Source organism: Mycolicibacterium moriokaense, from assembly GCF_010726085.1.
GTDB classification, from domain to species: Bacteria; Actinomycetota; Actinomycetes; order Mycobacteriales; family Mycobacteriaceae; genus Mycobacterium; species Mycobacterium moriokaense.
This window is the reverse complement of sequence record NZ_AP022560.1, coordinates 1,196,328-1,252,440: the sequence shown is the minus strand read 5'-3', so window position 1 is coordinate 1,252,440 and position 56,113 is coordinate 1,196,328. Positions and strand designations below refer to the sequence as shown.

The 56,113-nt window shown below is 65.6% G+C and carries 54 protein-coding genes and 1 pseudogene (2 of these 55 only partly in view); 26 read left to right on the top strand and 29 right to left on the bottom strand.

Annotated features, from left to right (window positions below; genetic code table 11):
• Positions 1 to 258, bottom strand: the 5' portion of a protein-coding gene (locus G6N43_RS06045) for a hypothetical protein (RefSeq protein WP_083156680.1). It extends 870 nt beyond the left edge of the window; the window shows 258 of its 1,128 coding nt (coding positions 1–258); its start codon is at positions 256 to 258; its stop codon lies off the left edge, out of view.
• An 86-nt stretch (positions 259 to 344) separates the two neighbouring features.
• On the opposite strand from G6N43_RS06045, the gene G6N43_RS06040 reads away from it, so the two are divergent.
• A complete protein-coding gene (locus G6N43_RS06040) occupies positions 345 to 1,247 on the top strand; it encodes an IclR family transcriptional regulator (RefSeq protein ID WP_083156681.1) in 903 nt (300 codons plus the stop codon).
• 43 nt (positions 1,248 to 1,290) lie between these two features.
• Here G6N43_RS06040 and G6N43_RS06035 read toward each other — a convergent pair whose 3' ends face one another.
• The 5 genes from G6N43_RS06035 to G6N43_RS06015 form a co-directional block, all read right to left on the bottom strand.
• Complete coding sequence (locus G6N43_RS06035) at positions 1,291 to 1,683, bottom strand: hemophore-related protein (RefSeq protein WP_083156682.1); 393 nt, start codon at positions 1,681 to 1,683, stop codon at positions 1,291 to 1,293.
• Between the two features lie 83 nt (positions 1,684 to 1,766).
• Complete coding sequence (locus G6N43_RS06030) at positions 1,767 to 3,845, bottom strand: RecQ family ATP-dependent DNA helicase (protein WP_083156683.1); 2,079 nt, start codon at positions 3,843 to 3,845, stop codon at positions 1,767 to 1,769.
• Positions 3,846 to 3,930: 85 nt separating this feature from the next.
• On the bottom strand, positions 3,931 to 4,989 hold the full coding sequence (dmpG, locus tag G6N43_RS06025; RefSeq protein ID WP_083156684.1) for a 4-hydroxy-2-oxovalerate aldolase: 1,059 nt from the start codon (positions 4,987 to 4,989) through the stop codon (positions 3,931 to 3,933).
• Entirely contained in the window at positions 4,986 to 5,903 is a 918-nt protein-coding gene (locus tag G6N43_RS06020) for an acetaldehyde dehydrogenase (acetylating) (protein WP_083156685.1), read from the bottom strand. Before G6N43_RS06020 ends, dmpG begins: the two co-directional genes overlap by 4 nt.
• Before the next feature lie 15 nt (positions 5,904 to 5,918).
• Positions 5,919 to 6,704: a 2-keto-4-pentenoate hydratase gene (locus G6N43_RS06015; protein ID WP_083156686.1), complete on the bottom strand. Its 786-nt coding sequence runs from the start codon at positions 6,702 to 6,704 to the stop codon at positions 5,919 to 5,921.
• Positions 6,705 to 6,853: 149 nt separating this feature from the next.
• Here G6N43_RS06015 and kstD point away from each other — a divergent pair, with 149 nt between their 5' ends.
• Positions 6,854 to 8,536, top strand: coding sequence for a 3-oxosteroid 1-dehydrogenase (gene kstD, locus G6N43_RS06010; protein WP_083156687.1), 1,683 nt, complete (start codon positions 6,854 to 6,856; stop codon positions 8,534 to 8,536).
• The gene (locus tag G6N43_RS06005; protein WP_083156688.1) at positions 8,536 to 9,396 is read left to right on the top strand and encodes an enoyl-CoA hydratase ChsH3; all 861 of its coding nucleotides are present in this window, start codon (positions 8,536 to 8,538) and stop codon (positions 9,394 to 9,396) included. The genes kstD and G6N43_RS06005 overlap by 1 nt, the downstream gene beginning before the upstream one ends.
• A gap of 9 nt (positions 9,397 to 9,405) precedes the next feature.
• Here the strand turns inward: G6N43_RS06005 and G6N43_RS06000 are convergent, their stop codons facing one another.
• The 6 genes from G6N43_RS06000 to G6N43_RS05975 are packed head-to-tail and all read right to left on the bottom strand — an operon-like array spanning position 9,406 to position 15,399.
• Positions 9,406 to 10,569, bottom strand: coding sequence for a 17-hydroxy-3-oxo-4-pregnene-20-carboxyl-CoA lyase (locus G6N43_RS06000; RefSeq protein WP_083156689.1), 1,164 nt, complete (start codon positions 10,567 to 10,569; stop codon positions 9,406 to 9,408).
• Positions 10,566 to 10,967, bottom strand: coding sequence for a MaoC family dehydratase (locus tag G6N43_RS05995; RefSeq protein WP_083156690.1), 402 nt, complete (start codon positions 10,965 to 10,967; stop codon positions 10,566 to 10,568). Before G6N43_RS05995 ends, G6N43_RS06000 begins: the two co-directional genes overlap by 4 nt.
• Positions 10,964 to 11,929: a bifunctional MaoC family dehydratase N-terminal/OB-fold nucleic acid binding domain-containing protein gene (locus G6N43_RS05990; protein ID WP_083156691.1), complete on the bottom strand. Its 966-nt coding sequence runs from the start codon at positions 11,927 to 11,929 to the stop codon at positions 10,964 to 10,966. Before G6N43_RS05990 ends, G6N43_RS05995 begins: the two co-directional genes overlap by 4 nt.
• A 13-nt stretch (positions 11,930 to 11,942) precedes the next feature.
• Positions 11,943 to 13,106 carry an acyl-CoA dehydrogenase FadE29 gene (gene fadE29, locus G6N43_RS05985; protein ID WP_083156692.1) on the bottom strand — a complete coding sequence of 388 codons (1,164 nt, stop codon included), beginning with the start codon at positions 13,104 to 13,106 and terminating at the stop codon, positions 11,943 to 11,945.
• Positions 13,107 to 14,105: an acyl-CoA dehydrogenase family protein gene (locus G6N43_RS05980; protein WP_083156693.1), complete on the bottom strand. Its 999-nt coding sequence runs from the start codon at positions 14,103 to 14,105 to the stop codon at positions 13,107 to 13,109. It lies immediately after the preceding gene.
• Positions 14,106 to 14,145: 40 nt separating this feature from the next.
• Positions 14,146 to 15,399, bottom strand: coding sequence for a cytochrome P450 (locus G6N43_RS05975; RefSeq protein WP_083156694.1), 1,254 nt, complete (start codon positions 15,397 to 15,399; stop codon positions 14,146 to 14,148).
• Between the two features lie 131 nt (positions 15,400 to 15,530).
• Between G6N43_RS05975 and G6N43_RS05970 the strand changes: the two genes are divergently transcribed.
• Both G6N43_RS05970 and G6N43_RS05965 read left to right on the top strand, forming a co-directional pair.
• On the top strand, positions 15,531 to 16,694 hold the full coding sequence (locus tag G6N43_RS05970; protein WP_083156695.1) for a steroid 3-ketoacyl-CoA thiolase: 1,164 nt from the start codon (positions 15,531 to 15,533) through the stop codon (positions 16,692 to 16,694).
• Complete coding sequence (locus G6N43_RS05965) at positions 16,694 to 17,080, top strand: DUF8021 domain-containing protein (protein ID WP_083156696.1); 387 nt, start codon at positions 16,694 to 16,696, stop codon at positions 17,078 to 17,080. The genes G6N43_RS05970 and G6N43_RS05965 overlap by 1 nt, the downstream gene beginning before the upstream one ends.
• Before the next feature lie 168 nt (positions 17,081 to 17,248).
• Here the strand turns inward: G6N43_RS05965 and G6N43_RS05960 are convergent, their stop codons facing one another.
• Both G6N43_RS05960 and G6N43_RS05955 read right to left on the bottom strand, forming a co-directional pair.
• The gene (locus G6N43_RS05960; RefSeq protein ID WP_083156697.1) at positions 17,249 to 18,154 is read right to left on the bottom strand and encodes an SDR family oxidoreductase; all 906 of its coding nucleotides are present in this window, start codon (positions 18,152 to 18,154) and stop codon (positions 17,249 to 17,251) included.
• Between the two features lie 33 nt (positions 18,155 to 18,187).
• A complete protein-coding gene (locus G6N43_RS05955; RefSeq protein ID WP_083156698.1) occupies positions 18,188 to 18,961 on the bottom strand; it encodes an SDR family oxidoreductase in 774 nt (257 codons plus the stop codon).
• Positions 18,962 to 19,025: 64 nt separating this feature from the next.
• Here G6N43_RS05955 and echA20 point away from each other — a divergent pair, with 64 nt between their 5' ends.
• Genes echA20 through ipdC form a run of 4 tightly spaced genes read left to right on the top strand, consistent with a single transcriptional unit; the run spans position 19,026 to position 22,469 of the window.
• Positions 19,026 to 19,781, top strand: a complete 756-nt coding sequence (gene echA20 / locus G6N43_RS05950) for a (7aS)-7a-methyl-1,5-dioxo-2,3,5,6,7,7a-hexahydro-1H-indene-carboxyl-CoA hydrolase (RefSeq protein WP_083156699.1) — start codon at positions 19,026 to 19,028, stop codon at positions 19,779 to 19,781.
• On the top strand, positions 19,778 to 20,668 hold the full coding sequence (ipdA, locus tag G6N43_RS05945) for a cholesterol ring-cleaving hydrolase subunit IpdA (protein WP_083156700.1): 891 nt from the start codon (positions 19,778 to 19,780) through the stop codon (positions 20,666 to 20,668). The genes echA20 and ipdA overlap by 4 nt, the downstream gene beginning before the upstream one ends.
• On the top strand, positions 20,665 to 21,411 hold the full coding sequence (gene ipdB / locus G6N43_RS05940) for a cholesterol ring-cleaving hydrolase subunit IpdB (protein WP_083156701.1): 747 nt from the start codon (positions 20,665 to 20,667) through the stop codon (positions 21,409 to 21,411). The genes ipdA and ipdB overlap by 4 nt, the downstream gene beginning before the upstream one ends.
• Positions 21,408 to 22,469, top strand: a complete 1,062-nt coding sequence (gene ipdC / locus G6N43_RS05935; RefSeq protein ID WP_083156702.1) for a (3aS,4S,5R,7aS)-5-hydroxy-7a-methyl-1-oxo-octahydro-1H-indene-4-carboxyl-CoA dehydrogenase — start codon at positions 21,408 to 21,410, stop codon at positions 22,467 to 22,469. Before ipdB ends, ipdC begins: the two co-directional genes overlap by 4 nt.
• On the opposite strand, the gene G6N43_RS05930 is transcribed toward ipdC, so the two are convergent.
• Together G6N43_RS05930 and G6N43_RS05925 are read right to left on the bottom strand one after the other, a co-directional pair.
• Complete coding sequence (locus G6N43_RS05930; protein ID WP_083156703.1) at positions 22,432 to 23,130, bottom strand: response regulator; 699 nt, start codon at positions 23,128 to 23,130, stop codon at positions 22,432 to 22,434. The two genes, ipdC and G6N43_RS05930, sit on opposite strands and share 38 nt — an antisense overlap.
• On the bottom strand, positions 23,112 to 24,800 hold the full coding sequence (locus tag G6N43_RS05925) for a sensor histidine kinase (protein WP_234810252.1): 1,689 nt from the start codon (positions 24,798 to 24,800) through the stop codon (positions 23,112 to 23,114). Before G6N43_RS05925 ends, G6N43_RS05930 begins: the two co-directional genes overlap by 19 nt.
• Before the next feature lie 159 nt (positions 24,801 to 24,959).
• Between G6N43_RS05925 and G6N43_RS05920 the strand changes: the two genes are divergently transcribed.
• The 7 genes from G6N43_RS05920 (at position 24,960) to G6N43_RS05890 (ending at position 34,369) form a co-directional block, all read left to right on the top strand.
• Positions 24,960 to 26,414, top strand: a complete 1,455-nt coding sequence (locus tag G6N43_RS05920; RefSeq protein ID WP_083156704.1) for a condensation domain-containing protein — start codon at positions 24,960 to 24,962, stop codon at positions 26,412 to 26,414.
• 19 nt (positions 26,415 to 26,433) lie between these two features.
• Positions 26,434 to 27,810, top strand: a complete 1,377-nt coding sequence (locus G6N43_RS05915; RefSeq protein WP_083156727.1) for a condensation domain-containing protein — start codon at positions 26,434 to 26,436, stop codon at positions 27,808 to 27,810.
• A gap of 13 nt (positions 27,811 to 27,823) precedes the next feature.
• Positions 27,824 to 30,670, top strand: a complete 2,847-nt coding sequence (locus G6N43_RS05910) for an MMPL/RND family transporter (protein ID WP_165761900.1) — start codon at positions 27,824 to 27,826, stop codon at positions 30,668 to 30,670.
• 133 nt (positions 30,671 to 30,803) lie between these two features.
• Complete coding sequence (locus tag G6N43_RS05905) at positions 30,804 to 31,721, top strand: alpha/beta fold hydrolase (RefSeq protein WP_083156705.1); 918 nt, start codon at positions 30,804 to 30,806, stop codon at positions 31,719 to 31,721.
• Between the two features lie 87 nt (positions 31,722 to 31,808).
• Entirely contained in the window at positions 31,809 to 32,462 is a 654-nt protein-coding gene (locus G6N43_RS05900) for a SatD family protein (RefSeq protein ID WP_083156706.1), read from the top strand.
• Positions 32,459 to 33,196 (top strand): hypothetical protein, encoded by a 738-nt coding sequence (locus G6N43_RS05895; RefSeq protein WP_083156707.1) that lies wholly within the window; start codon positions 32,459 to 32,461, stop codon positions 33,194 to 33,196. Before G6N43_RS05900 ends, G6N43_RS05895 begins: the two co-directional genes overlap by 4 nt.
• Positions 33,197 to 33,253: 57 nt before the next feature.
• A complete protein-coding gene (locus tag G6N43_RS05890; RefSeq protein ID WP_083156708.1) occupies positions 33,254 to 34,369 on the top strand; it encodes an NDMA-dependent alcohol dehydrogenase in 1,116 nt (371 codons plus the stop codon).
• A 66-nt stretch (positions 34,370 to 34,435) separates the two neighbouring features.
• On the opposite strand, the gene fadA6 is transcribed toward G6N43_RS05890, so the two are convergent.
• Genes fadA6 through ipdE1 form a run of 4 tightly spaced genes read right to left on the bottom strand, consistent with a single transcriptional unit; the run spans position 34,436 to position 38,125 of the window.
• The gene (gene fadA6 / locus G6N43_RS05885) at positions 34,436 to 35,584 is read right to left on the bottom strand and encodes a steroid 3-ketoacyl-CoA thiolase FadA6 (protein WP_083156709.1); all 1,149 of its coding nucleotides are present in this window, start codon (positions 35,582 to 35,584) and stop codon (positions 34,436 to 34,438) included.
• A gap of 5 nt (positions 35,585 to 35,589) precedes the next feature.
• Complete coding sequence (kstR2, locus tag G6N43_RS05880; protein WP_083156710.1) at positions 35,590 to 36,195, bottom strand: TetR family transcriptional regulator KstR2; 606 nt, start codon at positions 36,193 to 36,195, stop codon at positions 35,590 to 35,592.
• Positions 36,192 to 36,980 (bottom strand): (5R,7aS)-5-hydroxy-7a-methyl-1-oxo-2,3,5,6,7,7a-hexahydro-1H-indene-carboxyl-CoA reductase, encoded by a 789-nt coding sequence (gene ipdF, locus G6N43_RS05875; protein WP_083156711.1) that lies wholly within the window; start codon positions 36,978 to 36,980, stop codon positions 36,192 to 36,194. Before ipdF ends, kstR2 begins: the two co-directional genes overlap by 4 nt.
• On the bottom strand, positions 36,977 to 38,125 hold the full coding sequence (gene ipdE1, locus G6N43_RS05870) for an acyl-CoA dehydrogenase IpdE1 (protein ID WP_083156712.1): 1,149 nt from the start codon (positions 38,123 to 38,125) through the stop codon (positions 36,977 to 36,979). Before ipdE1 ends, ipdF begins: the two co-directional genes overlap by 4 nt.
• Positions 38,126 to 38,172: 47 nt before the next feature.
• On the opposite strand from ipdE1, the gene fadD3 reads away from it, so the two are divergent.
• The 4 genes from fadD3 to ipdE2 are packed head-to-tail and all read left to right on the top strand — an operon-like array spanning position 38,173 to position 42,722.
• Positions 38,173 to 39,696, top strand: coding sequence for a 3-((3aS,4S,7aS)-7a-methyl-1,5-dioxo-octahydro-1H-inden-4-yl)propanoate--CoA ligase FadD3 (gene fadD3, locus G6N43_RS05865; RefSeq protein ID WP_083156713.1), 1,524 nt, complete (start codon positions 38,173 to 38,175; stop codon positions 39,694 to 39,696).
• 5 nt (positions 39,697 to 39,701) lie between these two features.
• Positions 39,702 to 40,826, top strand: coding sequence for an acyl-CoA dehydrogenase family protein (locus G6N43_RS05860; RefSeq protein WP_083156714.1), 1,125 nt, complete (start codon positions 39,702 to 39,704; stop codon positions 40,824 to 40,826).
• 4 nt (positions 40,827 to 40,830) lie between these two features.
• Entirely contained in the window at positions 40,831 to 41,784 is a 954-nt protein-coding gene (locus G6N43_RS05855) for an acyl-CoA dehydrogenase family protein (RefSeq protein ID WP_083156715.1), read from the top strand.
• On the top strand, positions 41,781 to 42,722 hold the full coding sequence (gene ipdE2, locus G6N43_RS05850; protein ID WP_083156716.1) for an acyl-CoA dehydrogenase IpdE2: 942 nt from the start codon (positions 41,781 to 41,783) through the stop codon (positions 42,720 to 42,722). Before G6N43_RS05855 ends, ipdE2 begins: the two co-directional genes overlap by 4 nt.
• Here ipdE2 and G6N43_RS05845 read toward each other — a convergent pair.
• Entirely contained in the window at positions 42,719 to 43,531 is an 813-nt protein-coding gene (locus G6N43_RS05845; RefSeq protein WP_083156717.1) for an alpha/beta fold hydrolase, read from the bottom strand. The two genes, ipdE2 and G6N43_RS05845, sit on opposite strands and share 4 nt — an antisense overlap.
• 60 nt (positions 43,532 to 43,591) lie before the next feature.
• On the opposite strand from G6N43_RS05845, the gene G6N43_RS05840 reads away from it, so the two are divergent.
• Together G6N43_RS05840 and G6N43_RS05835 are read left to right on the top strand one after the other, a co-directional pair.
• Complete coding sequence (locus G6N43_RS05840; protein WP_083156718.1) at positions 43,592 to 44,131, top strand: PhnD/SsuA/transferrin family substrate-binding protein; 540 nt, start codon at positions 43,592 to 43,594, stop codon at positions 44,129 to 44,131.
• Positions 44,131 to 45,288, top strand: a complete 1,158-nt coding sequence (locus G6N43_RS05835; protein WP_083156719.1) for a pyridoxal phosphate-dependent aminotransferase — start codon at positions 44,131 to 44,133, stop codon at positions 45,286 to 45,288. Before G6N43_RS05840 ends, G6N43_RS05835 begins: the two co-directional genes overlap by 1 nt.
• Here G6N43_RS05835 and G6N43_RS30840 read toward each other — a convergent pair.
• Entirely contained in the window at positions 45,285 to 45,416 is a 132-nt protein-coding gene (locus G6N43_RS30840; RefSeq protein WP_272937669.1) for a hypothetical protein, read from the bottom strand. The two genes, G6N43_RS05835 and G6N43_RS30840, sit on opposite strands and share 4 nt — an antisense overlap.
• Positions 45,417 to 45,676: 260 nt before the next feature.
• On the opposite strand from G6N43_RS30840, the pseudogene G6N43_RS05825 reads away from it, so the two are divergent.
• Positions 45,677 to 47,065, top strand: a pseudogene (locus tag G6N43_RS05825) (IS256 family transposase).
• A 9-nt stretch (positions 47,066 to 47,074) separates the two neighbouring features.
• Here G6N43_RS05825 and G6N43_RS05820 read toward each other — a convergent pair.
• The 4 genes from G6N43_RS05820 to G6N43_RS05805 form a co-directional block, all read right to left on the bottom strand.
• Positions 47,075 to 48,211 carry a DUF222 domain-containing protein gene (locus tag G6N43_RS05820; RefSeq protein WP_083155029.1) on the bottom strand — a complete coding sequence of 379 codons (1,137 nt, stop codon included), beginning with the start codon at positions 48,209 to 48,211 and terminating at the stop codon, positions 47,075 to 47,077.
• A gap of 257 nt (positions 48,212 to 48,468) precedes the next feature.
• Positions 48,469 to 50,364: an acetoacetate--CoA ligase gene (locus G6N43_RS05815; protein ID WP_083155031.1), complete on the bottom strand. Its 1,896-nt coding sequence runs from the start codon at positions 50,362 to 50,364 to the stop codon at positions 48,469 to 48,471.
• On the bottom strand, positions 50,361 to 51,107 hold the full coding sequence (locus G6N43_RS05810; protein ID WP_083155033.1) for a 3-hydroxybutyrate dehydrogenase: 747 nt from the start codon (positions 51,105 to 51,107) through the stop codon (positions 50,361 to 50,363). Before G6N43_RS05810 ends, G6N43_RS05815 begins: the two co-directional genes overlap by 4 nt.
• The gene (locus G6N43_RS05805) at positions 51,104 to 52,474 is read right to left on the bottom strand and encodes an MFS transporter (protein ID WP_083155035.1); all 1,371 of its coding nucleotides are present in this window, start codon (positions 52,472 to 52,474) and stop codon (positions 51,104 to 51,106) included. The genes G6N43_RS05810 and G6N43_RS05805 overlap by 4 nt, the downstream gene beginning before the upstream one ends.
• 109 nt (positions 52,475 to 52,583) lie before the next feature.
• On the opposite strand from G6N43_RS05805, the gene G6N43_RS05800 reads away from it, so the two are divergent.
• Positions 52,584 to 53,528, top strand: coding sequence for a LysR family transcriptional regulator (locus G6N43_RS05800; RefSeq protein WP_179967973.1), 945 nt, complete (start codon positions 52,584 to 52,586; stop codon positions 53,526 to 53,528).
• 21 nt (positions 53,529 to 53,549) lie between these two features.
• On the opposite strand, the gene G6N43_RS30385 is transcribed toward G6N43_RS05800, so the two are convergent.
• Entirely contained in the window at positions 53,550 to 53,717 is a 168-nt protein-coding gene (locus tag G6N43_RS30385) for a hypothetical protein (RefSeq protein WP_165761889.1), read from the bottom strand.
• 142 nt (positions 53,718 to 53,859) lie between these two features.
• Here G6N43_RS30385 and G6N43_RS05795 point away from each other — a divergent pair, with 142 nt between their 5' ends.
• Positions 53,860 to 54,630, top strand: coding sequence for an alpha/beta hydrolase (locus tag G6N43_RS05795; protein WP_083155385.1), 771 nt, complete (start codon positions 53,860 to 53,862; stop codon positions 54,628 to 54,630).
• A 9-nt stretch (positions 54,631 to 54,639) separates the two neighbouring features.
• Positions 54,640 to 54,888: a fibronectin-binding protein gene (locus G6N43_RS05790; protein ID WP_083155038.1), complete on the top strand. Its 249-nt coding sequence runs from the start codon at positions 54,640 to 54,642 to the stop codon at positions 54,886 to 54,888.
• Here G6N43_RS05790 and hsaB read toward each other — a convergent pair.
• Together hsaB and hsaC are read right to left on the bottom strand one after the other, a co-directional pair.
• Positions 54,885 to 55,448 (bottom strand): 3-hydroxy-9,10-secoandrosta-1,3,5(10)-triene-9,17-dione monooxygenase reductase subunit, encoded by a 564-nt coding sequence (gene hsaB / locus G6N43_RS05785; RefSeq protein ID WP_083155040.1) that lies wholly within the window; start codon positions 55,446 to 55,448, stop codon positions 54,885 to 54,887. The genes G6N43_RS05790 and hsaB overlap by 4 nt on opposite strands.
• Positions 55,448 to 56,113, bottom strand: the 3' portion of a protein-coding gene (gene hsaC / locus G6N43_RS05780; protein ID WP_083155042.1) for an iron-dependent extradiol dioxygenase HsaC. The gene runs 237 nt beyond the window's last position; the window shows 666 of its 903 coding nt (coding positions 238–903); its start codon lies off the right edge, out of view; its stop codon occupies positions 55,448 to 55,450. Before hsaC ends, hsaB begins: the two co-directional genes overlap by 1 nt.

The following is a 56,113-nucleotide window of genomic DNA, read 5'->3' as shown; positions in this document are numbered from 1 at the left end:
CTCGTATCCGGGTAGTACGCGGGTGCCGAAGTACATGGCGTCGGGATTGTCGAGGCCCATCTTCGTGAAGGGTCCCGTCCCGGAATGCATGAACGGATGGTCGCGGTCGTAATCGAACGCCAGATGCGTGCACGCCGAAATGCAGCCCGCCAGGTATTGCAGGCCCTCCAGCAGGTCGGCTTCGGATTCGATGAAGGGGGCGGCGGCGACGAGCTTCTCCGCCTCGGCGATCGCGTCGGTCAGTGGCTGCGAATACACACGTCGAAACTAGAACGCGTTCTAACAAGAGTCAATATATCGACCGCAGCGGTACATATATGGAACGGACACGGTAGGCTGCGGGCGTGTCCGCCCCTGGGCCCTCCGGCCGTTCGTCGCCGCCGACCGATCGCGTCGTGCGGATACTCGACTACCTCGCGGGTCATCCCCAAGACCGCTTCGGGGTGTCGGACCTGGCCCGTCGGGTCGGGCTGAGCAAGCCGACGTGTCTCGGCATCCTCACCTCGCTCGCCGACGCGGGTTATCTGGTGCGCGATGCCGCGGACAAGACCTACCGCCTGGGCCCGTCACTGATCACGCTGGGCCATCGGGCGCAGGAGTCGCTGCGGGTCAGCCCAGCGGCGCGTGAGGAGCTACGGCGGCTGTCGGCGCGGTTCGGGGTCACCGCGGCATTGTCCGGCGTCATCGACGACCGGATCACGCTGCTCGATCTCGTCGCACCCGCCGGCGCGCGGCCCGGTGTCGAGGTGGGCCAGAGCTATCCGTTTGCGCCGCCCGTCGGGCTGATGTTCGTGCTGTGGGACGACGAAGCCGAACGCAACTGGCTGGCCAAGGAACCGACGATCCCGCTGCGCACGCACTCCGACCGCCTCAACCGCGTAATCGCCAGGTGCCGCGACGACGGCTATCTGGTCGAGCGCCTGACCCCCGGCGGGCGACGGCTTTATTCGTTGATGGCGGGGATGTCGAGCACCCTGCCCGACGAATTGCGCGCACTGCTATCGGAATTGGTCTCCGACATCGGCGAGCGCGTGTATCTGCGCGACGAGAACAGCGCTGCCGGACGCAAGCGGCATGACATCAGCGTGATCTCGGCGCCGGTCTTCGACCACTATCAGCGGCAGGTGATGGTGGCCTCGATGCACATCGGGAAAGCGTTGACGGACAACGAGATCGTCGAGCGTGCCCATGCACTGGTGGCGACAGCCGATGCCGTGACCGCACAGTTGGGCGGGGCGAAACCATAAAGCACTGCCCTAGCTAGCACTCACCGCGCCGGCGTGGAGCGACCTAGAGGTCGGTCAGTGCTTCCGTTATCGGTGTGGGTGCCACCTCGACGCCACACTGGCTGGCCAGATCGATGGCGGGCTGATTGATCGCCCTCAACTCCATTTCGACCTGCGGGTTCTCCGCGAAATACACGCGGAATGCCTGCGTCACGTCGGACTGCGTCGAGTTCATGATGTTCGTGAGCTCGTCATTCGCATCGGCATTGTGCTCGAGGTACGTGCTCGTTGACTCAGACACGGTGCGCGACGTATCGGCAATGGCACTCACGCTGCAGTTTTCGGTCGGCTCCGCGTTCGCGACCGGCATGATGATCGCGGCGGAACCAAAGGCAAGTAGACCCCCGGCGAACATGCCGTAGAGGCCGCGTCGCACGGTCTTCTCGGACATCTTCATCGAATCACTCCTTGAATCTGCGACCTGTCAGCCGCTCCCCAAAGGCGTAACCGATGTGGGGGCGGGCCTAAACAAACCGCAGGTCAGCTGGTGCTGGCCAGCGCAAACGGCAGCACTTCCGGCGCTCCCGCGGCCCTGACCACCCTGGCCGCCATGGTCACCGTCCACCCGCTGTCGACCAGGTCGTCGACGAGCAGCACCGGACCTCCCGCGATGTCTCGATCCGGCGCAGTCCATGCCCCATCCAGCGCGGCGACACGGTACGCCGAGTTCGCCGCGGTGACCGGCCGCCGCGTCGGTGCGTACTGCAGGGTGTCGAGGTCCGTCAGCCTGCCGAGTCGGGCCAGCTCGCGGGCCAGCGACGAGATCAGGCGCGGATGACGGTCGGAGTCCAGCGCCATCACCGCCGTCGGCCGAACCGCCCAATCCCATGACGCCAGCACTTTCACCGCAGCATCAACCAGGTCCTCGGACACGTCGCCGTCTGGCTCATCGAGCAGGCGGCGCAATCGCGCGCCCCAGCCCAAGTCGGTCAGTCTGCCGATCGCTCGTCCCGACGCCGGGCCGTCGGTGATACGGCCCGAGAGCTCGACGCCCAGTTTGGCCAACCCGGACGGCCACTGCTTGCGTGGAACCAGCTCCACTCCCGGACGCATCAACCGTTGCCTGGTGGACTCGGCGGCGCTCGCATCAACCTCGGCGTCCAACCGAATGCCCGTGCAGTTGTCGCACCGACCGCACCGCTCACCGTCCCGCAGCGCGGGATCGTCGAGTTGGCGCCGAAGAAACGCCATCCGGCACTCGCTCGTGACCTGGTAGTCGAGCATCGCCTGCTGTTCGGTCTTGCGCGCCTCGTCGAGTTTGCGGTAGCGCGGCTCGTCGTACTCCCATTCCGCGCCGGTACCGACCCAGCCACCCTTGACCCGCCGCACCACACCGTCGACGTCGAGCACCTTCAGCACCATCTCCAACCGGGATCGGCCCAGGTCGACGAGCGGTTCCAGCGCGGGTGTGGATTGCGGCCGCTCGGGATCAAGCGCACGAATCACGTTGCGCACCATGGCCTCCGCTGGGAACGCCACCGAGGCGAAGTACCGCCAGACATCCTGGTCCTCGCGACCGGGCAGCAGGATGACCTCCGCGCTCTCGGTTGAGCGCCCGGCACGGCCGACCTGCTGGTAGTACGCGATCGGTGAGGACGGGGCGCCGAGATGCACGACGAACCCGAGGTCGGGCTTGTCGAAGCCCATGCCGAGCGCCGAGGTCGCCACCAAAGCTTTGACGTTGTTGGCCAACAGATCCGCTTCGAGTTGTTCGCGTTCCGCGGCCTCGGTGGCACCGGTGTAGGCGGCGACCTCATGACCCTGCTCACGCAACAGCGATGCGACGTCGTGGGCCTGTGCGACGGTGAGCGTGTAGACGATCCCGGAGCCGGGCAGCGAATCGATATGCGTCGCAAGCCAAGCCGCGCGTTGCGCCGGGTTTCCGGCGTGGACGACCGACAGGCGCAGCGACTCGCGATCCAATCCGCCGCGCAGCACCAAGGTGTCCTGCCCGCCGACGCCCAACTGCGCGGCGACGTCGTCGACGACCCTGTCATTGGCCGTTGCCGTGGTCGCCAGGACCGGGACGTCGGCACCGAGTTCGGCGATCAGGGTGCGGATGCGCCGGTAGTCGGGCCGGAAGTCGTGACCCCAGTCGGATACACAGTGCGCCTCGTCGACCACGACAAGACCGGCGTCGTGCGCCAGCGCGGGCAGCACCTGATCGCGAAAGTCGGGATTGTTCAACCGTTCTGGGCTGACCAACAGGACGTCGAGGTCGCCACGGTGCACACGCGCATTGATCTCGTCCCAGTCGGCGACGTTGCTCGAGTTGATGGTGGCGGCGTGCACCCCCGCCCGATCCGCGGCGGCCACCTGGTTGCGCATCAGCGCCAGCAGCGGCGAAACGATGACCGTCGGGCCGAGGCCTGCGTCCCGCAGCAGCTTGGCGGCGATGAAGTACACCGCCGACTTGCCCCAGCCGGTGCGCTGTACGACGAGGGCCCGTCGACGCGCGACAACCAGCGCCTCGATGGCCGTCCACTGGTCGTCGCGCAGTCTGGCCGTCGGGCCCGCCAGCTTTTCGAGCAGGGCCTGTGCGTCGTCGCGAGTTGTCATAGCCCCTATGCCGCCATCAGCGCGAGCAGTCGCGAAAACCCCCAAATATCCACAATTTCAGGGGTTTTCGCGTCTATTCGCCAAGCTATTTGGCGGCTGCCGCTTCTTGTTCGCGCTTGATCTCGAGCGCGATGTCGATGAGCTGATCCTCCTGGCCGCCGATCAGCTTGCGCTGCCCGGCGCGGTGCAACAGCTTGTGCGCAGGCACGCCGTAGCGCTCCGACTGGCGGATGGCGTGCTTGAGGAAGCTGGAGTACACCCCGGAGTAGCCCATGATCAGTGCGTTGCGGTCGAGCAGGCACTCGGCAGGCATCGCGGGCGCCACCACCTCTTCCGCGGCGTCGGCGATGTCGAAGAAGTCGATACCGGTCTTCACGCCGATCTTGTCGAACACCCCGATCAGCGCCTCAACCGGCGCATTGCCCGCACCCGCGCCGAAGCGGCGGCACGACCCGTCGATCTGCTTGGCGCCCGCCCGCACAGCCTCAATCGAGTTGGCCACGCCCAGCCCGAGGTTCTCGTGGCCGTGGAAGCCGACCTGCGCGTCGTCGCCCAGCTCGGCGACCAGCGCGGCGACACGGTCCCGCACCCCCTCGAGCACCAGCGCACCCGCGGAGTCGACGACGTACACGCACTGGCAGCCGGCGTCGGCCATGATCCGCGCCTGTTTCGCCAGCGCCTCCGGCGGAATCGTGTGGCTCATCATCAGGAAGCCCACCGTCTCCAAGCCGAGTTCGCGAGCCAACCCGAAGTGCTGGATCGACACGTCGGCCTCGGTGCAGTGCGTCGCGATCCGGCAGATCACGCCGCCGTTGTTCTGCGCCTCCTTGATGTCCTCCTTGGTGCCAACGCCGGGCAGCATCAGGAAGGCGATCTTGGATTCCTTGGCCGTTTCGGCCGCGAGCTTGATCAGTTCCTGTTCGGGCGTTTTGGAAAAGCCGTAGTTGAAACTCGAGCCGCCAAGACCGTCACCGTGGGTCACCTCGATGACCGGCACACCAGCGGCGTCGAGCGCCGCGACGATCGCGTGCACTTCCTCCTTGGTGAACTGGTGCCGTTTGTGGTGACTGCCGTCGCGTAGCGACGTGTCCGTCATCCGGACGTCCCAGATCGGATTGAAATAGATGCCATCGGTGCCACTCATGCCTGGCCTCCTGCTGTCGCAGCGAGTGATTCCTTTGCGATCTCCTCGCCGACCTTGGCCGCCGCTGCGGTCATGATGTCCAGATTTCCAGCGTAGGGCGGCAGATAGTCGCCCGCACCCTCCACTTCGATGAAGGTGGTCACGACGTGCTGGCCACCGTTGACCACCGACGGCTCATCGAACTGCGGCTCGTTGAGCAGGCGGTAGCCCGGCACGTAGGTCTGCACCTCAGCCACCACATCCTTGATCGACGCCGTGATCGCGTCGTGGTCGGCATCCTCGGGGATCGCGCAGAAAATGGTGTCGCGCATGATCATCGGCGGCTCCGCCGGATTCAGAATGATGATCGCTTTGCCCCGCTTGGCCCCACCGATGTTCTCCACACCCGCACTAGTGGTCTTGGTGAACTCGTCGATGTTCGCGCGGGTACCCGGTCCGGCAGACGCCGACGACACCGACGCGACGATCTCGGCGTACGGCACCTCCACCGCACGTGAAACCGCGTAGACGATCGGGATGGTGGCCTGACCGCCGCAGGTCACCATGTTGACGTTCGGCGCGTCCAGATGCGCCCGCAGGTTGGCTGGCGGAATCACGCCGGGCCCGACGGCAGCCGGGGTGAGGTCGATCGCACGAATACCCGCCTCGGCGTAGCGCGGCGCGGCATCACGATGCACGTAGGCACTGGTCGCCTCGAAGACCATGTCGGGTTTCTCGCTCTGCGCAAGCAGCCAGTCGACCCCTTCGTGTGAGGTCTCCAGACCGAGCTTGCGTGCCCGCGCCAGGCCTTCGCTCTCGGGGTCGATACCGATCATCCACCGAGGCTCAAGCCACTCCGAGCGCAGCAGCTTGTAGAGCAGGTCGGTGCTGATGTTTCCCGATCCGACGATCGCGACTGATGCCTTGTGCGGCATGGTGTGTGCTCCTCGTTACTCGAAACTCAGGTGGACTGCGCCCAATCCCTCGAAGTCGGCGATGAAGTCATCGCCGGGGTTGGCGTCGAAGGCTTTGGTGCACGATCCGGGCAACACGATGTCGCCGGCCTTCAGCCGGACGCCGAAGCCATCCACCTTGCGGGCCAGCCATGCCACCGCCGTGACCGGGTTTCCCAACACCGCATCGCTGCGGCCCTTCGCGACCACTTCGCCATTGCGGGTGAGCACGGCGCCGATGTTGCGGATGTCGACGTCCTTGGGTGACACCCGCGCCTCGCCGAGCACCCAGCCCGCCGACGACGCGTTGTCGGCGATGGTGTCGCAGATCGAGATCTTCCACTCCTTGATGCGGGTGTCGATCAACTCGATCGCCGGGGCGAACGCCGCCGTCGCCGCCAGCACATCGTCCTCCGTGCACCCGGCGCCGGGCAGGTCGTCGGCCAGGATGAAGCCGACCTCGACCTCCACGCGGGGGTAAAGGTAGTTGTCGGTCTGGACCGGCGCGTTCTCGAAGACGGCCATCTCGTCGAGCAGATGCCCGTAGTCCGGCTCGTCGACGTTCATCATCTTCTGCATGGCCTCCGACGAGAGGCCGACCTTGTGCCCGATCACTCGGGCGCCCTCGGCCACCCGTTGCCGGATGTTGATCAGTTGGATCTCGTAGGCGTCGACGACATCGATGTCCGGATGCGCGTCGGTCAGCGGGGAGATCGGAACCCGGCTGCGCTCGGCCTCGGCCAGGTCAGCGGCCAGTTTCTCGCGCGTCTCGACGCTCAACATTTCGGGTCTCTCCCTCTGCTACCAGGGCGGATAAAGCCCGGTTAACGAAATAGTAGTGCGGTTCGGGCCTCGGTGAACTAAGCGTTCCGCTGACCGAAATGCGGGGTCAGTGGCGCCCGGACAGGACAATTCTATAACGTGTTCTAGTTATGAGGGATGAGGAGTACGACGTCGTCGTCGTTGGAAGCGGAGCAGCCGGGATGGTTGCCGCTCTGACGGCGGCTCACCAGGGGTTATCGACGATCGTCATCGAGAAGGCGCCGCACTACGGTGGATCGACTGCGCGGTCCGGCGGCGGCGTGTGGATCCCGAATAACGAAGTACTCAAGCGTGACGGCGTCACCGATTCACCCGATGCCGCGCGCAAGTACCTGCACGCGATCATCGGTGATGTGGTGCCTGCCGAGAAGATCGACACCTACCTCGAACGCGGCCCCGAGATGCTCTCGTTCGTGCTGAAGAACTCGCCACTGAAGATGTGCTGGGTGCCCGGATACTCCGACTACTACCCCGAGACACCCGGCGGTAGGCCCGGTGGCCGTTCGATCGAGCCGAAGCCGTTCAACGCGCGCAAGCTGGGGCCCGACGAGAAGGGCCTCGAGCCGCCGTACGGCAAGGTGCCGTTGAACATGGTCGTCATGCAGCAGGACTACGTCCGCCTGAATCAGCTCAAGCGCCACCCTCGCGGCGTGCTGCGCAGCGTGAAGGTCGGCATCCGTTCGGTATGGGCCAATGCGACCCGCAAGAACCTCGTCGGCATGGGACGCGCACTGATCGCACCCCTGCGCATCGGGTTGCAGAAGGCGGGCGTCCCAGTGCGGCTCAACACCGCGCTGACCGACCTGTACGTCGAGGACGGCAGGGTGTGCGGCATCTATGTCCGCGATACCAATGCACCGGAAAGCTCTGAACCCCAACTGATCCGCGCCCGCCGCGGCGTGATCCTGGGCTGCGGCGGCTTCGAGCACAACGAGCAGATGCGGGTGAAGTACCAGCGCGCACCCATCACCACCGAGTGGACGGTGGGCGCCAAGGCCAACACCGGCGACGGCATCATCGCGGCCGAAAAGCTCGGCGCTGCACTGGAGATCATGGAGGATGCCTGGTGGGGTCCGACCGTTCCTCTGGTCGGCGCTCCGTGGTTCGCGCTCTCCGAACGCAACTCCCCCGGGTCGATCATCGTCAACATGTCCGGCAAGCGTTTCATGAACGAGTCGATGCCCTACGTCGAGGCCTGTCACCACATGTACGGCGGGCAGTACGGCCAGGGTCCTGGGCCGGGCGAGAACATCCCGGCGTGGTTGATCTTCGACCAGCGGTACCGCGATCGCTATATCTTTGCGGGTTTGCAGCCCGGACAACGGATTCCGACGAAGTGGCTCGAGTCCGGCGTCATCGTGAAGGCCGCCACGATCGCGGAACTGGCGGAGAAGACGGGTGTTCCGGTGGATACGTTGACCGCGACCGTCGAACGCTTCAACGGGTTCGCGCGATCCGGTGTCGACGAGGACTTCAAGCGCGGCGAGAGTGCCTACGACCGCTACTACGGCGACCCGACGAACAAGCCGAACCCCAACCTCGGCGAGATCAACCAGCCCCCGTATTACGCAGCGAAGATGGTGCCAGGCGATCTGGGCACCAAGGGTGGCGTGCGCACCGACGTCCACGGACGCGCGCAGCGTGACGACGGCTCGATCATCGAGGGTCTATACGCGGCGGGTAATGTCAGCGCACCGGTGATGGGCCACACCTATCCCGGTCCTGGTGGAACGATCGGCCCGGCGATGACCTTCGGATACCTGGCAGCACTGCACATAGCGGGGAAGAACTGATGCCCATCAATCTCGACGAGGCGCTCGGCGCCGAACTGCCGCCCAAGGAATTCTCTTGGAGCAGCAGCGACATCCAGCTCTACCACCTCGGCCTCGGCGCGGGTGCCGACCCGATGGACAAGCGCGAGCTGCGCTATCTGACCGACGACACTCCGCAGGTGCTGCCGACGTTCGGCAACGTCGCGGCGACGTTCCACGACACGAAGCCACCGGCTGTCCGGTTCCCGGGTATCGACATCGAACTGTCGAAGGTGCTGCACGCCAGCGAGGCGGTGTCCGTGCCCGGTCCGATCCCTCCGGCGGGCACCGGCATCGCGGTCACCCGTTTCACGGATATCTGGGACAAGGGCAAGGCCGCGGTGATCTGGTCGGAGACAACGGTTTCCGCGCCCGACGGTACCCTGCTGTGGAAGCAGAGGCGGTCGATCTTCGCGCGTGGCGAGGGTGGCTTCGGTGGTGAACGCGGCCCGTCGACGTCATCCGAACCGCCCCAGCGCGCACCGGATTTCGAGGTGGCGATCGCGGTGTCGCCGCAGCAGGCGTTGCTGTACCGCATGTGCGGCGACCGCAACCCGCTGCACTCGGATCCTGACTTCGCGGCCGCGGCCGGCTTTCCGCAGCCGATCCTGCACGGGCTGTGCACCTATGGCATGACGTGCAAGACGATCGTGGACACCCTGCTCGACGGCGATACGGCTCGTGTCGCCAGCTACGGAGCTAGGTTCGCAGGCGTCGTGTTCCCCGGCGAGACGCTGAAGGCCAGCATCTGGAAGGAGGGCGAAGGCTTCGCTGCCGTCGTCACCGCACCCGAGCGTGACAACGCTGTCGCCCTGGCCGGTGTTGAGCTCATTCCGGCCTGACCGCCGCGCTCAGCCCAGGATGAGGCCTGAGGTGGGCACCCCGGTCCCGGCCGTGACGAGCACGTGCTCGACGTCGGGCACCGGGTTGACCGACGTGCCCCGCAGCTGTCGGACGCCCTCCGCGATGCCGTTCATGCCGTGGATGTACGCCTCGCCCAGCTGACCACCGTGGGTGTTGATCGGCAGCCTGCCGCCGACCTCGATGGCGCCGTCGGCGATGAACTCCTTGGCCTCGCCGCGGCCGCAGAATCCCAACTCCTCCAACTGAATCAGGGTGAACGGGGTGAAGTGGTCGTACAGGATCGCGGTCTGGATGTCGGCCGGTGTCAGACCGGACTGCTCCCACAGCTGCCTGCCCACCAGGCCCATCTCCGGCAGGCCGAGCTCGGGCCGGTAGTAGCTGGTCATCGAGTACTGGTTGGGGCTGGAGCCCTGTGACGCCGCCTCGATGACGGCGGGCCGGTGCTTGAGATCCTTGGCGCGCTCGACCGACGTGATCACCAGCGCCACACCACCATCGGTCTCCTGGCAGCAGTCGAGCAACCGCAGCGGCTCGGCGATCCACCGCGAGTTCTGGTGATCCTCGATGGTGATCGGCTTCTCGTAGAAGTACGCCTTCGGGTTCTTGGCCGCGTGCTTGCGGTCGGCCACGGACACGACACCGAAGTCCCGGCTCGTCGCACCGGAGTAGTGCATATACCGCTGGGCGATCATCGCCACCTGCGCGGCGGGCGTCGACAGGCCGTGCGGATACGAGAACGAGTTGTCCACGCCCGTCGAGTCCGCGTTCTCCACCAACCGCATCTGCACCTGGCCGAAACGCATCCCCGAGCGCTCGTTGAATGCCCGGTATGCCACAACGCAATCCGCGACACCCGTGGCGACCGCGATCGCCGCCTGCTGAACCGTCGCGCAGGCCGCGCCGCCACCGTGGTGGATCTTGGAGAAGAACGTCAGCTCTCCGATACCGGTGGCGCGCGCGATCGCCACCTCGGTGTTGGAGTCCATGGTGAACGTGACCATGCCGTCCACGTCGGCAGGCGTCAGGCCCGCATCGTCGAGCGCATCCAGCACGGCTTCAGACGCCAGCCGCAGTTCACTCCGGCCGGAGTTCTTCGAGAAGTCGGTGGCGCCGATCCCCACGATCGCCGCCTTACCGGACAGACCGCTCATGCATCTCCGATCGTCAGGGTCGCGGTGGCGATCACGTGGTCGCCAAGGCTGTTGCTGCCAGTCACTTTCAGCGAGATCACGCCGTCTTCGACCGCCGTCACCTCACCTCGGAAAGTCACGGTGTCGTAGGCGTACCAGGGCACCCCCAACCGCAGCCCGATCGACTTGATGATCGCCGTCGGGCCGGCCCAGTCGGTGATGTAGCGCTGTACGAGACCGGTGTCGGTGAGGATGTTGACGAAGATGTCCTTGGATCCCTTGGCCTGCGCCTTGTCCCGGTCGTGGTGGACGTCCTGATAGTCGCGCGTGGCGATCGCCGTCGACACGATGAACGTCGGGTCGCCGTACAGCGACAGCTCGGGCAGCTTGGTGCCCACTTCCACGGTCGGCGCGCTCACTGGGCCGGCTCCCATGCGTAGAGGGTCCAGGCCGGACCTGAATCACCTTCGGGAAAGTCGATATACGTTGCGCGGACGGGCAATCCGATCTTTACCTTGGCGGGGTCGATGTTGCGGAGCTCACCGAGCATCCGGACTCCCTCCTCGAGTTCGACCAGTGCGATGACGAACGGCAGTGTGCGGCCGGGCACCTTCGGGGCGTGGTGTACCACGAAGCTGAACACGGTGCCCTTGCCGGAGGCGACGACGTAGTCGATCGGCGCCTCCTTGTCCTGCCAGAGGGCAGGCACCGGCGGATGCACCAGGGTGCCGTCGGGCTTCTTCTGGATTCGCAGCTCGTGCGCGTTCACGCCGTCCCAGAAGAACTTCGTGTCGCGCGACGACGCCGGCCGCATCATCGAATTCGCGTCCAGGTCCGGCGGCACCTGCGACGCAGCCGCCTTATCGGCCTCGGCGGGCCGGAATTTCATGATGCGCCACATCATCTCGGCGACGTCCTCGTCGCCGACCTGCCAAGAGATCTTCTGCGTGATGAAGAAGCCTTCGCCGAGCGCGGTTCGCTTGGGGCCGACGACGTCGGTCAGCTCTGCGGAGACGCTGACCTCCTCGCCGGGACGCAGGTAGCGGTGGTAGGTCTGCTCACAGTTGGTGGCGACGACGCCGATATAGCCTGCCTCGTCGAACAATCCGATGATCTTGCCAAGCGGATCGTCGTCGGGCCGGTTGCCGCCGAGGCCCATCATGGTCCACACCTGGATCATCGCGGGCGGAGCGACGATGCCGGGATGGCCCGCCGCCTTGGCGGCCTCCTCGTCCACATAGATGGGGTTGCGGTCCCCCATCGCATCGAGCCAATGGTCGATCATCGGCTGGTTGACCGGGTGCCGGCCGACCCGCGGCTTGCTCTTGCCCTCGGCCTTGACCCGTTCGGCGGCCTTCTGGATGTCCTCGATCGCGCTCATCACAGTCCTCCACTCACCGAGGAACCCTCGGAACCTTGAGACCTGACGCCGCGATCATCTCTCGCATCACCTCGTTCACACCTCCACCGAACGTGATCACCAGATTGCGCTTGGTCTGCGAATCCAACCACTCGAGCAGTTCGGCGGTGTCTTCGTCGGCCGGGTTGCCGTACTTGCCCACGATCGACTCGGCCAGCCGTCCGGCGTACTGGATCTTCTCGGTGCCGAACACCTTCGTCGCCGCGGCGTCCGCGACGTCGATGGTCTCGCCCGACGCGGCGACCTGCCAGTTCAGCAGTTCGTTGATCCGCCACAACGCCTTGAGCTCACCGAGCGAACGCTTCACGTCGTCATGGTCCACCGGGGTGTCGCCGTTGCTGCCGGGCTTCGACGCCCACGCGTGGACCCGGTCGTACAGCGACGCGAAACGTCCTGCCGGCCCCAGCATCACACGCTCGTTGTTGAGCTGGGTGGTGATCAGCCGCCAGCCCCCGTTCTCCTCACCGACCAGCATGTCGGCGGGGACGCGGACGTCGTTGTAGTACGTCGCGTTCGTATGGTGTGCGCCGTCGGACAGAATCATCGGCGTCCACGAGTAACCGGGATCCTTGGTGTCGACGATCAGAATCGAAATACCCTTGTGCTTGGCGGCTTCCGGATCGGTACGGCACGCCAGCCAGATGTAGTCGGCGTCATGGCCTCCGGTGGTGAACACCTTCTGGCCGTTGACGATGTACTCGTCACCCTGACGCACCGCGGTGGTGCGCAGCGACGCGAGGTCGGTTCCCGCTTCCGGTTCGGTGTAGCCGATCGCGAAGTGCACCTCACCCGCCAGGATGGCAGGCAGGAACTTCTTCTTCTGCAGTTCGGTTCCGAACACCTGCAGGGTCGGCCCGACGGTCTGCAGCGTGACAGCCGGCAGCGGTACGTCGGCGCGGTGCGCCTCGTTGACGAAGATCGACTGCTCGATGGGGCCGAACCCCAACCCGCCGAACTCCTTTGGCCAACCGACGCCCAGCTTGCCGTCCGAACCCATGCGCTTGATCACCGCGCGGTAGGCCTTGCCGTGGCGGTCCTTCTCCATCTCCTTGGCCTCTTCGGGGGAGATGAGGTTCGAAAAGTATTCTCGCAGTTCGGCTTGCAGCTGCCGCTGCTCGGGAGTCAGTTCGATGTACATTTACGCTCCCACCAGATCGAGACGGTGCGACGGCCCGCCCAGCAGCCGGGTCAGATCCTTGATGCTCGAGTAGTACCGGTCCATCGGATAGTCGATGTCCATCCCCATCCCGCCGTGCAAGTGGTGGCATAGCTGCATCACCGGCGGCGCCTGCGAGGCCAACCAGTAGCCGAGCACGGCGAGATCGTCGTCGGCGTCCAGCCCCTGCGACAGTCGCCACGACACCGACGTCGCCACCAGTGTCAGTGTGCGAGAAGCGATATAGACCTCGGCGAGCTGCGCGGCGACCGTCTGGAACGTCGAAAGCGGTTTGCCGAACTGTTCGCGGTTGGCGACATAGTTCGCCGTCAGGCGCAGCGCACCCGCGACCAGCCCGGCGGCGAAGGCGCCGATCGCGGCCAGCGCCAGCTGGTTGACACGATGCGGCGCAGCGCCGTCGAGCACACCGTCGACCGCGGCATCGGTGAACGTCACCGTGTACTCATCCGAATGGTTGGAGGTCGGGGTCTTGGTGAGCTGCACGCCGGCGGCCTTGGGCGAGATCACGGCGACGGCGTTGTCCGCCGTCACGACGATCCAATCAGCTTGCTCCGCATAGGGAACGGCGATCTTGGTCCCGTTGAGCTTGCCGTCGACCAGAGAAGTCCTGGGCCGATCGGGAAGCGGTGCACCCGGCTCGTTGAACGCCGCGGTCAGCACCGACCCCTTCGCCACGCCTGCGAGGTAGCGGTCCTGCTGCTCGTCAGACGCCAGGTCGAGCAACGGCAACAGGCCGAAGCCCAGCGTCGCCAACGCGGGACTGACGGTGCCGTGCCGACCGATCTCGGTGAGCGCGGTGCTCACCTCGGCCAACCCGAGGCCGTCGCCGCCGAGCCGTTCGGGCACGCCGAATGCGACGATCCCGCCGCCGACCAGTGCCTCCCAACTGTTCTCCCGTCCCAGCGCCGACGTCACCACATCGGCGACAGCCTGCTGCCCTTCGTCAGGACTGAAGTCCACCGAATCCTCCTCGATCCGATACAGCCGATACAGGTTGAAACTACTTCGCGGCCAGCGCGCTCTTCCCGGTGTAGTCAACCTGCCAATGCTTGATGCCGTTGAGCCAACCAGACCGCAGCCGCTCAGGCTCACCGATCGGCTTGATGTCGGGCATATGGTCGGCGACCGCGTTGAAGATGAGGTTGATCGTCATCCTGGCCAGGTTCGCGCCGATGCAGTAATGGGCACCGGTGCCACCGAACCCGACGTGCGGATTCGGATCGCGCAGGATGTTGAACCGATGCGGATCCTCGAAGACTTCTTCGTCGAAATTCGCTGACCGATACGACATCACGACACGCTCACCCTTCTTGATCGTCACGCCGCCCAGCTCGACGTCCTCGAGCGCGGTCCGCTGGAAGGCCGAAACCGGTGTGGCCCAACGGATGATCTCATCGGCCGCGGTCGAGGGCCGCTCCTTCTTGAACAGCTCCCACTGGTCGGGGTTCTGCGAGAACGCGATCATGCCGTGAGTGATCGAATTCCGGGTGGTCTCGTTGCCCGCCACGGCGAGCATGACCACGAAGAAGCCGAACTCGTCGTCGGAGAGCTTCTCACCGTCGATGTCGGCCTGGATCAGCGTCGTGACGATGTCGTCGGTCGGGTTCTTGCCCCGCTCTTCGGCCATGGACATCGCGTACATGATCAGGTCCATCGACGACTGCGCCGGATCGACGTCGGCGAACTCGGGGTCCTCGCCGCCGGTCATCTCGTTGGACCAGCGGAACAGCTTGTCGCGGTCATCCTGGGGCACCCCGAGCAACCCGGCGATGGCCTGCAACGGCAGTTCGCACGAGACCTGTTCGACGAAATCGCCGGAGCCCTCCGCCGCTGCGGTCTTGACGATGTTCTGGGCGCGCTGCGCGAGCTCGGCCTCCAGCCTGCCGATGGCGCGCGGAGTGAAACCGCGGGAGATGATCTTGCGCAGCCGGGTGTGGTGCGGCGCGTCCATGTTGAGCATGACGCTGCGCTGCAGCTCCACCTGCTCGCGCTTCATCTCCTTGGGCCAGACCGGGATCGCTCCGTTCTGCCAGCTGGAGAAGACGTCACTGCGACGCGACACCTCCTTGACGTCGGCGTGGCGGGTGACAAGCCAGTAGCCCTTGTCCTCGAAGCCACCGGTGATGCCGGGAACGTCGACCCAGTGGACGGGCTCTGCCTTGCGCAGCTCGGCGAGCTCCTTGACGGGCAGTCCGGCTAGGTTGACGTCCGGGTCGAGGAAATCGAAATCTGCGGGAATATTGAGGGGTGCCATGTACGGTGCGCTCCTTGAAACCGTTAATTGCAACGTGTTCTAGTGCCAGTAAAACATGCCTTCTCCGCAGATAAAAGGCAGGTCACCATCGTCGCTTGTCAGAGTAATGAAACGTGTTCTAGCCTGACGGAATGGGTAACCCTGTCATCGTTGAAGCCACCCGCAGCCCCATCGGTAAGCGCGGGGGGTGGCTGTCCGGCCTTCATGCAACCGAGCTCCTGGGCGCGACGCAGAAGGCGTTGGTCGAGAAAGCCGGCATCGATGCCGGCGAGGTGGAGCAGGTCATCGGCGGCTGCGTCACGCAGTTCGGCGAGCAGTCCAACAACATCACCCGGGTCAGCTGGTTGGTCGCCGGACTGCCGGAGCACGTGGGCGCGACGACGGTGGATTGCCAGTGCGGCAGCAGCCAGCAGGCGAACGGCCTGATCGCCGGCCTGATCGCCGCGGGCGCCATCGACATCGGCATCGCGTGCGGCATCGAGGCGATGAGCCGCGTCGGACTCGGCGCCAACGCCGGCCCTGACCGCGGGATCCTGCGGCCCGAGTCGTGGGACATCGACCTGCCCGATCAGTTCACCGCCGCCGAGCGCATCGCGCAGCGCCGCGGTATCACGCGCGAGGAGATCGACCAGTTCGGCTTCGACTCCCAGCGCAAAGCCCAGCAGGCCTGGGAGGAGGGCCGGTTCGACCGCGAGATCAGCGGAATCGAGGCCCCGGTGCTCGACGAGAACAAGCAACCGACCAGCGAGCGGCACGTCGTGACCCGCGACCAGGGCCTGCGCGAAACCACGCTGGAGGGCCTGGCCGCGCTGAAGCCGGTGATCGAGGGCGGTATCCACACCGCGGGCACGTCGTCGCAGATCTCCGACGGCGCCGCCGCGGTGCTGTGGATGGACGAGGACAAGGCGAAGGCGCTCGGGTTCAAGCCGCGGGCACGGATCGTCAGCCAGGCGCTCGTCGGCGCCGAGCCGTACTACCACCTCGACGGCCCGGTGCAGTCCACCGCGAGGGTGCTCGAGAAGGCCGGGATGAAGATGGGCGACATCGACATCACCGAGATCAACGAGGCCTTCGCGTCGGTCGTGTTGTCGTGGGCACGGGTGCACAACCCGGACATGGACAAGGTGAACGTCAACGGTGGCGCGATCGCGCTCGGGCACCCCGTCGGCAGCACCGGCAGCCGGCTGATCACCACCGCGCTGCACGAACTCGAGCGGACCGATCAAACGACCGCGCTGATCACCATGTGCGCCGGCGGCGCGCTGTCCACCGGAACGATCATCGAGCGGATCTGATGCCGGCGTCCCCGGTCTCTGATGCCGAGCGCATCGCCGCCGCGCAGGCCTACATCGACGCGCTGGTGTCCCACAACGCGGACAAGGTTCCGTTCGCGCCCGGGTGCACCCGCATCGAGGTCGGGCTGAAAACCGGGTTCTCCGGAAACCACCTGCGCCGCAGCCTGAATGGCGGGTTGCAGTATCGGGTCATCGAGGCGACGACGGTGCCTGAGTTCACCGTCGACGGCGAAACCGTCCACGCGAAGTTCGACCTTGTGACCAAACCGTCGCTGCTGGGTCGCAAGGTCGGTGCGCATATCGATGAGACGTTCCACATCCCCGCCTCCGACGGCCTGATCCACCACATTCGCGCGGGGATTCGCCCGTTCGTCACCGCGGCCTAGCTGCCCGGCGCTGACCGAACGCAAGATCCCGCTCGTCATCTGCGAGCGGGAACCGCGGATGTAACGACGCGGCGCGTTTCTGCGCGAATTTCCACCATGCGGTTACACGGCCCGAGATGCGACAGAGGAAGAGCGAAAACGCTACTCGCGCAAACTGACCAGGATGGTTCAGGCGCCGTAGACGGGCACCGCCGGACGCGCCTTGGCCAGCAGATCTCTCACGACGGGTCCGAGTTCGGCGGGATCCCAGCGGGCGCCCTTGTCGACCTGGGGTCCGTGCGCCCAGCCCTCGGCCACCCGGATGATGCCACCCTCGACCTCGAACATCGTTCCGGTGACGTCCTTGGACTCGACGCTGCCGAGCCAAACCACCAGCGGTGAAATGTTTTCCGGCGCCATCGCGTCGAAGTCCTTGTCCTGGGTGGCCATCATCTCGGCGAACACCGTCTCGGTCATCCTGGTTCTGGCCGACGGCGCGATGGCGTTGACGGTCACCCCGTAGCGGCCCATCTCGGCCGCGGCGACCAGGGTCAAGGCCGCGATTCCCGCCTTGGCCGCACTGTAATTCGCCTGTCCCACACTGCCTTGCAGGCCTGCGCCCGAGCTGGTGTTGATGATGCGCGCGTCGACGGTGTTGCCCGCCTTGGACTGTGCGCGCCAGTACGCGGCGGCGTGGCGCATGGTCGCGAAGTGCCCCTTGAGGTGGACGGCGACGACGGTGTCGAACTCCTCCTCGCTGGTGTTGGCGAACATCCGGTCACGGACGATGCCGGCATTGTTGACCAGCACATCGAGCCCGCCGAATGCGTCGATCGCGGTCTGGATCAGCCCCTCGGCCTGCGCCCAGTCGGCGACGTTGGCGCCGCTGGTGACGGCTTCGCCTCCGGCGGCGGTGATCTCGTCGACCACGCCCTGCGCCGCGCTGCCACCTCCCGCGGGTGAGCCGTCCAACCCGACGCCGATGTCGTTGACCACCACCCGCGCGCCTTCGGCGGCGAACGCCAGCGCATGTGCGCGTCCGATGCCGCCGCCTGCACCCGTCACGATGACAACACGACCGTCGAGCAGTCCCATATCTCTTATCTCCTACGTTGTTCGGTGTATGCGCTACTTGATGTCTGCGGTCGTGGTCGCCAGGTAGTGCGGCGGTTCGCCGCCGCCGTGCACCTCCAGCGAAGCGCCGCTGATGTAGGACGCGGCGTCGGACGCCAAAAACGCCGCCGCCCAGCCGACATCGTCTGGTTTGGCCAGTCGGCCCAGCGGCACGTTCTTGGAGATGGCAGCGATGGAATCGGCGTCGCCGTAGAACAATTCGGACTGTTCGGTCTCGACCATCCCGACAACCACCGAGTTCACCCGCACCTTTGGCGCCCACTCGACCGCCAGTGTGCTCGTTATGCTCTCCATGCCCGCCTTGGCCGCACCGTAGGGCGCGGTGCCCGGCGTCGGCCGACGGCCGCTCACACTGGCGATGTTGATGATCGAGCCCCCCTGGGGTTGCGTCTGCATCACCGCATTCGCGTGGATCGAGACCGACAGCGGCCCAAGCAGATTGAGCTCGACGATCTTGGTGTTGAACTTCGCCGACGATTCGGCGGCCAGGACGTAGGGCGATCCGCCCGCATTGTTGACGACGATGTCCAGGCGTCCATGCTTGTCGGCGACCGTCTCGATCAGCGCGGCCACCGCCTCGTCGTCGCGGACGTCGCAACTGTGGAACTCGTAGGGCAATCCCTCGACCGGCCGGCGCGCACACGTCACCACGGTCGCGCCTTGCGCTGCGAATACCGAGCTGATGCCTGCCCCGACGCCGCGTACTCCGCCGGTCACCAGGACGACCTTGCCGTGCAGTCCGAGGACTATCTCTGGGCGGTCAGTCACTGTGCTAGCGTACCAAGCAAGTGCTTGCTTAGGTAGCGACCCCCAGAGTAACCGAGGTATCCGCATGACGATCACCACCAAGACGGTCGAACCGGGCATCGTCTCGGTCACCGTCGACTATCCGAAGGTCAACGCGATTCCGTCGCGCGGCTGGTTCGAACTCGGCGACGCCATCACCGCCGCCGGCCGCGACATGGACACCCACGTGGTGATCCTGCGGGCGGAGGGCCGCGGGTTCAACGCGGGCGTCGACATCAAGGAGATGCAGAACACCGAGGGCTTCACCGCGCTGATCGACGCCAACCGCGGCTGCTTCCATGCGTTCCGCGCCGTCTACGAGTGCGAGGTACCCGTCATCGCCGCGGTCAACGGGTTCTGTGTCGGCGGCGGGATCGGCCTGGTCGGCAACAGCGACGTCATCGTCGCCTCCGATGACGCGACGTTCGGATTGCCCGAGGTCGAGCGTGGCGCGCTGGGTGCTGCAACGCACCTGTCGAGGTTGGTGCCGCAGCACATGATGCGGCGGCTGTTCTTCACCGCCGCCACCGTCGACGCCGCGACCCTGCACCACTTCGGTTCCGTGCACGAGGTCGTGCCGCGCGACGAACTCGACGAAGCCGCACTCCGCGTGGCGCGCGATATCGCCGCGAAGGACACCCGCGTCATCCGCGCGGCCAAGGAGGCGCTGAACCTCATCGACGTGCAGCGCGTGAATTCGAGCTACCGCATGGAGCAGGGCTTCACGTTCGAGCTCAACCTCGCAGGCGTGGCCGACGAGCATCGCGATGCGTTCGCGGGGACGAACAAGGGCGGCAAATGAACGACAAGAGAACAACTTTGGACGACGCCGTCGCCGGCGTCGAGAGCGGTATGACGATCGGCATCGGCGGCTGGGGATCACGTCGCAAGCCGATGGCGTTCGTGCGGGCCCTGCTGCGCACCGACGTGACGGATCTGACCGTCGTCACCTACGGCGGCCCCGACCTCGGACTGCTGTGCTCGGCGGGCAAGGTCAAGCGCGTCTACTACGGCTTCGTATCGCTGGATTCGCCGCCGTTCTACGACCCGTGGTTCGCCAAGGCGCGCACCAGCGGCTCCATCGAAGCCCGCGAGATGGACGAGGGCATGCTGCGCTGTGGGCTGCAGGCCGCGGCGCAACGCCTGCCGTTTCTGCCGATCCGCGCCGGTCTGGGCAGTGATGTGCGCGCGTTCTGGGGCGACGAGCTCAAGACCGTGACGTCTCCCTACCCCACCGGCGACGGCTACGAGGAACTGATCGCCATGCCCGCGCTGACGCTCGATGCGGCCTTCGTCCACATGAATCTCGGTGATGCCGCGGGCAATGCGGCGTACACCGGTATCGACCCCTACTTCGACGACCTGTTCCTGATGGCGGCGCAGCACCGCTATCTTTCGGTCGAGCGGGTGGTCCCGACAGACGAATTGGTCAAGGCGGTGCCGCCGCAGGCACTGCTGGTGAACCGGATGATGGTCGACACCGTGGTGGAGGCCCCCAACGGCGCCCACTTCACCACGGCCGAACCGGATTACCGCCGCGACGAGAAGTTCCAGCGGCACTACGCCGAAGCCGCCGCATCCGAAGAGAGCTGGGCCGAGTTCGTGAAGACGTACCTGTCCGGCAGCGAGGCGGATTATCAAGCGGCCGTGCGGAAATTCGCAGAGGCGGCGAAGGAGGCGGCGAAGTGATGTCAGTGACCCGTGCCGAGGTGTGCGCCGTCGCGTGTGCCGAGCTGTTCCGCGATGCGGGCGAAATCATGGTGAGCCCGATGGCGAACATGGTGTCGATCGGCGCGAGGCTGGCCCGCCTGACCTTCTCCCCCGACATCCTGCTGACCGACGGTGAGGCCCGTCTGCTGGCCGACACGCCAGCCCTCGGCGCGGCGGGAGCGATCGAGGGATGGATGCCGTTCGGCCGTGTCTTCGAGACGCTGGCCTGGGGCCGCCGCCATGTAGTCATGGGCGCGAATCAGATTGACCGGTACGGCAATCAGAACCTGTCTGCGTTCGGGCCTTTGCAGCACCCCACCCGCCAGATGTTCGGTGTGCGCGGGGCGCCCGGCAACACCGTCAACCACGCCACGAGCTACTGGGTCGGTAACCACTCCAAGCGCGTGTTCGGAGATTCGGTGGACGTGGTCTCCGGAATCGGCTGGGACAAGGTCGATCCGAACAACCCGGCATTCCGCTTCGTCAACGTGTTCCGGGTGGTGACCAACCTCGGCGTGTTCGACTTCAACGGGCCTGACCATCAGATGCGCGCGGTGTCGCTGCATCCCGGCGTCGAGGCGGACCAGGTCGCGGAGAATACCTCGTTCGAGGTGCATGGGCTGGACTCCGCCGAGACGACGCGGCTGCCCACCGAGGAGGAGCAGAAGCTGATTCGCGAGGTGATCGATCCCAAAGGACTGCGGGACAAGGAAATCCGGTGAGTAAGATCCGCACGCCGCTGACCGAACTGGTCGGCATCGAGCATCCGGTGGTGCAGACCGGGATGGGCTGGGTGGCGGGTGCGCGCCTGGTGGCCGCGACCTCGAATGCCGGCGGTCTCGGCATCCTCGCGTCGGCGACGATGACGCTCGACGAGCTGGCGACGGCCGTCACAAAGGTGAAGGCCGCCACCGCCAAACCGTTCGGCATCAACATCCGGGCCGACGCCGGTGACGCGAACGAGCGCATCGACCTGTTGATCCGCGAGGAAGTCAAGGTGGCGTCGTTCGCGCTGGCACCCAAACCCGATCTGATCGCCAAACTCAAAGACGCGGGCGTGGTGGTGATTCCATCGGTCGGCCTGGCCAAGCACGCCAAGAAGGTCGCCGGCTGGGGCGCCGACGCGGTGATCGTCCAGGGCGGCGAGGGCGGCGGCCACACCGGTCCGATCGCGACGACGCTGTTGTTGCCGTCGGTGCTGGACGCCGTCGACATACCTGTTGTGGCGGCGGGCGGCTTCTTCGACGGTCGCGGGCTCGCGGCGGCGCTGTCGTACGGTGCGGCCGGCGTCGCGATGGGCACCCGGTTCCTGCTGACCTCGGACTCCACGGTCCCCGACGCGGTGAAGCGGCGGTATCTCGAGGCCGGACTGGACGGCACCGTGGTTTCCACGCGCGTCGACGGCATGCCGCACCGGGTGCTGCGTACCGGACTCGTCGAGAAGCTCGAGAGCGGTTCGCGGGTACGCGGATTCACCGCGGCGGTTCGCAACGCCCAGAAGTTCAAGAAGATGTCCGGTATGACGTGGCGTTCGATGATCCGCGACGGCTTGGAGATGCGGCACGGCAAGGAACTGACCTGGTCTCAGGTCGTCATGGCGGCCAACACCCCGATGCTGCTGAAGGCGGGACTCGTCGAGGGCAACACCGACGCGGGCGTACTGGCATCCGGTCAGGTCGCAGGCATCCTCGAGGACCTGCCGTCGTGCGCCGAGTTGATCGACAACATCGTCAACGATGCGGTCAAGCACCTGCAGGCCGCGGCTGCCCTGATCGAGTAGGCCGTTCCGCGGCGATGAACTCCTGTTCCGGACGCCCGGTGGTGCCGTAGCGCAGCCGTGTCTTGACCTCACCGGCGGCGGCGAGCGTCGCCAGGTAGCGCGGCGCGGTCGCCCTCGACACCCCGATGGCCGTGGCCACCTCCGCCGACGACATCGGCCCGTCGGCGGCGCGCAGCGCCTTCAGGACAAGCTGTTTGGTGGGTGACGTAGCAGTGACCGACGTCTTCTGTTCGGCGACCCGGGGGCGAAGCGCGTCGAGTGCCGCATCCACGTCCTGTGCACTGAGGTTCGAGCCGGACAGAATCTTGCGGTAGCGCGCGTAGCCGGCCAGCCTGGCGGCGAGATCGGCGGGCACAAAGGGCTTGACCAGGTAGCTCAGTGCGCCTGCGGCCACCGCCGCTCGGATCGTCTCGGCCTCGGTCGCCGCGCTCAGTATGAAACTGTCGCAACGCAGCTCGCGGACGAAGTCGACACCCGAGCCGTCGGGCAGATAGACGTCGACCAGCGCGAGATCCACGGGATCGGCCTCCCGTGCCGCGGCGAGACTGTTCACCGTGGCGGACACGGTGAAGCCGGGCAGCGCCTCGACGATGCCGGCGTGCAGGTTGGCGACACGGAAGTCGTCGTCGACCACCAACACCGTCAGTTCTGCGTCACCCATTGGGCTTCCTCCTCGACCATCACACCCGGCAGCCGGGCGATGAACTCTGCACCACGCAACTCCGCATCGGGGTTCCCCGTGCTCGACAGTCGCACGTCTCCGCCCAGCGCACGGCTGATCTGGCGGGACAACGCCATACCGATCCCGCGGCCCCCGGGAATCCCCGACTGGGGCTTCGTCGACTCGCCCTCGGTGAACACATGCTCGACGAAGTCCGGCGCGACGCCGTCGCCGCTGTCCGCGACGGTGATGTGCAACGTCGAACCATCCTGCAGCAGCTCGACTTCCACAATCTTCGTGTCGTCGGCGCCGGTGCGCGCGGCATCGATCGCGTTGTCGATCAGATTGCCCAACACCGTGGTGACGTCGACGGGCAGCGCGAGTCGGCCAGACACCCAGGTGTTCTCGCCGATTCGCAACGTCACCCCGGCCTCGCGGGCGGACGCGGCCTTCGCCGCCAGGAACGCCTGCAGGAATGGATCCCGGATGGCGTCCATGCCGGGCAGCGCCGAGCCCAGCGGCCCCGAGCCGAGCAGTTCCCCGAGGTATTGCTCTGCCTCCTCGGCGTGGCCGCCCTGCAACAGACCGTTGAGCAGATGCAACCGGTTGGCGAATTCGTGACGCTGGGCGCGCAGCGCGGTGCTCATCAACTGCACCGCGTCGAGCTGGCGGGTGAGCGATTCGACGTCGGTGCGATCCCGCACCATGAGCACGGTGCCGAGCTCACGTCCGTCACGCGACACCTTCCGAGCGGACACCACGACGATGCGATCGCCGACGGTGGCGATGGTCGGCGTCGGATCGGCTGACAGGAACACATCGAGAACCCTTGGTGTCAAACCGATCTCCTGGATCGGGCGGCCGCGCTCGTCGTCGATCTCGAGCAGACGACACGCTTCGTCGTTGACGAAGGTCGTCTTCCACGAGGTGTCGGCAGCCAGGACACCCTCCCCGATCCCGTGCAGGATCGCCGCCTGACCGCGGACCATCTCTGCCAGCTCGGCGGGTTGCAGCCCCAATGTCAGTGCGCGCCAACGCCTCGCGAGAAGGAACGAGCCGACAACCCCGATCAACATCGCCACGCCGACCAGCAATGCGGCCGTCCGGACATCGGTCCACAGCTGCTTGTGCACCGCCGCTGTCGAGATACCAACGCTGACCTCACCGACCACCTGTTGCGAACTTGGCCGCAGGACGGGCACTTTGGCGCGCACCGACGGTCCGAGCGTGCCGGACTGGGCTATCACCGTCTCGTGTCCCGCAAGCGCCTCGTCGGGATCGGTGCTCACCGGCTTACCGAGTTCGTCCCGGTTCGGGTGCGCGAGCCTGATCCCGTGGTTGTTGGTGATGACCACGAATAACACGTCGGTCCGCTTCTGCACTTCCGACGCGATGGACTGCAACTGCCCGTTGGCCAGTTCGTCGACGGCGTCCGGCCCCTGCGGCAAGCCCACGTCGTCGTAGTGCGCGACATCCGCCCGCACCGCAGGTGCGTACGCAAGTACCCGCGCGACGTCGAGCGCGCGCTGGCCAACTTGGTAGTGGATCCGCTCATGGCTGAGGAACGCCAGCAGGCCGCCCGCGATGCCGAGCGTCAGCACCACGACAGCGACTTGCAGCAGCAGCACCTGGGTGGCCAGCCGCACGTCGAAGCGGGGCAGAAACGGCATGCGCAGAGCGTACGGCTCGCGTGTGAGCAGAATGCGCAAAAGCGATAAATCGCTCAGTTCGCGACTAGTGCGCACAAGCGAGCCATCGGGTTCGCGGCTCCGTAGCTTCAAATGCAACGGGATGACGAAAAGTCATCGAGCACAAAAGGAGTTACCGAAATGGTCGCACTGGGCCCCATCAATTCATGGCAGCCGGCGCAGGGCCCAGTCACCACCTGGACCGCCTCGGACGCGTCGCGCGACATCATGGCGAATGCCGACCGCGATCCGCTGCCCCCGAGCTTCCAGCAGGCGTCGCATCTGCGCGCTGCCTTCTACAGCCGGGCGCTGGGACGCCAACTACCTCGACTGATGGTGGTGTCCTGGGATATCCCGGGGACGTGCGACATCGTCGCGATGACCACCGCGATCAACATGCACGTCCGCCGTCACGACACCTACCACAGCTCGTTCGGGTTCGAGAACGGCAACATCTTCCGCCGCACGATCGCCGATCCGGAACAAATCGAATTCGTCCCTTTTTCCTACGGCGAAATGAGTGCCGAAGACATTCGCGAGCACGCATTGACATCCACCCCGGATACCTTGAATTGGGACTGCATCACGTTCGGCGTCATTGCCAAGCCCGACCATTTCACGTTCTACGCCAGCGCCGACCATCTGCACATCGACGGTATGTCGGCGGGCATCATCTTCCTCGACATCCATCTGGCGTATCAGGACCTGATCGCCGGGAGGCCGGTCGCCCAGAGCGAGGTCGGCGGGTACCGCGGCTACACCGCTCGGCAGAGCGAGCAGGTCGCCGCCATGGACCTGTCCTCACCGGAGATCCGGGACTGGATCACCTTCGCCCAGGACACCGATGGCGAGTGGCCGAGCTTTCCGTTGGAGCTGGGTGACACCTGGTCGCACAACAAGGGTGACTTCATCACCGTGGACCTGCTCAACGGCGAGCAGACGGAGGCGTTCGACGCCGCGTGCCGCAATGTGGGCGCCCGCTTCTCCGGTGGCGTCATGGCATGCGCGGCGCTGGCCGAGCATCGGCTGACCGGCAACACCACATATCACGGCTTCACCCCGTCTGACACCCGGCTGCCGGGCGAGACGTTGTCGGTCGGGTGGTTCGCCGGCCTGTTCCCCGTGACCGTGCCGATCGGCGACGGCTGCTTCGGCGACGTGGCGCGTGCCGCGCAGAAGTCGTTCGACTCCAACCGGAATCTGGCGAACGTGCCCCTGGACCGGGTGTTGGAGGTGGCGCCCGTCGACCAACTGGGCATCAAACTGCCGAGCAAGCCGACGATGATGGTGTCCTTCTTGGACTTCCGCAAGATCCCGTTGGCGTCGATGTGGGAAGGGACCAACTTCGGTACCTACGGCGACACCCTTTCGCACGGCGGGATCAACATGTGGATCAACCGGCACGCCGGGCGCACCACTGTCACGGTCTCCTTCCCCGACAACTCCGTCGCACGAGATTCGGTGCACCGCTATATCGCGGCATTGACCGAGGCGTTCACCGACGTCGCGAAGATCACCACCGAGGACTGGATCGAAGAGGTTGTCCGCCATGCCAATTCGACCGCCATGCACCAGCTGACCGAAAGGACGAACTGAGATGAAGAAGCAAGAGGACATTTCCACGTTGCTCGATCTGGCCGACCAGGTCGTGTTCCAGGGTGAACGTGCCACGGGCGCGACCAACCTGCTGCAGTGCGTGTGGACGTACAACCGTCCCATCGACATGGACGGGTTGCGACGCTTCCACCACCATCTGCTGCGGGGCCGGCTGTCCCGTCACGTCGAGCGGTCACCGTTACCGTTCGGCCGTCATCGGTGGGTGGCGCCGGACGACGCGCCCGCCATCGAGATCGCGGCGGCGCGGACCCGCGCGGAGTTCGGCGACTGGCTGCGCGAGCAGACCGCCATTCAACTGGACTACGAGCACGGCCCGGCGTGGCATCTCGCAGTGCTGCCGTTCTCCGACGGCGGTACCGGACTGAGCCTGATCATCTCCCACGGTCTGGCCGACGGGGTCGGGCTCAGCACTGCGATCGCCGACGCCGCCTCTGGCCGTGACGATTCCATCATCTGGCCGGCCGCCGGATCGCGACGCCGGTGGCGTGCGCTGCGCCAGGACGCCCGCCAGACCGTGCGCGACATGCCGTCGGTCGGTCGGGCGATCGTCGCCGGGGCGCGGATGGCCCGGCGTGCCCGTCGGGAGGGCGTGACCTCCGCGGCCTCCGCGCCCGTGTCGGCACCCATCGCGGCCCCGGACGAGCAGATCGAACTGCCCGCCGCCACCGTCTTCGTCGACATGGACCAGTGGGACGCCGTCGCCAAGGCACTCGGCGGAACACCGAACTCACTGCTCGCCGGGTTGGCCGCGCGATTCGCAGCGCGCGCAGGCCGGGTGACTGCCGGCGATGGGATGGCCACCTTGGCGATGCCCATCAACGAACGGTTCGACGGCGACACCCGCGCCAACGCGGTGGGCAACGCCGACCTGACGGTCGATCCGTCGAAGGTGACGACCGATCTCCGCGAGGTCCGCGCCGCCGTCAAGGCCGCCCTCATCCGGGCGAACGAAACGCCCGACGAACGCTTCGCCCTCCTGCCGGTCGTCCCCTTCCTGCCGAAACGGGTCATCAGGCGGATGGTCAGCGTCGCCGCGGGCGGCACGAAAGCGGTCTGCTCGTCCAATCTGGGTGATGTCCCGGCAGCCGCCAATCGCCCGGACGGCACCGAAGCCGACTCCTTCTCGATGCGCTCGCTGTATCCCCGCGTGACACAGGGGATGATGCACCGCGCCGGCGGCCTGATGGGGATGCTCTCCGGGCGCGTCAACGGGCGGGTCTTCGTCTCGGTCCTGCGCTACGACCCGGCACACCCCTGCACCAACGAGGAGCTGCACGACGCAATTTTGCGCACTCTCGCGGAATTCTCGCTGACCGCCACCATGCAGTGGGATTCTCAGCTGGACGAGAACCGCCGCACGGTGCTCGCCGCGTAGATAGAGGTATCGGGTGCTGAACACCTTGGGCCGCATCGTGGTGCGTGTCCCCTGGCTCGTGATCGCCGCGTGGGTGGCGCTCGTCGTGGTGCTGTCGATCGCGTTCCCGCCGCTGACGAAGATCGTGGCGAACCAGACGCTGCAGGTGCTGCCACCGCAGGCGATGACGGCCAGCGAGCACATGGCGGCCGACTTCGGCGAGTCGGAGCAGAACATCGTCGTTGTCGTCATGGCCAGCGATCACGGCCTGCAGCAGGCCGACAACGACACCTACCGCACGCTGGCCGACAAACTCCGCGCCGACACCGAGGATGTCGGAGCGGTCGAGGATTTCGTGACCACGCCCGCGTTGCGTCAGCTGATGGTCAGCAAGGACAACAAGGCCTTCTACATGGCGGTGACGCTCAAGGCGCCCGCCGGGTCACCGGAATCGTCGGAGGCCTACCAACGGGTCGGCAAGATCATCTCCCAGACCACCGCGGGCTCCGATCTGACGACGCACGTGACCGGGGAGGCCGCGGTGATCGGCGACATGTCGATCGTCAGCGCCCGCGATACCCAATTGATCGGGATCGCGACGGCCATCCTGGTCATGGTCATCCTGATGGTGATCTACCGACGTCCGGTCACCGCCCTGCTACCACTGCTCACCATCGGTATCTCCGTAGCGGCCGCGCAGGGTGTGGTGTCCGCGTTGACTCAAGTCGGACTGCATGTCACGGCGATGACCGTCGTGCTGATGACGGCGATGATCGTCGGCGCGGGCACCGACTACGCGGTGTTCCTCATCAGCCGGTACCACGAATACCTACGGTCCGGTACCGAGTCCGACGAGGCCGTCGCCAAGGCCATGACGTCCATCGGCAAGGTGATCGCGGGATCCGCGGCCACGGTGGCGATCACGTTCCTCGGCATGATCTTCACCCGCCTGCCCGCATTCACGAGCGTCGGTCCGGCGCTGGCGATTTCGATATCGATCGCGTTCTTCGCGGCGATCACATTGCTGCCCGCGGTCCTGGTGCTGGCCGGTCGTCGGGGATGGATCGCGCCTCGCGCGCCGCTGACCAGTCGACTCTGGCAACGCTCGGCCGTCAACCTGGTCCGGCGGCCCAAGTCGCACCTCGTCGTGAGCCTGGCCGTGCTGGTCGGGCTGGGCGCGTGCGCGGTGATGATGCACCCGACCTTCAACGACCGTATGCAGCTGCCCGCATCGGCGGAGAGCAATCAGGGCTTCTCCGAGATGGCCGCGCACTTCTCGACCAGTGCACTGCTGCCGGAGTACATCTACATCCAGTCGCCGCACGATCTGCGCAATCCGCAGTCGCTGGCCGACATGGAGCAGCTGGCGCAGCGGGTGGCCCAGCTGCCGAACATCGCAGCGGTGCGCGGTATCACCCGCCCGGCGGGGCAGCCGCTGGATCAGACGAAGATCAGTTACCAGGCCGGCCAGGTCGGGACGAAGCTCGCGGATGCCTCCTCGCAGATCAGCAGCAGGACAAGCGATCTCGATGCGCTGAGCGCCGGGGCCAACAAGCTGGCCGACACCCTCGGCAGCATTCGCGACCAGATTCGTTCCACCGCAACGTCGATGACCGCGATGACGAACACCCTGAATCAGGTCCAGCAGCAACTCTCCAGCCCACAGACCACCCAACTCCTCGAGGGCATCCGGTCATATGCGAACAACGGCCTGGCCGACAACGCCACCGCGATGCTCAACGTGCTGAACAACAGCCCGCAGTGCGACGCCGACCCCGCCTGCGTCAACGGAAGGGCGGCACTGCAACAGCTCACCAACGCTGGACCCGCTCAGGACGTGCTGGCCAAGGTCGAGCAGCTCGCCGGTCTGCTGCAGTCGGCGGCTACCGATCTACAGTCGGCGGGCGTGGGCAATCCCGCTGCCGCACAACAGAAGCTCACACAGATGGAGCAGGGCGCCAACCAGCTGGCCGACGGCAGCAGGCAGCTCGCCACCGGGGTGCAGACGCTGGTCGAGCAGACCAAGAAGATGGGCGTCGGCATGAATCAGGCCGCCACCCTGCTCAATTCGATAGAGCAGGGCGCGTCGACACCGTCGATGGCGGGCATGTACATCCCGCCCGGAGTGCTGACGACCAACGATTTCAAGAATGCCGCGAAGCTTTACGTCTCCCCCGACGGGCATTCCGCGCGTTATGTCGTCGAGTCGAAGTTCGATCCCTTCAGCACCGAGGCGATGGACCAGGTTGCGCAGATCCTCGACACCGCAAGGGCGGCGCAGCCGAACACCGCACTGTCGGATGCGACGATCTCGATGGTCGGCACCACGCCGATGTACAGCACCATCCGCAGCGACTACGACCACGACCTCCTCCTGATCGTCATCATCACCCTGACCGTGGTCTTCCTCATCCTCGTCGCGCTGCTGCGGGCCCTCATCGCACCGCTGTATCTCATTGCCTCGGTGGTGATCTCGTACCTGTCGGCATTGGGTCTGGGCGTTGTCCTGTTCCAGTTCATCCTCCATCAGCACATCTACTGGAACGTGCCCGCGATGGCCTTCATCGTCCTCGTCGCCGTCGGCGCGGACTACAATCTGTTGCTGATCACCCGCATCCGCGAGGAATCCCACAACGGTATCCGCTCGGGCATCATCCGGGCCATCCGCTCGACCGGCGGGGTGATCACCTCGGCAGGGATCATCTTCGCCGGCTCGATGTTCGGCCTGCTGTTCGGAACCCTGTCCACGATGGTGCAGACCGGTTTCATCATCGGGATGGGGCTGCTGATCGACACCTTCGTGGTCCGTACCATCACGGTGCCGGCGCTGGCCTCACTCGTCGGCCAGGCGAACTGGTGGCCGTCGAAGGCGACGCGCTGAACAGAATGCGCAAAACTCGCAAATCGTCGCTTGCGTGAGTAGTGAGCACAAGCGAGAAGTGCTGGCCCCCTTCGCCATAGCCTGGTCGTAGTGATCAAAGAGATCATCTGAACCACACACCGGAGCGATTGAGATGAAAGCCCTGAAGGCCCTGTTGGTCAGCGCAGCGACGTGTGCAGCCGTCGTGGCCGCACCCGTCTTGACGGCGGCGCCGGCGAGCGGCACCACCACGGACGAAGCCGAGGGCGTCAAGACGATCACGCTGCACGGCGACCGCATCGCCTACCGCGACGAGGGCCGCGGCGATGTCGTACTGCTCATCCACGGCATGGGAGGCAGCTCGAAGACCTGGAGCGGTGTGATTCCGTTGCTCGCCAAGCGGTATCGCGTGATCGCCCCTGACCTGTTGGGCCATGGGCAATCCGACAAGCCGCGGGGTGACTATTCGGTCGGCGCGTTCGCCGTGGTGCTGCGCGATCTGCTGGACGAGCTCGGCATCAAGAAGGTCACGGTCGTCGGCCACTCCCTCGGCGGTGGCATCGCCATGCAGTTCGCCCATCAGCATCGCGAGTACTGCGATCGGATGGTCCTCATCAGCAGCGGCGGATTCGGCGACGACGTCGGCCGCGTGCTGCGCCTGCTGTCGCTGCCCGGCTCCGAGTTCGTCTTACCGATGGTGGCCTCGCGACCAGCCGTCGCCGCGGGCAATCTGCTGCGGGCGTTGGCCGGGTCCGCCGAGCGCTTCGCCACCAAGCCCGCGCTGTCCAACCGCGACCACCGAAGGGCGTTCCTGCGCACGCTGCGCTCCGTCGTCGACTTCCACGGGCAGGCGGTGTCGGCCATCAACCGCCTGTGCTGCAGTGATGATCTGCCCACGCTGATCATCAGCGGCGACAAGGACCGGGTCATCCCCGTCGAACATGCGCATGCCGCACACGCCACCCTGCCTAACAGTCGCCTGCACGTGCTGCCCGGCGTCCACCATCACCCGCCGACCGAGGAGCCGGAGAAGGTGGCCGACCTCATCGGCGAGTTCCTGACCGCGGCGTAGCGGTGAACTTCCACGCCGTTTGGCAGCACCTCAATGTCGAGTGAAGTTAATAGCTTCATTTTCTCTAGATGAAGCTATTCTCTTCATATGACCGAAGTTGAGCCCTTACCTTCACCAGGCTTGCGAGCTGCACTCATCGGCGACATCGTCGGCTCGCGGCGCGCACCCGACCGCACTGCGGTTCACACAACGCTGAAGGCAGCTTTGCGCGAGGTCCGTGTCGGCGCGATTGATGCACCGGCGCTGACAGTCGGAGACGAGTTCCAGGGCAGCTACCGTACTGTCGGCACGGCCATCGATGCCGCATTGACAATCCGACTCGCAGTCGCGCCGCATTTAGACATCAGGTTCGGGATCGGATGGGGTGCGGTATCGGTGCTCGATCCGGAAGCTGGCATTCAGGACGGGCCGGCGTGGTGGGCTGCGCGCGAAGCAATCGAATGGACGGCCACGGCACAGCGTCAACCAGGGCTGGCCATGGTTCGCACGTCGTTTCGGGTCGACAGCAAAGACCGCACAGACGCCGACGCGATCAACGCCGCCCTGATGTGTCGGGACCATCTGCTTGGATCCCTGGATAAAAGATCGATGCAGATACTGAAGGGCCTGTTGACCAACAAGACGAAAAAGGACATCGCGGCTGCCGAAGGCATCAGCGCTTCCGCAGTATCGCAACGTGCCGGCCGCGACGGTCTGGATTTGATCGTCGTAGCGTCGCAATACCTTCGGAGCCTCCCGTGAACGCACTCGCGGTGATGCTCATCGCCATCGGCATCGCCGATATGATCCGGCGCATAACAGACCGTGCTTGGCTGCCGGCGATTGTTGCGCCAGCTGTACTCGTCGGGTGTGCCGCACTAGCGGGGTTGTGGGACGCCCGCGACATCGTCCTACTCGAGATCGCGGCCGTCGCGAGCATCGCATGGGTACTGTTGTGCGCCCGCGCCGACCAGGCCGCCGGCCACGAACTGGCTCCGCTGATCGTATTCGCCGTCGCGGTCGGATTGCTAATTGTGCTGTCGGGCTGGGGGTCTGAAGCAACTGGACTACTGGAATGGTGGTCTACATGGGTCGACCTGCCTGGCGTCGCGGTTCTCGACCCGGACCGGTTATTAATGGTCGCCGCGGTGACGCTGCTACAGATAGTGACAGGCAACCAGCTAGTGCGGCTTGTCCTCGGATCGGTCGGCGCCGTGAAACCCGCCGGGCAACCGCAGGCCTCCGATCGACTCAAGGGTGGCCGTCTGCTCGGCCCCATGGAACGGCTGCTAATCCTCGGACTAGGTTTGGCTGGTCAACTCGCTGCCGCCACGGCCGTCATCGCCGCCAAGAGCATAATCCGGTTCCCTGAGATCAATGCACAGAAAGCCAACCCGAGTGGACCTACCGGCATTGACGAGATAACTGAGTATTTCTTGGTTGGCAGCTTCGCTAGCTGGATCGTCGCGTTGGGTGGCCTGCTTCTCGCGCAGTGAACTGTAAGGCTTTCGATTCGGCCCAAACCGGGCGCCGATTTTCCTAAGCTCGGGCGCATGAAGACGAGAGCTGCCGTGCTGTGGGAACTGGACCAACCGTGGAGCGTCGAGGAGATCGACCTCGACGGGCCGAAGGAAGGCGAGGTCCTCATCTCCTTTGAAGCGACGGGGTTGTGCCACTCCGACCACCATGTGCAGACGGGTGACCTGGCCGGTGTCACGCTGCCGATGATCGGCGGCCACGAAGGCGCGGGGATCGTCCAGGAGGTCGGCCCGGGCGTGAAGAACCTCCAGCCCGGTGACCATGTCGTGGCCTCATTCCTGCCCGCCTGCGGCCGGTGCCGTTGGTGCGCCAGCGGACACCAGAACCTCTGCGATATGGGGGCCACGATTCTGCTCGGCATCCAGGCCGACGGCACCTATCGCCGCAAGGCGCGCGGCCAGGACGTCGGCGTCATGGTGGGCGTCGGCAGCTTCTCCGAGTTGAGCACCGTGTCGGAGGCGTCGTTGGTCAAGGTCGACGACGACCTGCCGCTGTCGCGGGCATGCCTGCTCGGCTGCGGTGTGATGACCGGGTGGGGCTCGGCGGTCAACACCGCCGACGTGACGCCGGGTGACACCGTCGTGGTGATCGGTTGCGGCGGCATCGGCAGCGGCGCCATCCAGGGCGCACGGCTGGCGGGTGCGGAACACATCGTCGTGGTCGACATCGTCGAATCCAAGCGGGAGAAGGCGTTTCAGTTCGGCGCCACCCATTTCGCGACGTCCATGCCCGAAGCGACGGAACTGGTCGCCGAGATCACCCGCGGCGTGATGGCCGACTCCGCGCTGCTGACCGTCGGCCTGCTCAAGGGGCCGATGATCAACGAGGCGTTCGACATCGTCCGCAAGGGCGGCGCGGTGGTCATGACCGCCATCGCATCGATGGCCGACGTGACGCCGACGCTGCCGATGGCGATGGTGACGCTGTTCCAGAAGCGGCTGCTCGGCAGTCTCTACGGCGAGGCGAACCCGCGGGCGGACATCCCGCGGCTACTCAACCTCTACCGCGACGGCAAGCTGCTACTCGACGAGACCGTCACCACCGAGTACAAGCTGAACGACATCAACGAGGCCTACGACGACATGCTCGCGGGCCGCAACATCCGCGGTGTGATCATCCACGACCACTAGCGAGCAGACGCGAAACCCCCTAAATATCGCTGATTTAGGGGGTGTACGCGTCTGCTCGCGATGGAGCTAGAGGCGTTCGATGATGGTGACGTTGGCGGTGCCGCCGCCCTCGCACATCGTCTGCAGGCCGTAGCGACCGCCGGTGCGCTCCAACGTGTTCAGCATCGTGGTGAACAGCTTGGCGCCCGTCGCACCGAGCGGGTGACCGAGGGCGATCGCACCGCCACTCGGGTTCACCTTGGCGGGGTCGGCCTTGGTCTCCTTGAGCCACGCCATGACCACCGGTGCGAACGCCTCGTTGATCTCGACGGTGTCGATGTCCTCGATCGAAAGGCCGGTCTTGTCCAGCGCGTACCGGGTGGCGGGGATCGGACCGGTCAGCATGAACACCGGGTCCGCGCCGCGGGCACTGATGTGGTGAATGCGCGCCCGCGGTTTCAGCCCGTGATCCTTGACGGCCTGCTCCGAAGCCAACAGCACGGCGCTCGCCCCGTCCGAGATCTGGCTGGCCATCGCGGCGGTCAGCCGACCACCTTCGACGAGCGGCTTCAGCGCGGCCATCTTCTCCAGCGAGGTGTCGCGCGGCCCCTCGTCGATGGCGAACCCGTCGACGGGGATGATCTCGTTCTCGAAGTGGCCCGCGCGTATCGCCTCCTGCGCGCGCTGGTGGCTGGTCAGCGAGTACTCCTCCATCTCCTCGCGGGACAGGTTCCACTTCTCGGCGATCAGCTCCGAACCGCGGAACTGCGAGATCTCCTGGTCGCCGTAGCGGTGCAGCCAGCTCTTCGACTCGTTGGTCGGCGAGGTGAAGCCGAACTGCTCGCCCACCGTCATCGCCGAGGAGATGGGGATCTGGCTCATGTTCTGCATGCCGCCTGCCACGATCAGGTCGGCCGTGCCGGACATGATCGCCTGTGCGCCAAAGGAAATCGCCTGCTGGCTCGAACCGCACTGGCGGTCCACGGTGACACCCGGCACCTCTTCGGGGTAGCCGGCGGCCAGCCACGACAGCCTGGCGATGTTGCCGGCCTGCGGACCGATGGCGTCGACGCACCCGGCGATCACATCGTCGACCGCGCCGGGGTCGACGTCGGTGCGGTCGAACAGTCCACGCCACGCGGCGGCTCCCAAGTCGACGGGATGCACACCTGCAAGCGACCCGTTGCGCTTGCCGACGGCGGTGCGGACAGCTTCGATCACATATGCCTCAGGCATTTTTCTCAGACTCCTTCTTTGGTGATACCGCCGAGAACGATGGCTAGGTACTGTCTTCCGACCTCTTCGGCCGTGAGCGGTCCGCCCGGCTGGTACCAGCGGACCGAAACCCATGTGGTGTCGCGGATGAACCGGTAGACCAGGTCGACGTCGATGTCGGGCCGGAAATAGCCCTCCTCGACGCCCTGGTTGAGCAGGTCCAACCACATCTTGCGCTGCTCCTGGTTGCGCTCCTCCACGTAGGCGAACCGCCCCTGGCTGGCGAGGCGCTTGGCCTCGTCCTGATAGATCACGACCTGCGCGTGCCGGTGTTCGATCGCTTCGAACGACGCCATGAACAGACCCTTGAGCCGTTCCATCGGGTTCGGTTCGGTCGCGACGATCTGCTCGTAGCGTTCGAAGAGCCAGTCGAGGAACCCGCGCAGCACCTCGTCGACCATCTCCTCCTTCGACGAGAAGTGGTGGTAGAGACTGCCGGACAGGATTCCCGCCGAGTCCGCGATATCGCGTACGGTCGTCGCCCGCAGCCCGCGCTCGGCGAACATCGTCGCGGCGAGCTCGAGAAGCTCGTCGCGCCGGGTTGCCGGCTGACCGGCCGCGGGCGAGGTCATGCGCGTTGACTCGACACTGAAATGACTTCTCCGGTCAGGTAACTGGAGTAGTCGCTGGCGAGGAAGGCGATGGTGGCGGCGACCTCCCATGGTTCGGCGGCACGGCCGAAGGCCTCACCCTCAGAGAGCCGGTCGAGCAGTTCGGAGCTGCTGGTCTTCTCCAGGAACTTGTGCCGGGCGATGCTCGGAGACACCGCGTTGATCCGCACCCCGTATTCGACGGCTTCGATTGCGCTGCAACGTGTCAGCGCCATCACCCCCGCCTTGGCCGCGGCATAGTGCGACTGCGAATGCTGTGCCCGCCAGCCCAGGACGCTCGCGTTGTTGACAATGACGCCGCCGTGATCGGCGTCCCGGAAATACCGCAGCGCCGCACGCGTCGCACGCATCACCGACGTCAGCGTCACGTTGAGAACGCGGTCCCACTCCTCGTCGGTCATGTCGATGACCGGGGTCTGGCCGCCAAGACCGGCGTTGTTGACCAGCACGTCGAGTCGCCCCATCCGCGCGGTCGTCGACGATATCAGCGCATCGACCTGCGCGGTGGACGTCACGTCGCACACCACGCTCTCGACCCGGCCGAGGCCGAGCTCGGTCAACTGGTCACGGGTTTCCCCGAGCCTCCGCTCATGGTGGTCGGACACCACGACGTCGGCCCCCTCGGCCAGCGCGCGTCGCGCCACCGCCGAGCCGATGCCGGTGCCGGCGGCGGCCGTCACCACGACCACCTTGCCGGTCAGAAGTCCGTGCCCGTCAATCTCTTTGGGCGCTTCGGCCAGATTCATCCCTTTAGCTCCCGGGGTAAGCCGAGCACACGCTCGGCGATGATGTTGCGCTGAATCTCGTTGGAGCCGCCGTAGATCGTGTCCGCCCTCGAGAACAGATACAGTCGCTGCCATTCGTCGAACTCGCCGTCGGTCAGGGTCAGGCCGTCTCGGCCGAGCACCTCCATGGCGATCTCGCCCAATTCGCGATGCCAGTTGGCCCACAACAGTTTCGATACGTTGTCCTGTCCAGGCTGTTCGACATCCATGGTCGCCAACGCGTAGGACCGCATCGTGCGCAGCCCGACCCAGGACCGCGCCAGCCGCTCCCGGATCAGCGGATCGTCGGCGGCGCCGTTGCGCTTGGCAAGTTCGGCGACACCGGAAAGCTCGCGGGCGTACTCGATCTGCTGTCCGAGCGTCGAAACACCACGTTCAAACGTCAGCGTCCCCATCGCGACGCGCCAGCCGTCACCCGGCTCGCCGACAACCAGATCGGCGTCGGTCCGCGCGTCGTCGAAGAACACCTCGTTGAACTCCGAGTCGCCCGTCAACTGGACGATGGGCCGCACCTGGACACCCGGCTGGTCCAGCGGCACCAGCAGATACGACAGCCCGGCGTGACGCTTGGACCCCTTCTCGGTGCGGGCCACGACGAAACACCACTGCGCCCAGTGCGCCAGCGACGTCCACACCTTCTGCCCGTTGATCACCCACTGATCGCCGTCCAGCTCGGCGGTCGTCGACACGTTGGCGAGGTCACTGCCTGCACCGGGTTCGGAGTAGCCCTGGCACCACAGCTCGGTCAGGTCGAGGATCTTGGGCAGAAACCGCTTCTTCTGCTCGTCTGTGCCGAAGGCGATCAGCGTCGGCCCGAGCAGCTCCTCGCCGAAGTGGTTGACCTTTGCCGGGGCGTTGGCGAGTGCGTACTCCTCATAGAACGCGACGCGGTGTGCGACGGACAGGCCGCGGCCACCGTGTTCCTCCGGCCACCCGAGACAGGTGTAGCCGGCCGCTGCGAGATGCCGGTTCCACGCCAGCCGTTCCTCGAAGGCCACGTTGTCGTTGCCCGGCCCGCCGAGGCCCTTGATCGCAGCGAATTCGCCGACGAGGTTGGCGGCGAGCCAGTCGCGGACCTCAGCCCGGAACTCCTCGACCTCTATCACCCCTGTAGGCTAACCTACCAAGCACTTGCTTTGTTAGAGGAGCATCGATGACGGACGGCTCGCGGACGATTCCGCAGGTCTTGGACCGGATTGCCGACCAATACTCCGATCACGACGCCCTGGTCACCGAGGATCGTCGGCTGACGTATGCCCAGTTGCGCGCCGAGGTGCGGCGGGCCGCCGCAGCCATGATCGACCTAGGCGTGCAGGCCGGAGACCGGGTCGCGATCTGGTCGCCCAACACCTGGCACTGGGTGGTCGCCTGCCTGGCCACGCACCACGCCGGTGGTGTGGTGGTGCCGCTGAACACCCGCTACACCGCCAGCGAGGCGGCCGACATCCTGTCCCGCACCGGTGCTCCCCTGCTGTTCGCGTCCGGCGAGTTCCTCGGCGTCGACAAGGCCGCATCGATCGACCGCGGCGCGCTGCCCGACCTGCGGCACATCATCCGAATTCCGGTCGAGAAGGATGACGGCACCTGGGACGAGTTCGTCGCCCGCGGGACCGACCTCGCCGCCGTCGACGCCCGCGCCGCAGCCGTCACGCCCGACGACGTCTCCGACATCCTGTTCACGTCCGGCACCACCGGCCGCAGCAAGGGCGCGCTGTGCGCACATCGCCAGTCGCTCGACGCCCCCGCGGCGTGGGCTGCCTGCGGGCAGCTCACCAGCGCGGACCGCTACCTGTGCATCAACCCGTTCTTCCATAACTTCGGCTACAAGGCCGGCATCCTGGCCTGCCTGCAGACCGGCGCGACGCTGATCCCGCAGCTGACGTTCGACCCCGAGCAGGCGATGGCCGCGGTGGCCGAGCACAAGATCACCGTGCTCCCCGGACCGCCGACGATCTACCAGACGCTGCTGGATCATCCGAAGCGCGGCGACTACGACCTGACCTCGCTGCGGTTCGCCGTCACCGGTGCCGCAACCGTCCCGGTGGTGCTGATCGAACGCATGCAGACCGAGCTCGACATCGACATCGTGCTGACCGCGTACGGCCTGACCGAGGCGAGCGGGTTCGGCACGATGTGCCGCGCCGACGACGACGCGGTCACCGTCGCGACGACATGCGGGCGTCCGATCGCCGACTTCGAACTGCGCATCGGGGACCAAGGTGAGGTGCTGCTGCGCGGGCCGAACGTCATGCTGGGCTACCTCGACGATCCCGAGGCCACCGCGGCGGCCATCGACTCTGAGGGCTGGCTGCACACCGGCGACGTCGGCCGCTTGGACGAACGCGGCAACCTGGTGATCACCGACCGACTGAAGGACATGTACATCTGTGGCGGCTTCAACGTCTATCCCGCCGAGATCGAACAGGTCCTGGCCCGGCTCGACGGTGTGGCCGAGTCGGCCGTCATAGGGGTGCCCGACGAACGCCTCGGCGAGGTCGGTAAGGCTTTCATAGTCCTCAAACCCGGCGCACAGCTGGACGAGGAGAAGGTGATCGCCTACACGCGTGAGCATTTAGCGAACTTCAAGGCGCCGCGATCGGTGGAGTTCCTCGACGTGCTGCCGCGAAATCCGGGCGGCAAGGTGGTCAAGCCGCTGCTACGGGAAAGGACTCGGTAGTTTCCATGGATCTGAACTTCGACGACGACACGCTGGCGTTCCAGGCCGAGGTGCGCGAATTCCTGGCGGCCAACAAGGACTCCTTCCCGACGAAGTCCTATGACACCGCCGAGGGGTTTGAACAGCACCGCCGTTGGGACAAGGTGCTTTTCGACGCGGGCCTGTCGGTGATCACGTGGCCGGAGAGGTACGGTGGCCGCGACGCATCGCTGTTGCAGTGGGTCGTCTTCGAGGAGGAGTACTTCCGCGCGGGCGCCCCCGGACGGGCGAGTGCCAACGGCACGTCGATGCTCGCGCCGACGCTGTTCGCGCACGGCACCGAGGAGCAGCTCGACCGGGTGCTGCCGAAAATGGCCAGCGGCGAGGAGATCTGGGCGCAGGCGTGGTCGGAACCGGAGTCCGGCAGCGACCTGGCGTCGCTGCGGTCCACCGCGACCAAGACCGAGGGCGGCTGGCTGCTCAACGGCCAGAAGATCTGGAGTTCGCGGGCGCCGTTCGGCGAGCGGGCATTCGGGCTTTTCCGTTCGGATCCCGAGGCTGAGCGCCACCGTGGTCTCACGTACTTCATGTTCGACCTCAAGGCGGACGGCGTGACGGTCCGCCCGATCGCGCAGCTGGGTGGTGACACCGGGTTCGGGGAGATCTTCCTCGACGACGTGTTCGTCCCCGACAACGACGTGATCGGCGAGGTGCACGAGGGCTGGCGCGCCGCGATGAGCACGTCGAGCAATGAACGCGGTATGTCCCTGCGCAGCCCGGCACGATTCCTCGCGCCCGCTGAACGCCTTGTCGCGCAATGGAAAGCCAACCCCGATCCCGTCTACGCCGACCGGGTCGCCGATGCCTGGATCAAGGCGCAGGCGTATCGTCTGCACACGTTCGGCACGGTGACCAGGGTGAGCGCGGGCGGTGAGCTGGGCGCCGAATCGTCGGTGACCAAGGTGTTCTGGTCGGAGCTCGACGTGGCCATCCACCAGACCGCACTCGACATGCGCGGACCGGATGCCGAAGTCGTCGACTCGTGGACGGACGGCCTGCTGTTCGCACTGGGTGGCCCGATCTACGCAGGCACCAACGAAATTCAGCGCAATATCATCGCCGAGCGCCTATTGGGCCTGCCGCGGAAGTAGACACATGTATTTCGAACTTGACGAACAGCAGCGCGATTTCGCGGCTAGCATCGATGCCGCGCTCGGAGCGGCCGACCTACCCGCGGCGATTCGGGCGTGGGCCGCCGGCGACACCGCACCCGGCCGCAAGGTGTGGGCGCAGCTTGCCGACCTCGGCGTGACCGCACTGGCCGTTCCCGAGAAATACGACGGGATCGAGGCACATCCCGTCGATCTGGTGGTGGCCGCGGAGCGGCTGGGCCGGTGGTGCGTCCCTGGCCCGGTGACCGAATCCATCGCGGTGGCACCGGTTCTGCTGGCCGACGACGAGCGCAGCGCGGGACTGGCGTCGGGCGAGTTGATCGCGACCGCCTCGATGCCTCCACAGGTACCGCGCGCGGTCGACGCCGATACAGCCGGACTCATCCTGGTGACCGACAACGGCGAGGTCCGTGACGGCGCTGCGGCCGCGCCGGTGGAGTCGGTCGATCCCAGCCGGAAACTGTTCGACGTCAACGCTTCCGGCGCGGGCCGCGCCGCCGACGTGGCGCGCGCATACGAGTTCGGTGTGCTGGCGACGTCGGCCCAACTGGTCGGCCTGGGTCAGACGCTGCTCGACATGTCGGTCGAGTACGCCAAGCAGCGCAGCCAGTTCGGCAAGGTGATCGGCACGTATCAGGCGATCAAGCACAAGCTTGCCGACGTGCACATCGCGCTCGAGCTCGCCCGACCGCTCGTGTACGGGGCGGCGCTGGCGGTGGCCGACGAGTCGACCGATACCGCCAGGGACGTCAGCGCCGCGAAGGTGGCCGCGTCCGACGCCGCGCTGCTGGCGGCGCGGTCGGCGCTGCAGACACACGGTGCCATCGGTTTCACACAAGAGCACGACATGTCGCTGTGGTTGTTGCGGGTGCAGGCGTTGCGCTCGGCGTGGGGCGATCCGGCGCTTCATCGGCGACGGCTTCTGGAGGCATTGTGAGCGAAGAACGGGAACTGCTGCGGAGCACGGTCGCCGCGCTGGTCGAGAAGCATGCACCTCCCGCCGCGGTGCGCTCGGCGATGGAATCCGAACGGGGCTACGACGAATCGCTGTGGAACTTGTTGTGCGAGCAGGTGGGTGCCGCCGCACTCGTCGTACCCGAGGAGCTGGGCGGAGCCGGCGGTGAGCTCGCCGACGCGGCCGTCGTCCTAGAAGAGCTCGGTAAAGCGTTGGTGCCGACGCCACTGCTCGGTACGACGCTCGCCGAGCTGGCGCTGCTTGCGGCAGACGAGCCGGACGCCGAGGCTCTCGAGGAGCTGGCGGCGGGCACCAAGATCGGCACCGTTGTCTTCGACCGGGACTTCGTGATCAACGGCGACGTCGCCGATATCGCGATCGCCGCCGACGGTCAGCGGCTCAAGCGGCTGCCACAGTTCGCCGCACATCGCGTCGACACCATGGACCTCACGCGTCGGCTCGCGCGCGTCGAGCCGCAGGAGGGCACGGATATCGGTGCCGACCCTGGCATCGCCGACACGGCCGCGATCCTGTTGGCCGCCGAGCAGATCGGGGCGGCAACGCGGTGCCTCGATCTCACTGTGGCGTACACAAAGGAGAGGGTGCAGTTCGGTCGCCCGGTCGGTAGCTTCCAGGCGCTCAAGCATCGGATGGCCGATCTGTACGTCGCGGTGCAGTCGGCGCGTGCGGTGGTCAACGACGCCATCGCCGAACCCTCGGCGACGTCGGCTGCGCTGGCACGCTTCACGGCGTGCGAGGCGTTCTCGAAGGTCGCCGCCGAGGCGGTGCAGATGCACGGTGGTATCGCGATCACCTGGGAGCACGACATCCAGCTCTATTTCAAACGCGCGCACGGCAGCGCGCAGCTGCTCGGGCCGCCGCGCGAACATCTGCGTCGGCTCGAGTCGGAAGTGCTCTAGCGGCGCAGGAAGTTGGTCAGGTGGCCGACCACCACGTCGGGTTGCTCCAACCACGGCCAATGGCCCACGCCCACAACGACTTCCACGCGTGCATTGCGGAAGATCTGGCGTTGTTCATCGGCCTGTTCCGGCGCGATGTAGGCGTCACTGTCGCCCCAGATGATCAGCACGTCGCCGGTGAACTCCGCGAGGCGGTCGACGTAGACCTCGATCGCGTGCTCGCCGGTGGCGCGATACAGCTCGATGACGGCGCGTTCGGTGCCTGGAACCAAAACGTGTTCGACGATCCGATCCCGGTGCTCGTCGGGCAGCCCGGGATCGGAACGTTTCAGCAGCGCCCGGGTCAGCGGGACGTTGGCGGTGAGCGCGGAGAGCTCGCCGAGGATCGGGGTGCGCCAGATCTTCGCGGCGGTGTGGTTGATGCGTCGCGGAGTGTTGATCAGGGTGATGCTGGCGGTCCGGTCGAGGTGGTCGGCCGCCCATGCGAGCGCAAAGGGCCCGCCGAAGTCGTGCGCCACGAGGTGCACCGGCCGCGTCTCGAGCTGGCTGAGCACACCGTCGAGGTGCGTGGCGTAATGCGCGACGGTGTAGCCCCATTCGGCGGGTTTGTCGGCGCTGCCGAACCCCGGGAGTTCGGGCGCGATGACGCGGGCGAACTCGGCGACCGGAGTCATCAATGGACCCCAGTCGGCGCCGGCGTTGTTGCCGTGGACGAAGAGGACGGGCTCGCCCGATTCGGGGCCGCCGATCCGCACCGGGCTGCGGATGCCCGCAACGCTGACCACACGCGATTCCCACGAACCGTCCATTCGAGGATTCTGGCAGGTAAGTGGCCGCGGCCGTCCCAGTTCCGACGTAGGCTCGCCGCAATGCTGAGCTTCGTCTTGGATGAGAACCTGGGACTGCCCGCCTGCGACGAGCCGTGGAAGACGATTCTGAGCGCGGCCGGTATCGACGAAACGCTGGCCGCACGCCAGCCGGACACCGCAACGAAGCTGGAGGAGTCGGCAGGCACGGACTACGGCTACATCAACACGTCGTGCACGTCGAGTTACATCGCGCCCGCGATCCTGTTGACGCGGTTGGGGAAGACGTGGGCCACGTTCCTGCATTTCGTCGCGGTCGCGGCGTGGCAGGGGCAGTTCGACTCGGTCGTCGGCGGACATGTCCGGACGACGATGGTGCTCCATGACGTGTGGCGATCAACCCCGGAAAACGCCGAGACCACAAGGGTCATCGGCCAATATGACAACTGCAAACCACCTGTGGTGATTGCGCGGAAGGATCTCGACGCGTTGGTGGCGTGGGAGCCTGACTGGACCGGCATACAGGGCGCCCTCAAGCCGTACTACTACGCCGACGTGCATCCGTTCTTCCACGATCTCGATCAGCTACCGGTCGGTGTGTGATGAGCGGCGTCGCGTTGCGTGCGGGCATCCCGCCGTTCTATGTGATGGATGTGTGGTTGGCGGCGACGGAGCGTCAGCGCAGTCACGGGGATCTGGTCAATCTGTCGGCTGGCCAGCCGAGTGCGGGGGCTCCGCAGGCGGTGCGTGCGGCGGCGAGGGCGGCGCTGGAAGGAACCGTGCTCGGCTATTCCGTGTCGCTCGGCATTCCGGAGTTGCGGGCCACGATTGCCGAGTCGTATCGGAGTCGACACGCGCTGGCGGTGGATCCGCAAGACGTCGTGATCACGACAGGTTCGAGCGGTGGGTTCCTGTTGACGTTTCTTGCCTGCTTCGATGCCGGCGATCGGGTGGCGATCGCGCGCCCGGGTTATCCCTGCTACCGCAATATTCTTACGGCGCTGGGATGCGAGGTCGTGGAGATCCCGTGCGGACCGCAGACTCGGTTCCAGCCGACGGTCGAGATGCTCGCCGAAATTGATCCGCCGGTGCAGGGAGTCGTCGTCGCAAGCCCTGCCAACCCGACGGGCACGGTGATCCCACCCTACGAACTCGCTGCGATCGCGTCGTGGTGCGAGTCGTCGGGTGTGCGGTTGATCAGCGACGAGGTGTACCACGGCTTGGTGTACGAGGGAGCGCCTGCGACCAGTTGCGCGTGGGAGACGTCGCGAGAATCGGTTGTGGTGAACAGCTTTTCGAAGTATTTCGCGATGACGGGCTGGCGGCTGGGGTGGCTGCTGGTACCGCAGGAACTGCAGGACGCTGTCGCCCGCCTGACAAGTAACTTCACCATCTGCCCGCCGACGCTGTCGCAGATGGCCGCGATCGCCGCATTCGCACCGGAGTCCGTCGCGGAGGCCGATGCACTGTTGCACCAGTACGTAGGTAACCGGCAACTGCTGCTGGATGGTCTTCCGCGAATCGGCATCGAAAAGCTGGCGCCTACGGACGGCGCGTTCTACGTGTACGCCGACGTATCGCACCTGACGACCGATTCGTTGTCGTTCTGCTCAAAGCTGCTGGCCGACACCGGTGTTGCAATCGCGCCGGGTATCGACTTCGACACGGTGAGCGGCGGTTCGTTCGTCCGACTTTCCTTCGCAGGACCGTCGCACGATATCGAGGAGGCCGTACGCCGCATCGGCGACTGGATCACCTAGAACGGCGGTGGGTCGGGGTCGTCTGGTGAGACAGCTTGGTACCGGCTGTGTGCGATCTTGTTGCGTTCGCGTTCGGCTTTGATGTAGGCGGCGCGGTCCTGGGAACGGGTGCGTCGGCGTCGGGGCATCATCACACCCCGGTCGGCGGTTGGTGGTTGCGTTGACGACGCCGGCGGCAGGTCGCCGGTATTTGTGTCCCATCGGGAAAGTAACTTCGACATCCCGAATACGTCTTATATGTTCGGCCGGTCGGCGACGTCCACACCGCCACACCGTCGGGCAGCAGTTTCAGTTCCCAGTCACCAGCCCAAAACGTCTTGAGGTGGTGATGTTTTCGACACAGACAGGCCAGATTCGAGGGGTGCGTAGGCCCGATCGGGCGTGTCAGATGTTTTGTGTAGCTGTGGCTCCTGATGAATTGGAGCAGTATCGATGGATGTGACCACTGACGAGCCGATGTCGGGCGCTGATGCCATGGAGGCGTTGAAGTCTGCGGGTGTGTTGGATGATGTGTTAGCCAAGATCGATGCCGGTCAGTTGCAGTTGACCGGTGAGGGCGGGTTTCTGCCCGAGATGGTCAAAGCCGTTCTGGAGCGCGGGTTGGCCGCTGAGCTCACTGACCACCTGGGTTATGAGAAGGGTGATCCGGTCGGGCGTGAACTACCCAATGCTCGTAACGGGTTCACACCTAAGACCGTGGCCAGCGAGGTCGGTGACGTCGGGTTAGCGATCCCGCGCGATCGCGACGGAGCTTCACCCGACGCTGGTCCCTAAGGGGGCACGGCGCCTGGGCGGTCTGGACGACATGATCATCTCGCTTTACGCCGGCGGGATGACGATCCGCGATATTCAGCATCATCTGGCCACCACGATCGGCACCGAGCTTTCCCACGAGACGGTCTCCAAGATCACCGATGCAGTGCTCGAGGAGGTCATTCAGTGGCAGAAACGGCCGCTGGAGGAGCTCTATCCGATCGTCTATCTCGACGCGCTGGTGATCAAGATCCGTGACGGTCACCAGGTCAAGAACCGCGCCGCCCACATCGCCGTGGGTGTCGATCTCGATGGCATCCGCCACGTGCTGGGGATCTGGGTGACGGCCAACGAAGGCGCGAAGTTCTGGGCCGGGGTCTGTGCCGAGCTGGCCAATCGTGGGGTCAAGGACATCCTGATCGTGTGCACCGACGGGTTGAATGGGTTCGCCGAGGCTGTCGAGGCGACGTGGCCGCAGGCCACTGTGCAGACCTGCGTGGTGCATCTGATCCGCAATTCCATGCGGTTTGTCTCCTACGGAAAGCGCAAGGAGATCGCGGCGGCACTGAAGACCATCTACACCGCTCCCACCGCCGACGCGGCAGCCGAGGCGTTCGAGGAGTTCGCTAATTCGGCTCTGGGACAGTCGAATCCGACGACAGTGATCGCCTGGCGTAATGCCTGGGAGCGGTTCATCCCGTTCTTGGCGTTCCCGCCAGATCTGCGGCGAATCATCTACACCACCAACGCGATCGAATCGCTGAACTACCAGTTACGCAAGATCATCAAGAACCGCGGACACTTTCCCAGTGATCAGGCCGCGGTCAAGCTGCTGTGGCTGGCGATCTGCAACATCGAGGACAAACGCGCTCGAGAACGCCAGAAGTTCTACGACGACCCACTCAAGACCGGAGACCGCTCACGCACCAAGCGCCTCGTCGAGGGAGCACGCACCAACGGCTGGAAACAAGCACTAGGCGCACTGGCCCTGACCTACCCCGAACGAATCAACCCCTACCTGTAAACCAGCCACCTACACAGAAATCTTGACAAGCTCATCGCAGAACTCCGCAGGCGCGGTGCACCCCGGAAAACGACAGGTCAAATCTCGACCCCGAACAAACCGTGCCAGCTTCGCCGACGGCCGATACCCGGATTCGGGTTCATTCTCCACCTCTTGGGTGCACAACGGCCGCAGCTTGGCCCCGTTGCGCAACAACTCGGCCAGCAACGGCGTGGGCATCACCTCAGTACCCGACAACACCGCCATCCCCGCCGACACCGGCAACGACGGCGCGGGTGACCGGGGCGCACGGGACTGCGGTGTGGCCGATTGGTGGCGGGTGTGCACGGTGTCGAGGGTGGTTTGGTCGGTGTAGACGTTGACCACTATCGCCGACTTCGGCGCGGGCTGTCCCGCGCGGGCCGGGCAGCCCGGTGTCTCACACAGACACGGCAGGTGATCGTTGCCGTTGCTCAACGCCCCCACCGCATCAGCGCGACGCTCGGCCATCGAGCGGGGATCGTCGTCGCACACCGTGGCGACCATCGCGGCCACCTTCTTCTTGAGCACCGCGGCATCGGCGGCGCGCAGCCGGCCCCGCACCGAGGTCACCCCGTTCTCGTCCTCGAGCTCACCAATGCAGAAATCGCGGCTGCGGGTCGCGGTCTTGGCCTCAATGACGGCATCGCGGTCGAACTCATAGAGCACCGCGTCGATCACCGAGACCAGCTTGTCGTCGGAGAACGGACCCCACGTCACGGCCCGCGCGGCGATCTCAGAATCGATGGCCGCCCACACCGGCTCGTCGGTCACGAACTGGGTGCGCCAGGTAATCGCCCCGACCACCCGCGCACTGAGCTCACCACGGTCAAACAGCGCCGCCACCGTCGGCAAATGATCACGCAACGCCCGCGCGATATGCATCTGACCCGACGCCTTCCGTCGACTCAGCCGTAACGCCGCCGCCACCTCGGCCACCACCGAGTCCCACCCATCACAGACCCACCGCGACCGCTCGTCCTCATCCTCATCGAGCACGCGGCGACGCATCAGTTCAGCGATCGCGGCCAACCGACGCGCCCCCGCCACCGCCTCCGCTCGTGCACAGTCCTCGATCGCGGCGACCACCGCCGCATCATCAGCGTCGACGAACTTTGACTCGAACATACATTCGACCCTAGACTCCAGCACCGACAAGTGAGCACAAAGCGCAAAACAGGCTCTATCGCTCACTTCGCGACTAGTGCGCACAAGCGAGCCACCGCGCCCGCGGGTCCGTAGCTTGAAAATCGCCAAGGAACTTCCAAGGCACATCCGTAGCTTCGGATTCACCAACTCACGAAGGACAACTCAAATGATCACAACCGTTCCGCCCATTGTTGACGACGCCGACGACCACATCATCCGGTCGGAAAACTGACGAGTCAGCGCTTGAGGTTGGCGTACCAATCCAGCAGCGCGGGATCGTCGACGGCGGTGCGCTCCACCACCTTCGCGGCATCCGCGCCGCCGAACAACTTCTTGATCGGCACCTCGAGCTTCTTGCCGGTCCGCGTATGCGGCACCCCGGGAGCCTCGATGATTTCGTCGGGAACGTGTCGCGGTGACACCTCGTCGCGAATCGTCTTCTTGATTCGTTCGCGGAGGTCTTCGTCGAGTGCGGCTCCCTCGGCGAGCACCACGAACAACGGCATCCAATATCCGCCGTCCTCCTGCTCACACCCGATGACCAACGCCTCGGCGACCTCCGGCAGCCGTTCCACCGCCTGGTAGATATCGGCGCTACCCATCCGGATACCGTGCCGGTTCAGCGTCGAATCTGAACGTCCGTGCACGATGATGCTGCCGTGATCGGTGATCGTGATCCAGTCCCCGTGTCGCCACACCCCGGGGAACATTTCGAAATATGCACTGCGATAGCGCGATCCATCGGCGTCGTTCCAGAAGCCGATCGGCATCGACGGCATCGGGTTGGTGATGACCAACTCGCCGACCTCACCGCGCACCGGATTCCCCGACTCATCCCAGGCGTCCAGTGCGACACCCAGATACGGCGCCGACAGCTCACCCGGCCACACCGGCACCGTCCGCACACCGCCGATGAACGCCGACACCACATCGGTGCCACCGCTGATCGACGACACCTGGACTTGTTCACCGACGTTGTCGCGCAACCACAATGACGATGACGGCGGCAGCGACGACCCAGTAATGCCAACCGTCTTCAAAGCCGACAGATCGTGATCCGTACGCGGAACACAACCTGCCTTTGCGCAGCCGAGCACATATCCCGGACTGGTACCGAGCACCGTCGCACGAAGCCGGGCGGCGATGTCCCACAACGCATCGGGCCGACCAGCGCTGGGACTGCCCGAGTAGCAGACGATCGTCGCACCCACCAACAGCCCGGCGACCTGGAAGTTCCACATCATCCAGCTGGGGCTCGTGTACCAGAAGAATGTATCCCCAGGACCGATATCCGATTGCAGTGCTATGGCTTTTAAGTGTTCGAGTACGACGCCGCCATGTCCGTGCACGATCCCCTTGGGCTTACCCGTCGTCCCGGACGAGTACAGGATCCACAGCGGATGGGCGAAGTCGACGGGCACCGTCGCGAGCTTCCCGCCGCTTTCCGTGAGCTCGGAGGCCAGCACCGTCGCCTTCAGCGTCGGCAGTCCCGCGCGCAGAGCCTCGATATCCTCCCGCTTGTCGAAGGTCTTGCCGCCGAACTGATAACCCTCGGCGGTCACCAGCACCACCGGCTCGAGTTGCCCCAGCCGGTCCAGCGCGGCCTTCGCCGAGTAGTCCTGGCCACACGCACTCCAAATCGCGCCGATGCTCGCGGTCGCCAGAAAGGCAATCACCGCTTCGGGGACATTGGGCAGGTATCCGACGACCCGATCACCCACTCCCACACCATGAGAGCGCAACCTGTCGGCGAATGCTGCCGTGCGTCCGAGCAATTCGCCCCAAGACAGTTCTGTGACCGTGCCGTCCTCCGCGACGTCGATGATCGCCGGCCGATCTGTCCGGGCGTTCCGGATCACCTGGTCCACGTAGTTCAGCGTGACGCCTGGAAACCACTGCGCCCCAGGCATCGTCTCGTTCTCGAGGACCCGCTCACCACGATCGCCGAGCTCGAAGTAGTCCCATAGGGCGGCCCAGAACGCATCGGGATCGTCGACCGACCACTGCCACAGTGACGTGTAGTCGGTGGTGGTCACGCCCGCGTGTTCGGCCACGAAGCGCGCGAAGTCGGTCACTCGCGCATTGGCCACATCCTCATCCGTCGGCACCCATTGCGGTGCGGCAGCGGTCATCGTGCGCTCCAGCCTCCATCCATCGTGTACGACGCCCCCGTCACCATTCCCGCCTTGGGTGAAGCCAGCCAGCCCACCAGGGCGGCCACTTCTTCGGGTTCCACCAGACGTTTGATGGCACTCTCCTTCAGCAGAATATCGGTCACCACCTTATCTTCCGCGATGCCGTGCACCTTTGCTTGATCGGCGATCTGCTTGGTCACCAATGGTGTTCGCACATAGCCGGGGTTGACACAGTTACTCGTTACGTTGTGCGACGCTCCCTCCAGAGCGGTGACTTTCGAAAGGCCTTCGAGCGCATGCTTGGCGGTCACGTAGGCGACCTTGTACTCCGATGCCCTGATGCCGTGCACCGACGAGATGTTGATGATGCGGCCGAAGTCCTGCCCGTACATATGCGGCAATGCGGCGCGGATCAGCAGGAACGGTGATTCGACCATCAGCGTCATCAGGTGGCGGAAGCGGTCCGGCGGGAAGTCGGGTATCGGGCTGACATGCTGCACCCCGGCGTTGTTGACCAGGATGTCGGCTTCGAGCTGCAGATCCTCCAGCGCTGCGACATCGGAAAGGTCGATGGCCCAGGCCTTTCCGCCGACGTCGTCTGCCACCGCCTTGGCGCTGACGTCGTCCCGGTCCGCGACGGTGACCACCGCACCCCGTGCGGCCAGCTCGCGTGCACAGGCTGCGCCGATACCACTCGCACCGCCGGTGACAAGCGCGGTGCGCCCGGCGAGATCGTTCATACGACGCCCGCTTTCGCGAGTTCCTCACGGTCGGTGTCATCGATGGTCTTCAGGTCGACGCCCTTGCTCTCGCGCATGTACAGCACCGCCACCAGCGTGATCGCCGCGGCGCCCGCGAGGTAGATCGCGATCGGCACCCACGAGTCGTAGATCTCGAGCAGCTTCACCGCAATCGCCGGTGCCGCCGAGCCCGCCACGATCGACGTGACCTGATAGCCAAGGGACACACCGGAATACCGCATGCGGGTCGGGAACATCTCCGCCATGATCGCCGGCTGCGGTGCGTACATCAGCGCATGGATGACCAGACCGATGACGATGGCGGTGATGATGAGCATGTAGTTCGCGGTGTCCATCATCGGGAACGCGAAGAATCCCCACGTGGCCGCCAATACGGTGCCGACGAAGTAGACGGGCCTGCGTCCGTACCGGTCGGCCAGCTTGCCGACAAGCGGAATCACCACGAAGTGCACGGCGTGTGCGGCGAGCATGTATCGCAGGATCGCACTGGTGTCGACACCGACCTGCACCTTGAGATATGTGATCGACACGATGACGACGAGGTAGTACATGATGTTCTCGGCGAAGCGCAGTCCCATCGCGGTGAACACGCCGCGCGGATACCGCTTGAGTACCTCGATGACGCCGTATGACACGGCCTTGACCCGCTCGATCTCCTGTTGTGCCTCAAGGAATATCGGCGCGTCGCTGACCTTCGTCCGGATGTAATAGCCGATCAGCACCACCACTGCGGACAGCCAGAACGCGACTCGCCAACCCCACGACAGGAAGTCCGCTTCCGACAGCGTTGCGGTCAGCACCCACAGGACAACGGTGGCGAGCATGTTGCCGACGGGGACCGCGGCCTGGGGCCAACTCGCCCAAAAGGCCCGGCTGGAGTTCGGGCTGTGTTCGGCCACCAGGAGGATGGCGCCGCCCCATTCGCCACCCACCGCAAAGCCCTGCAGGAAACGAAGGACGATCAATAGTGTCGGCGCCCAGATCCCGATCTGGTTGTAGGTCGGCAAACAGCCCATCAGGAACGTCACGACACCGACGAGCAGGATCGCGAACTGCAACAGCTTCTTGCGGCCGAACTTGTCGCCGAAGTGACCGAAGACCACACCACCGAGCGGGCGGGCGACGAAGCCGACCGCGTACGTCAGGAACGCGGCGAAGATGGCGCCGTAGACGCTGTCGCTCTGCGCGAAAAAGATCTTGTTGAACACCAGAGTCGCGGCGGTGCCGTAGAGGAAGAACTCGTACCACTCGACGACGGTCCCAGCCATCGATGCCACAACCACACGTTTGAGGCCGGTCGGGACTGGGGCTGGATCACTTGCTGTCGGATCGTTGTGAACCGTCATCGCACGCTCCCTAAATTGTGCCGCACCGCACAGACGACTGTGAGTATTCCTGCAGATACCCGCACCTGCAATGACCAAAACTGCAGGACTTATCTGCAAAAATGCAGATATGCCGTTGCCCGCGTTACCTTCGGGGCGCCGACCCAGCGCCGACGACCTGCTCGTGTTGCTGGCCGTCGGCCGGTCCGGCCGCTACAACATCGCCGCGGAGGAGCTCGGCCTCAACCACACTACGATTTCGCGGCGCATCGCCGCGCTGGAGCAGTCGATCGGCGGACGGGTGCTATCCCGCGTCGCCGGCGGATGGGAGCTCACCGACCTCGGGCGTGAGGCACTGTCGGCCGCCGAGGCCGTCGAATCGGCCGTGCGATCGTTGACCGTCCATACCGAAGGCCAGCCCGCACTCGAGGGGGTGGTCCGGATATCGGCAACCGACGGGTTCTCCGCGTACATCGCCGCGCCCGCGGCCGCACAGGTGCAGAAGACCCATCCGAAAGTCGCCGTCGAGATCGTCACCGCGACACGGCGCGCCACTCAGCAACGGTCCGGGCTGGACATCGAAGTGGTGGTCGGCGAGCCGAAAGTGCACCGCGCCAAGGCGATCCGACTTGGCGACTATTGCCTCGGCCTCTACGCGACGCGCCAATACCTGGCCGAGAACGGAACGCCGACGAACATCGCCGACCTTGCCCGCTATCCGTTGGTCTACTTCATCGACTCGATGCTTCAGGTCGACGACCTAGATTCGGCGACCGACTTCGCCCCGCCCATGCGCGAATCCGTCACCTCTACCAACGTCTTCGTACATGTCGAGGCAACGCGCGCCGCGGCGGGTATCGGTCTGCTGCCGTGTTTCATGGCCGACCGGCACGACGATCTGGTCCGGGTGCTGCCCGACGAGGTATCGGTCCAGTTGACCTACTGGCTGGTCGCCCGCGCCGAGACACTGCGCAGACCCGAGGTCGCGGCGGTGGTGGCGGCTATCGAGGAGCGCATGGGCGACCAGCGCGAAGCGCTGCTGGGAGCACACGCAAAAGGGCACCCACCGCAGTGAGTGCCCTTTTCTGTCGTTGTATCAGCGGCTCTGGTGCACCGTGGTGTCCACGTGCGGGACGTTGACCGTGGGGCTGATCCGATCGAGCCATACGTGGTGCTCGCTGTCCGCCTGGGCGGGGCCGGCCAAACCGATCAAAGCGGCGGCCAAACCGCTTGCAACGACTGTGACGATCCCGAACCTCTTCATCGTCGTTCCCTCTTCTTCTTGCTCCTCCGGCGGCTCTTCTCGTGCCGGTCTGACGGTCTAAACAGACTGGTCAGCGCATTAATTCCGCTGGCAGAAAGTGATCGACGCTTGGCAGAATCGCGCCGCTGAGACAGGCTTGGGCATGCCGTTCATAGACCATCCGAAGGGCCGCGTGTATTTCCGGCACTGGGCCGCCGCCGAGCCGCGCGCGGCCGTCATCTTTCTGCACGGCTTCGGCGAGCACACCGGGATCTATCACCGCTACGGCTTCGCACTCAACGCCGCGGGCATCGACCTGTGGATGGTCGACCAGTTCGGGCACGGACTCAGCCCGGGCACCCGCGGCGACTTCGGGTCGATCGCCGACAGCTCCGCACTCGCCGACTTTCTGACCGAGCTGGCCGAAGCCGAGCGGCCCGGGTTGCCGCTGATCGCCCAGGGACATTCGTTCGGCGCGGTGGTCACGCTGTTCCGGCTGCTCGAGAAGCCCGACCGCTACCGTGCCGGGATCATCTCCGGTGCTCCCCTGGTGCCGATCCCGGAACTGCTCGACGCCGACAGCGCGTTCGACCTCGACCCGCGCTGGCTCTCCGCGGACCCCTTCTACCTCGACTCGCTCGAGAACGACCCGCTGGCCTTTGTCGATGCCGACGGCGCGCCTCTCTCACGTGAGCTCGACTGGGCCTGGGACAGGTTCGGCGCGGAGTTACCGAAGCTGTCGGTGTCGACGCTGGCGGTGCACGGCGTCAACGATCCGATCGCGCCGATAGGTGCCGTCAAGGCCTACGCCGAGCAGATCGAACCGCTGCAGATCGTGGAGTTCGCAGGCGGGCGCCACGACATCCTCAACGACACGATGCACCGAGAGGTGGCGCAGACGATTGTCGATTTCATCGATTCCGCAGCGCGCTAAAGTGAGCCGGTGTTGAAAAAGGCGATCATTGCGGCCGTAGCCATGTGTGGCGCGGCGGTGGCACTCGCCGCCCCCGCAGGCGCGCAGCCCGGCCGCCCTCCGTGCGACCTCGCGCTCAGCTTCATCTGCAACATCATTCCGATGGCTCCGGATCTCGAGCAGGACGTGGATCTCACCCAGCAGTACCCGGTGGATCCGAACGCACCGGCGCCCGACACGTTGCCGCCGCTCGATCCGTGCTCGGCGGGCTGCATCTAGAGCCAGGTGTCGTCCGTGGTGGCAGTCAGGAACGCCTCCAGGTCATCGCGCCAGTGCGCGGGCGTCGTCTTGTCGGGCTCGATGCCCGTGTAATTGCCCCGATAGAACAGCAGCGGTCGCGGCTTCTTGTGCGGCACGTCCGATAGCGAGTGCACGGCACCGAAGACGACCAGATGATCGCCGCCGTCGTGCACCGAATGGACGGTGCAATCGATATGCGCCAGCGTGTCCTCGATAATCGGTGATCCAAGTTTCGATGGATGCCAGTCGATTTCGGCGAACTTGTCGGGCTCCTTGGAGCCGAAGCGCGCCGAGACATCCTTCTGCTTCTCGTGCAGCACGTTCACGCAGAAGCGGCCGCTGGCCTCGATGGCCTTCCATGACCGTGACACCTTTGTCGGGCAGAACAGCACCAGCGGCGGTTCGAGCGACAACGCGGCGAACGACTGGCATGCGAAACCGACCGGCTCCCCGTCATGCACCGTGGTGATCACGGTGATGCCGGTGCAGAACTGCCCCAGCACATTTCTGAATGTGCGGGGGTCGATCGGGTCAGGCACTACTTGAAGCCGATGCTGAAGTCGTGGCCCCACAGGCTGACCGCGGTGCTCTCCCTGGCGACCCAGGAATCGTCGTCGTCGACCTGCAGGCCCTCGCAGCCGAATTCGACGTCGAACCCGCCCGGGGTCTTCATGTAGAACGACAGCATCTTGTCGTTCACGTGGCGGCCGAGAGTGGCGGACATCGGGACCTTGCGGCGCAGCGCACGGTCCAGGCACAGCCCGACGTCGTCGGCCTCGCCGACCTCGACCATCAGATGCACGATGCCGCTGGGAGTCTCACCGGGCATGAACGCCAGGCTGTGATGACGCGGATTCACGCCGAGGAAACGCAGCCACGCGGGAGGACCGTCGGCGGGTCGGCCCACGAGTTGTGGTGGCAGGCGCATGGAATCCCGTAGGTGAAACCCGAGCACGTCACGATAGAAGTGCAGCGTCTCGGCATCGTCGCGCGTGGTAAGCACCACGTGGCCGAGGCCCTGCTCCTCGGTGACGAACTTGTGGCCGTACGGGCTGACGACGCGGCGGTGTTCCAGCGCGGCGCCGTGGAAGACCTCGAGGGTGTTGCCCGACGGGTCGTCGAACGTGATCATCTCGTCGACCCGGCGTTCGGCGAGTTCGGCGGCCGTCGCCTCCTTGTACGGTGTGCCTTGGACGTCGAGCCT

Excerpts from the sequence above, each read along its gene's own strand:
- G6N43_RS06035 (WP_083156682.1), bottom strand. The coding sequence starts at position 1,683 with ATGAAGATGTCCGAGAAGACCGTGCGACGCGGCCTCTACGGCATGTTC.
- G6N43_RS06030 (WP_083156683.1), bottom strand. The coding sequence starts at position 3,845 with ATGACAACTCGCGACGACGCACAGGCCCTGCTCGAAAAGCTGGCGGGC.
- dmpG (WP_083156684.1), bottom strand. The coding sequence starts at position 4,989 with ATGAGTGGCACCGATGGCATCTATTTCAATCCGATCTGGGACGTCCGG.
- G6N43_RS06020 (WP_083156685.1), bottom strand. The coding sequence starts at position 5,903 with ATGCCGCACAAGGCATCAGTCGCGATCGTCGGATCGGGAAACATCAGC.
- G6N43_RS06015 (WP_083156686.1), bottom strand. The coding sequence starts at position 6,704 with ATGTTGAGCGTCGAGACGCGCGAGAAACTGGCCGCTGACCTGGCCGAG.
- kstD (WP_083156687.1), top strand. The coding sequence starts at position 6,854 with ATGAGGGATGAGGAGTACGACGTCGTCGTCGTTGGAAGCGGAGCAGCC.
- G6N43_RS06005 (WP_083156688.1), top strand. The coding sequence starts at position 8,536 with ATGCCCATCAATCTCGACGAGGCGCTCGGCGCCGAACTGCCGCCCAAG.
- G6N43_RS06000 (WP_083156689.1), bottom strand. The coding sequence starts at position 10,569 with ATGAGCGGTCTGTCCGGTAAGGCGGCGATCGTGGGGATCGGCGCCACC.
- G6N43_RS05990 (WP_083156691.1), bottom strand. The coding sequence starts at position 11,929 with ATGAGCGCGATCGAGGACATCCAGAAGGCCGCCGAACGGGTCAAGGCC.
- fadE29 (WP_083156692.1), bottom strand. The coding sequence starts at position 13,106 with ATGTACATCGAACTGACTCCCGAGCAGCGGCAGCTGCAAGCCGAACTG.
- G6N43_RS05975 (WP_083156694.1), bottom strand. The coding sequence starts at position 15,399 with ATGGCACCCCTCAATATTCCCGCAGATTTCGATTTCCTCGACCCGGAC.
- G6N43_RS05970 (WP_083156695.1), top strand. The coding sequence starts at position 15,531 with ATGGGTAACCCTGTCATCGTTGAAGCCACCCGCAGCCCCATCGGTAAG.
- G6N43_RS05965 (WP_083156696.1), top strand. The coding sequence starts at position 16,694 with ATGCCGGCGTCCCCGGTCTCTGATGCCGAGCGCATCGCCGCCGCGCAG.
- G6N43_RS05960 (WP_083156697.1), bottom strand. The coding sequence starts at position 18,154 with ATGGGACTGCTCGACGGTCGTGTTGTCATCGTGACGGGTGCAGGCGGC.
- echA20 (WP_083156699.1), top strand. The coding sequence starts at position 19,026 with ATGACGATCACCACCAAGACGGTCGAACCGGGCATCGTCTCGGTCACC.
- ipdA (WP_083156700.1), top strand. The coding sequence starts at position 19,778 with ATGAACGACAAGAGAACAACTTTGGACGACGCCGTCGCCGGCGTCGAG.
- G6N43_RS05930 (WP_083156703.1), bottom strand. The coding sequence starts at position 23,130 with ATGGGTGACGCAGAACTGACGGTGTTGGTGGTCGACGACGACTTCCGT.
- G6N43_RS05925 (WP_234810252.1), bottom strand. The coding sequence starts at position 24,800 with ATGCCGTTTCTGCCCCGCTTCGACGTGCGGCTGGCCACCCAGGTGCTG.
- G6N43_RS05920 (WP_083156704.1), top strand. The coding sequence starts at position 24,960 with ATGGTCGCACTGGGCCCCATCAATTCATGGCAGCCGGCGCAGGGCCCA.
- G6N43_RS05905 (WP_083156705.1), top strand. The coding sequence starts at position 30,804 with ATGAAAGCCCTGAAGGCCCTGTTGGTCAGCGCAGCGACGTGTGCAGCC.
- G6N43_RS05900 (WP_083156706.1), top strand. The coding sequence starts at position 31,809 with ATGACCGAAGTTGAGCCCTTACCTTCACCAGGCTTGCGAGCTGCACTC.
- G6N43_RS05890 (WP_083156708.1), top strand. The coding sequence starts at position 33,254 with ATGAAGACGAGAGCTGCCGTGCTGTGGGAACTGGACCAACCGTGGAGC.
- fadA6 (WP_083156709.1), bottom strand. The coding sequence starts at position 35,584 with ATGCCTGAGGCATATGTGATCGAAGCTGTCCGCACCGCCGTCGGCAAG.
- kstR2 (WP_083156710.1), bottom strand. The coding sequence starts at position 36,195 with ATGACCTCGCCCGCGGCCGGTCAGCCGGCAACCCGGCGCGACGAGCTT.
- ipdF (WP_083156711.1), bottom strand. The coding sequence starts at position 36,980 with ATGAATCTGGCCGAAGCGCCCAAAGAGATTGACGGGCACGGACTTCTG.
- fadD3 (WP_083156713.1), top strand. The coding sequence starts at position 38,173 with ATGACGGACGGCTCGCGGACGATTCCGCAGGTCTTGGACCGGATTGCC.
- G6N43_RS05860 (WP_083156714.1), top strand. The coding sequence starts at position 39,702 with ATGGATCTGAACTTCGACGACGACACGCTGGCGTTCCAGGCCGAGGTG.
- G6N43_RS05855 (WP_083156715.1), top strand. The coding sequence starts at position 40,831 with ATGTATTTCGAACTTGACGAACAGCAGCGCGATTTCGCGGCTAGCATC.
- G6N43_RS05845 (WP_083156717.1), bottom strand. The coding sequence starts at position 43,531 with ATGGACGGTTCGTGGGAATCGCGTGTGGTCAGCGTTGCGGGCATCCGC.
- G6N43_RS05840 (WP_083156718.1), top strand. The coding sequence starts at position 43,592 with ATGCTGAGCTTCGTCTTGGATGAGAACCTGGGACTGCCCGCCTGCGAC.
- G6N43_RS05835 (WP_083156719.1), top strand. The coding sequence starts at position 44,131 with ATGAGCGGCGTCGCGTTGCGTGCGGGCATCCCGCCGTTCTATGTGATG.
- G6N43_RS30840 (WP_272937669.1), bottom strand. The coding sequence starts at position 45,416 with ATGCCCCGACGCCGACGCACCCGTTCCCAGGACCGCGCCGCCTACATC.
- G6N43_RS05820 (WP_083155029.1), bottom strand. The coding sequence starts at position 48,211 with ATGTTCGAGTCAAAGTTCGTCGACGCTGATGATGCGGCGGTGGTCGCC.
- G6N43_RS05815 (WP_083155031.1), bottom strand. The coding sequence starts at position 50,364 with ATGACCGCTGCCGCACCGCAATGGGTGCCGACGGATGAGGATGTGGCC.
- G6N43_RS05810 (WP_083155033.1), bottom strand. The coding sequence starts at position 51,107 with ATGAACGATCTCGCCGGGCGCACCGCGCTTGTCACCGGCGGTGCGAGT.
- G6N43_RS05805 (WP_083155035.1), bottom strand. The coding sequence starts at position 52,474 with ATGACGGTTCACAACGATCCGACAGCAAGTGATCCAGCCCCAGTCCCG.
- G6N43_RS05800 (WP_179967973.1), top strand. The coding sequence starts at position 52,584 with ATGCCGTTGCCCGCGTTACCTTCGGGGCGCCGACCCAGCGCCGACGAC.
- G6N43_RS30385 (WP_165761889.1), bottom strand. The coding sequence starts at position 53,717 with ATGAAGAGGTTCGGGATCGTCACAGTCGTTGCAAGCGGTTTGGCCGCC.
- G6N43_RS05795 (WP_083155385.1), top strand. The coding sequence starts at position 53,860 with ATGCCGTTCATAGACCATCCGAAGGGCCGCGTGTATTTCCGGCACTGG.